Annotated in this window: 59 protein-coding genes and 2 pseudogenes (2 of these 61 only partly in view); 42 read left to right on the top strand and 19 right to left on the bottom strand. The window is 57.5% G+C overall.

Features of this window, described 5'->3' with window-relative positions:
• The 37 genes and pseudogenes from tssB to KGB18_RS01475 form a co-directional block, all read left to right on the top strand.
• On the top strand, positions 1-37 hold the 3' portion of the coding sequence (gene tssB, locus KGB18_RS01295; protein ID WP_027926311.1) for a type VI secretion system contractile sheath small subunit. The gene continues 467 nt to the left of window position 1, outside the view; the window shows 37 of its 504 coding nt (coding positions 468-504); the start codon falls outside the window, past its left edge; the stop codon is at positions 35-37.
• Positions 38-65: 28 nt separating this feature from the next.
• A complete protein-coding gene (gene tssC, locus KGB18_RS01300; protein ID WP_017341541.1) occupies positions 66-1,541 on the top strand; it encodes a type VI secretion system contractile sheath large subunit in 1,476 nt (491 codons plus the stop codon).
• 12 nt (positions 1,542-1,553) lie between these two features.
• Positions 1,554-1,961: a type VI secretion system baseplate subunit TssE gene (tssE, locus tag KGB18_RS01305; RefSeq protein WP_123720189.1), complete on the top strand. Its 408-nt coding sequence runs from the start codon at positions 1,554-1,556 to the stop codon at positions 1,959-1,961.
• A 10-nt stretch (positions 1,962-1,971) separates the two neighbouring features.
• Positions 1,972-2,475 (top strand): PAAR domain-containing protein, encoded by a 504-nt coding sequence (locus KGB18_RS01310; protein WP_123720190.1) that lies wholly within the window; start codon positions 1,972-1,974, stop codon positions 2,473-2,475.
• 7 nt (positions 2,476-2,482) lie between these two features.
• Positions 2,483-3,334, top strand: a complete 852-nt coding sequence (locus KGB18_RS01315; protein WP_223569279.1) for a hypothetical protein — start codon at positions 2,483-2,485, stop codon at positions 3,332-3,334.
• The gene (locus KGB18_RS01320; protein ID WP_223569280.1) at positions 3,331-3,702 is read left to right on the top strand and encodes a hypothetical protein; all 372 of its coding nucleotides are present in this window, start codon (positions 3,331-3,333) and stop codon (positions 3,700-3,702) included. The genes KGB18_RS01315 and KGB18_RS01320 overlap by 4 nt, the downstream gene beginning before the upstream one ends.
• Before the next feature lie 190 nt (positions 3,703-3,892).
• The gene (locus KGB18_RS01325; RefSeq protein WP_223569281.1) at positions 3,893-4,270 is read left to right on the top strand and encodes a hypothetical protein; all 378 of its coding nucleotides are present in this window, start codon (positions 3,893-3,895) and stop codon (positions 4,268-4,270) included.
• A complete protein-coding gene (locus KGB18_RS01330; RefSeq protein WP_123720194.1) occupies positions 4,263-4,658 on the top strand; it encodes a hypothetical protein in 396 nt (131 codons plus the stop codon). Before KGB18_RS01325 ends, KGB18_RS01330 begins: the two co-directional genes overlap by 8 nt.
• 129 nt (positions 4,659-4,787) lie before the next feature.
• Entirely contained in the window at positions 4,788-5,009 is a 222-nt protein-coding gene (locus tag KGB18_RS01335; protein WP_123720195.1) for a hypothetical protein, read from the top strand.
• Entirely contained in the window at positions 5,006-5,428 is a 423-nt protein-coding gene (locus KGB18_RS01340) for a hypothetical protein (RefSeq protein WP_148710186.1), read from the top strand. Before KGB18_RS01335 ends, KGB18_RS01340 begins: the two co-directional genes overlap by 4 nt.
• 22 nt (positions 5,429-5,450) lie before the next feature.
• Entirely contained in the window at positions 5,451-5,846 is a 396-nt protein-coding gene (locus KGB18_RS01345; RefSeq protein WP_223569282.1) for a hypothetical protein, read from the top strand.
• Between the two features lie 27 nt (positions 5,847-5,873).
• Positions 5,874-7,661, top strand: a complete 1,788-nt coding sequence (gene tssF / locus KGB18_RS01350; protein ID WP_123720198.1) for a type VI secretion system baseplate subunit TssF — start codon at positions 5,874-5,876, stop codon at positions 7,659-7,661.
• Entirely contained in the window at positions 7,625-8,632 is a 1,008-nt protein-coding gene (gene tssG / locus KGB18_RS01355; RefSeq protein ID WP_123720199.1) for a type VI secretion system baseplate subunit TssG, read from the top strand. Before tssF ends, tssG begins: the two co-directional genes overlap by 37 nt.
• A gap of 13 nt (positions 8,633-8,645) precedes the next feature.
• Positions 8,646-11,294, top strand: a complete 2,649-nt coding sequence (tssH, locus tag KGB18_RS01360) for a type VI secretion system ATPase TssH (RefSeq protein ID WP_123720200.1) — start codon at positions 8,646-8,648, stop codon at positions 11,292-11,294.
• Positions 11,295-11,304: 10 nt separating this feature from the next.
• Complete coding sequence (locus tag KGB18_RS01365; protein ID WP_223569283.1) at positions 11,305-12,822, top strand: sigma-54 interaction domain-containing protein; 1,518 nt, start codon at positions 11,305-11,307, stop codon at positions 12,820-12,822.
• Positions 12,823-12,915: 93 nt separating this feature from the next.
• Complete coding sequence (locus KGB18_RS01370; RefSeq protein WP_123720202.1) at positions 12,916-13,056, top strand: type VI secretion protein; 141 nt, start codon at positions 12,916-12,918, stop codon at positions 13,054-13,056.
• Positions 13,057-13,073: 17 nt separating this feature from the next.
• Positions 13,074-14,270 carry a type VI secretion system-associated FHA domain protein TagH gene (tagH, locus tag KGB18_RS01375; RefSeq protein WP_123720203.1) on the top strand — a complete coding sequence of 399 codons (1,197 nt, stop codon included), beginning with the start codon at positions 13,074-13,076 and terminating at the stop codon, positions 14,268-14,270.
• A gap of 5 nt (positions 14,271-14,275) precedes the next feature.
• Positions 14,276-14,776: a type VI secretion system lipoprotein TssJ gene (gene tssJ, locus KGB18_RS01380; RefSeq protein ID WP_123720204.1), complete on the top strand. Its 501-nt coding sequence runs from the start codon at positions 14,276-14,278 to the stop codon at positions 14,774-14,776.
• A 2-nt stretch (positions 14,777-14,778) separates the two neighbouring features.
• Entirely contained in the window at positions 14,779-16,110 is a 1,332-nt protein-coding gene (gene tssK, locus KGB18_RS01385; RefSeq protein ID WP_123720205.1) for a type VI secretion system baseplate subunit TssK, read from the top strand.
• A 5-nt stretch (positions 16,111-16,115) separates the two neighbouring features.
• Positions 16,116-16,991 (top strand): type IVB secretion system protein IcmH/DotU, encoded by an 876-nt coding sequence (icmH, locus tag KGB18_RS01390; RefSeq protein ID WP_223569284.1) that lies wholly within the window; start codon positions 16,116-16,118, stop codon positions 16,989-16,991.
• Positions 16,992-17,004: 13 nt separating this feature from the next.
• Complete coding sequence (gene tssM, locus KGB18_RS01395; protein WP_223569285.1) at positions 17,005-20,529, top strand: type VI secretion system membrane subunit TssM; 3,525 nt, start codon at positions 17,005-17,007, stop codon at positions 20,527-20,529.
• Positions 20,529-21,257 carry a PP2C family protein-serine/threonine phosphatase gene (locus KGB18_RS01400; protein WP_223569286.1) on the top strand — a complete coding sequence of 243 codons (729 nt, stop codon included), beginning with the start codon at positions 20,529-20,531 and terminating at the stop codon, positions 21,255-21,257. The genes tssM and KGB18_RS01400 overlap by 1 nt, the downstream gene beginning before the upstream one ends.
• Positions 21,254-22,270, top strand: coding sequence for a serine/threonine-protein kinase (locus tag KGB18_RS01405; protein ID WP_223569287.1), 1,017 nt, complete (start codon positions 21,254-21,256; stop codon positions 22,268-22,270). Before KGB18_RS01400 ends, KGB18_RS01405 begins: the two co-directional genes overlap by 4 nt.
• A gap of 28 nt (positions 22,271-22,298) precedes the next feature.
• Positions 22,299-24,353, top strand: a complete 2,055-nt coding sequence (locus KGB18_RS01410; protein WP_223569288.1) for a type VI secretion system tip protein VgrG — start codon at positions 22,299-22,301, stop codon at positions 24,351-24,353.
• A gap of 53 nt (positions 24,354-24,406) precedes the next feature.
• Positions 24,407-27,100, top strand: coding sequence for a hypothetical protein (locus tag KGB18_RS01415; protein WP_223569289.1), 2,694 nt, complete (start codon positions 24,407-24,409; stop codon positions 27,098-27,100).
• Positions 27,101-27,114: 14 nt separating this feature from the next.
• Positions 27,115-27,873: a hypothetical protein gene (locus tag KGB18_RS01420; RefSeq protein ID WP_223569290.1), complete on the top strand. Its 759-nt coding sequence runs from the start codon at positions 27,115-27,117 to the stop codon at positions 27,871-27,873.
• A gap of 165 nt (positions 27,874-28,038) precedes the next feature.
• Positions 28,039-28,647, top strand: coding sequence for a hypothetical protein (locus tag KGB18_RS01425; protein ID WP_223569291.1), 609 nt, complete (start codon positions 28,039-28,041; stop codon positions 28,645-28,647).
• A gap of 482 nt (positions 28,648-29,129) precedes the next feature.
• The gene (locus KGB18_RS01430) at positions 29,130-30,041 is read left to right on the top strand and encodes a tetratricopeptide repeat protein (protein WP_223569292.1); all 912 of its coding nucleotides are present in this window, start codon (positions 29,130-29,132) and stop codon (positions 30,039-30,041) included.
• A 257-nt stretch (positions 30,042-30,298) separates the two neighbouring features.
• A complete protein-coding gene (locus KGB18_RS01435; RefSeq protein WP_223569293.1) occupies positions 30,299-31,045 on the top strand; it encodes a lysozyme inhibitor LprI family protein in 747 nt (248 codons plus the stop codon).
• A 49-nt stretch (positions 31,046-31,094) separates the two neighbouring features.
• The gene (locus KGB18_RS01440; protein ID WP_223569294.1) at positions 31,095-31,517 is read left to right on the top strand and encodes a hypothetical protein; all 423 of its coding nucleotides are present in this window, start codon (positions 31,095-31,097) and stop codon (positions 31,515-31,517) included.
• A gap of 9 nt (positions 31,518-31,526) precedes the next feature.
• Positions 31,527-31,988, top strand: a complete 462-nt coding sequence (locus KGB18_RS01445) for an XAC2610-related protein (protein ID WP_223569295.1) — start codon at positions 31,527-31,529, stop codon at positions 31,986-31,988.
• A 21-nt stretch (positions 31,989-32,009) separates the two neighbouring features.
• On the top strand, positions 32,010-32,534 hold the full coding sequence (locus KGB18_RS01450) for a hypothetical protein (RefSeq protein WP_223569296.1): 525 nt from the start codon (positions 32,010-32,012) through the stop codon (positions 32,532-32,534).
• A gap of 34 nt (positions 32,535-32,568) precedes the next feature.
• Positions 32,569-33,068, top strand: a pseudogene (locus KGB18_RS01455) (hypothetical protein).
• Positions 33,069-33,078: 10 nt separating this feature from the next.
• Positions 33,079-33,456, top strand: a complete 378-nt coding sequence (locus tag KGB18_RS01460) for a hypothetical protein (RefSeq protein ID WP_223569298.1) — start codon at positions 33,079-33,081, stop codon at positions 33,454-33,456.
• Between the two features lie 19 nt (positions 33,457-33,475).
• Positions 33,476-34,024, top strand: coding sequence for a hypothetical protein (locus tag KGB18_RS01465; RefSeq protein ID WP_223569299.1), 549 nt, complete (start codon positions 33,476-33,478; stop codon positions 34,022-34,024).
• Between the two features lie 55 nt (positions 34,025-34,079).
• Complete coding sequence (locus tag KGB18_RS01470; protein ID WP_223569300.1) at positions 34,080-35,078, top strand: hypothetical protein; 999 nt, start codon at positions 34,080-34,082, stop codon at positions 35,076-35,078.
• Positions 35,079-35,159: 81 nt separating this feature from the next.
• Positions 35,160-35,564, top strand: a complete 405-nt coding sequence (locus KGB18_RS01475; RefSeq protein WP_223569330.1) for a hypothetical protein — start codon at positions 35,160-35,162, stop codon at positions 35,562-35,564.
• 55 nt (positions 35,565-35,619) lie between these two features.
• Here KGB18_RS01475 and KGB18_RS01480 read toward each other — a convergent pair whose 3' ends face one another.
• Positions 35,620-36,000, bottom strand: a complete 381-nt coding sequence (locus tag KGB18_RS01480; RefSeq protein WP_223569301.1) for a DUF6124 family protein — start codon at positions 35,998-36,000, stop codon at positions 35,620-35,622.
• Between the two features lie 573 nt (positions 36,001-36,573).
• On the opposite strand from KGB18_RS01480, the gene KGB18_RS01485 reads away from it, so the two are divergent.
• Positions 36,574-36,957, top strand: a complete 384-nt coding sequence (locus KGB18_RS01485) for a helicase (RefSeq protein WP_123720213.1) — start codon at positions 36,574-36,576, stop codon at positions 36,955-36,957.
• Between the two features lie 272 nt (positions 36,958-37,229).
• Here the strand turns inward: KGB18_RS01485 and KGB18_RS01490 are convergent, their stop codons facing one another.
• The 6 genes from KGB18_RS01490 to exbB form a co-directional block, all read right to left on the bottom strand.
• Positions 37,230-38,630: an aminoacyl-tRNA deacylase and HDOD domain-containing protein gene (locus tag KGB18_RS01490; protein WP_201061237.1), complete on the bottom strand. Its 1,401-nt coding sequence runs from the start codon at positions 38,628-38,630 to the stop codon at positions 37,230-37,232.
• A 78-nt stretch (positions 38,631-38,708) separates the two neighbouring features.
• The gene (gene recG, locus KGB18_RS01495) at positions 38,709-40,784 is read right to left on the bottom strand and encodes an ATP-dependent DNA helicase RecG (protein ID WP_123720215.1); all 2,076 of its coding nucleotides are present in this window, start codon (positions 40,782-40,784) and stop codon (positions 38,709-38,711) included.
• Between the two features lie 9 nt (positions 40,785-40,793).
• The gene (locus KGB18_RS01500) at positions 40,794-41,723 is read right to left on the bottom strand and encodes a hydrogen peroxide-inducible genes activator (RefSeq protein WP_008007618.1); all 930 of its coding nucleotides are present in this window, start codon (positions 41,721-41,723) and stop codon (positions 40,794-40,796) included.
• A gap of 276 nt (positions 41,724-41,999) precedes the next feature.
• Positions 42,000-42,746, bottom strand: coding sequence for an energy transducer TonB (locus tag KGB18_RS01505; protein WP_008007617.1), 747 nt, complete (start codon positions 42,744-42,746; stop codon positions 42,000-42,002).
• Positions 42,743-43,171 carry a TonB system transport protein ExbD gene (gene exbD, locus KGB18_RS01510; protein ID WP_038980717.1) on the bottom strand — a complete coding sequence of 143 codons (429 nt, stop codon included), beginning with the start codon at positions 43,169-43,171 and terminating at the stop codon, positions 42,743-42,745. The genes KGB18_RS01505 and exbD overlap by 4 nt, the downstream gene beginning before the upstream one ends.
• A gap of 6 nt (positions 43,172-43,177) precedes the next feature.
• A complete protein-coding gene (gene exbB, locus KGB18_RS01515; RefSeq protein WP_052964480.1) occupies positions 43,178-44,134 on the bottom strand; it encodes a tonB-system energizer ExbB in 957 nt (318 codons plus the stop codon).
• 190 nt (positions 44,135-44,324) lie between these two features.
• Here exbB and KGB18_RS01520 point away from each other — a divergent pair, with 190 nt between their 5' ends.
• Positions 44,325-45,182, top strand: a complete 858-nt coding sequence (locus KGB18_RS01520) for an SDR family oxidoreductase (RefSeq protein WP_201061243.1) — start codon at positions 44,325-44,327, stop codon at positions 45,180-45,182.
• Positions 45,183-45,320: 138 nt separating this feature from the next.
• Here the strand turns inward: KGB18_RS01520 and KGB18_RS01525 are convergent, their stop codons facing one another.
• The 6 genes from KGB18_RS01525 to KGB18_RS01550 all read right to left on the bottom strand — a co-directional run bounded on the left by KGB18_RS01525 (position 45,321) and on the right by KGB18_RS01550 (position 50,612).
• On the bottom strand, positions 45,321-46,061 hold the full coding sequence (locus KGB18_RS01525; protein ID WP_123720218.1) for a hypothetical protein: 741 nt from the start codon (positions 46,059-46,061) through the stop codon (positions 45,321-45,323).
• A gap of 55 nt (positions 46,062-46,116) precedes the next feature.
• Positions 46,117-46,497 (bottom strand): RidA family protein, encoded by a 381-nt coding sequence (locus KGB18_RS01530; protein WP_003177257.1) that lies wholly within the window; start codon positions 46,495-46,497, stop codon positions 46,117-46,119.
• Positions 46,498-46,521: 24 nt separating this feature from the next.
• Positions 46,522-48,627, bottom strand: coding sequence for a bifunctional GTP diphosphokinase/guanosine-3',5'-bis pyrophosphate 3'-pyrophosphohydrolase (spoT, locus tag KGB18_RS01535; RefSeq protein WP_038980727.1), 2,106 nt, complete (start codon positions 48,625-48,627; stop codon positions 46,522-46,524).
• Positions 48,628-48,684: 57 nt separating this feature from the next.
• Positions 48,685-48,948, bottom strand: coding sequence for a DNA-directed RNA polymerase subunit omega (gene rpoZ / locus KGB18_RS01540; protein ID WP_007894670.1), 264 nt, complete (start codon positions 48,946-48,948; stop codon positions 48,685-48,687).
• Positions 48,949-49,115: 167 nt separating this feature from the next.
• Positions 49,116-49,736, bottom strand: a complete 621-nt coding sequence (gene gmk, locus KGB18_RS01545) for a guanylate kinase (protein WP_007894672.1) — start codon at positions 49,734-49,736, stop codon at positions 49,116-49,118.
• A gap of 12 nt (positions 49,737-49,748) precedes the next feature.
• Entirely contained in the window at positions 49,749-50,612 is an 864-nt protein-coding gene (locus tag KGB18_RS01550) for a YicC/YloC family endoribonuclease (RefSeq protein ID WP_123720219.1), read from the bottom strand.
• A gap of 269 nt (positions 50,613-50,881) precedes the next feature.
• On the opposite strand from KGB18_RS01550, the gene rph reads away from it, so the two are divergent.
• Positions 50,882-51,604, top strand: a complete 723-nt coding sequence (rph, locus tag KGB18_RS01555; RefSeq protein WP_123720220.1) for a ribonuclease PH — start codon at positions 50,882-50,884, stop codon at positions 51,602-51,604.
• A gap of 29 nt (positions 51,605-51,633) precedes the next feature.
• Positions 51,634-52,002, top strand: coding sequence for a DUF4870 domain-containing protein (locus tag KGB18_RS01560; RefSeq protein ID WP_030132446.1), 369 nt, complete (start codon positions 51,634-51,636; stop codon positions 52,000-52,002).
• A 172-nt stretch (positions 52,003-52,174) separates the two neighbouring features.
• Here the strand turns inward: KGB18_RS01560 and KGB18_RS01565 are convergent, their stop codons facing one another.
• Positions 52,175-52,954, bottom strand: coding sequence for an exodeoxyribonuclease III (locus KGB18_RS01565; protein WP_007934608.1), 780 nt, complete (start codon positions 52,952-52,954; stop codon positions 52,175-52,177).
• Positions 52,955-53,036: 82 nt separating this feature from the next.
• Between KGB18_RS01565 and pyrE the strand changes: the two genes are divergently transcribed.
• Entirely contained in the window at positions 53,037-53,681 is a 645-nt protein-coding gene (gene pyrE / locus KGB18_RS01570; RefSeq protein ID WP_223569302.1) for an orotate phosphoribosyltransferase, read from the top strand.
• 42 nt (positions 53,682-53,723) lie between these two features.
• Here pyrE and KGB18_RS01575 read toward each other — a convergent pair whose 3' ends face one another.
• The 5 genes and pseudogenes from KGB18_RS01575 to KGB18_RS01595 form a co-directional block, all read right to left on the bottom strand.
• Positions 53,724-54,107, bottom strand: a complete 384-nt coding sequence (locus KGB18_RS01575) for a hypothetical protein (RefSeq protein WP_223569303.1) — start codon at positions 54,105-54,107, stop codon at positions 53,724-53,726.
• Complete coding sequence (locus KGB18_RS01580) at positions 54,094-54,666, bottom strand: hypothetical protein (protein ID WP_038980739.1); 573 nt, start codon at positions 54,664-54,666, stop codon at positions 54,094-54,096. The genes KGB18_RS01575 and KGB18_RS01580 overlap by 14 nt, the downstream gene beginning before the upstream one ends.
• Before the next feature lie 17 nt (positions 54,667-54,683).
• Positions 54,684-54,944, bottom strand: coding sequence for a hypothetical protein (locus tag KGB18_RS01585; RefSeq protein ID WP_123720223.1), 261 nt, complete (start codon positions 54,942-54,944; stop codon positions 54,684-54,686).
• A 203-nt stretch (positions 54,945-55,147) separates the two neighbouring features.
• A complete protein-coding gene (argB, locus tag KGB18_RS01590) occupies positions 55,148-56,053 on the bottom strand; it encodes an acetylglutamate kinase (RefSeq protein WP_008007602.1) in 906 nt (301 codons plus the stop codon).
• Positions 56,054-56,078: 25 nt separating this feature from the next.
• Positions 56,079-56,283, bottom strand: a pseudogene (locus tag KGB18_RS01595) (phosphomannomutase/phosphoglucomutase) (its annotated part continues 1,199 nt past the right edge of the window); the annotation flags it as partial.

The raw sequence follows: 56,283 nt of genomic DNA on the forward strand, positions 1-56,283 counted from the left end.
TGAACTGGGCCTGAACGCCGCAGCCCAGGACGCCTGAGCCCCTATCAGCCAAGGAAGCCAACACAATGAGCACTAGCGCAGCACAGCAAAAGAGCAACGAGAACGGCGAATACAGCATTCTCGACAGCATCATCGCCGAAACCCGCCTGACCCCGGACGACGAAGCCTACGACATCGCCAAACGCGGTGTGTCGGCGTTCATCGAAGAGCTGCTCAAGCCGCAGAACAACGGTGAGCCGGTCAAGAAGGCCATGGTCGATCGCATGATCGCCGAGATCGATGCCAAGCTCAGCCGTCAGATGGACGAAATCCTGCACCACCCGGACTTCCAGTCCCTGGAATCGTCGTGGCGTGGCCTGCAGTTGCTGGTCGACCGCACCAACTTCCGCGAAAACATCAAGATCGAAATCCTCAACGTCTCCAAAGAAGACCTGCTGGACGATTTCGAAGATTCGCCGGAAGTGATGCAGGCTGGCCTGTACAAGCACATCTACACCGCTGAATACGGTCAGTTCGGTGGTCAACCGGTTGGCGCGATCATCGCTAACTACTTCATGTCCCCAAGCTCGCCGGACGTGAAACTGATGCAGTACGTGTCCAGCGTTGCCTGCATGTCCCACGCGCCGTTCATCGCGGCGGCCGGCCCGAAATTCTTCGGCCTGGAAAGCTTCACCGGTCTGCCGGACCTGAAAGATCTGAAAGATCACTTCGAAGGCCCGCAATTCGCCAAATGGCAGAGCTTCCGCCAGTCGGAAGACTCCCGTTACGTGGGCCTGACCGTGCCGCGTTTCTTGCTGCGTAACCCGTACGACCCGGAAGAAAACCCGGTCAAATCGTTCGTGTACAAAGAAACCGTCGCCAACAGCCACGAGCACTACCTGTGGGGCAACACTGCCTACGCGTTCGGCACCAAACTGACCGACAGCTTCGCCAAATTCCGCTGGTGCCCGAACATCATCGGCCCGCAGAGCGGTGGCGCAGTTGAAGACCTGCCGTTGCACCACTTCGAAAGCATGGGCGAAATCGAAACCAAGATTCCTACCGAGGTATTGGTTAGCGACCGTCGTGAATACGAACTGGCCGAGGAAGGCTTCATCTCCCTGACCATGCGTAAAGGCTCCGACAACGCGGCGTTCTTCTCCGCAAGCTCGGTGCAGAAGCCGAAGTTCTTCGGCATCAGCGCTGAAGGCAAGGCCGCAGAGCTGAACTACAAGCTCGGCACCCAACTGCCGTACATGATGATCGTCAACCGCCTGGCTCACTACTTGAAAGTGCTGCAGCGCGAGCAACTCGGTTCGTGGAAAGAACGCACCGACCTCGAGCTGGAACTCAACAAGTGGATCCGTCAGTACGTGGCCGACCAGGAAAACCCGAGCGCCGAAGTCCGTGGCCGTCGTCCACTGCGCGCTGCCCAGATCATCGTCAGCGATGTTGAAGGCGAGCCTGGCTGGTACCGCGTCAGCCTGAACGTGCGTCCGCACTTCAAGTACATGGGTGCCGATTTCACCCTGTCGCTGGTTGGCAAGCTGGACAAAGAGTAAACGGAGCGACTCATGACTGGATACGGCAGCCTTTTCGAACGCCTGGGTGGCGACGCGGACAAACGCGTCGGCTGGAGCCGCGAGGTTTCCGCCATGGCGTCCGTGGCTGCCCATTTGGCCAAGATGCTCAGCACCCGTGCGGGCAGCGTGCAAACGCTGTCCGATTACGGGCTACCCGATCTCAATGACATGCGCCTGAGCCTGCACGACTCCCTGAGTCAGGCCCGTCTGGCCATCGAAAATTTCATCGAAGCCTACGAGCCACGCCTGAGCAATGTGCGTGTCATTTCCCTGCCGCGTGAGCACGATCAGCTTCGCCTGTCCTTCAGCATTGAAGGCTTGCTGGAAGTTGATGGTTTCAAGCGTCAGGTCAGTTTCGCCGCGCGCCTGGATGGCAGCGGTCAAGTAAAGGTCAATTAAGGAGACTCCGATGTCCGGCAAACCCGCAGCACGCGTCACCGACCCCACCGCTTGCCCGCTCCCCGGCCACGGCACCAACCCGATCGCCGCCGGTTCCGGCGACGTGTTCTTCGACGGCCTCGCGGCCGCCAGCCAAGGCGATGCCTCGGCGTGTGGTGGTGCGTTGGTTGGTGACCTTGCGACTACCGTTTTGATCAATGGTAAGTCGGCGGCAACGGTGGGTTCCGTCGGTACTCACGGCAATAAGGTTACGGCTGGGTCTTCGACGGTGATTATTGGGAATTCGCATACGCCGGTGCCGTTTGTGGCGCCGTTGCCGGTGATTATCCCCGGAATATTCAATCGTGTTTTTGCCTTTAAAACTGCCAGTGGGAAAACGGTCGAGGGACTGAGTTATAAAATAGTTTCCGAAAGTGGAATCGAGAAGTTTGGTACCGCGGTAGCTGGAACGTCTACCTGTTTCTCTACGGGGCAGAAACCTGAGTCCGTCTCGATTTTTGTAACTTCGGAGTAATTTATCGTTGGAAACGATTATTGAAATTGGCGGCGTGCCTTATACCTTTGTTACCGAAGACGGTGCTACCGCATTAAGGCTTGATGATAAGACGACCGCCAGCAATGATACGGATCTGGGGACTTTGAATCTCCCTGAAGTTTGGTTGGTGACTCGTTCTAATGGCGTGCCTCTATTCGCTGTAAAACCAGATATATGTGATAAGCCTTTTCGAATTCTAAGCGCTGAAAAGCTATACGCTGAGAAGATTCAATGGTTTGAACCATTGGCCGGCTTCTATCGCGAACGCTTATGGGTAAACCCCGAAAGTAATGTGGAAGGGTCGGAAGTGTATGGAGCTTATAGAAAGCATACATGGCAATCGATTATTGATTTTGCAATCGTGGACAGGCCATCGCTTGTTTACTATAGAAATCTTCCCGGAGATTGGAAAAAACAACCTGAAGGTGGTGCCAAGTATCTTCTTTGTCTCGTTGAAGGGGATCCTTACTGGACAGATGGACTGGGGCAAATTCCATTCGCAGTGGATACCTTCCGAAAGTATTGGGAGGAAACCCACGAGGTTGATTCCGCGATCAGGAAGACTAGCCAAACCGGCCTAGACTGGGCAGACGGAACGCTCGGCGGCAGCGACGATGGCAGTAAGAATGTCTATGACAACTTCATAATCATCAGGGCCTGTTTGTGGGCTTCTGAGAACTTTGAGCTGGTGCTCGAGAAAAGAGCCATGAGCGGTCAAAGATTTGGGATCGGCGGTGCGACAGTCGCAAGCACTGTGTTCAAACCCGCCTCTAATGTACGGCTCAAGACGTCGATTGACGCAGGCCTGTTGGCAAAATACAAAACATGGGGAGCGTGATTTTGAAAGTTTTCGTTGGTGCCGTTATTTATTTGCTCGTCGGCGTCTTGTATTTCTACGTGCATGATATTGGCGTTGTTTACTACAAGTCGCATATGGGCTTCACAGACAGGGGGGCCGCAATAGGTGGTACCGCAGAGCTGACGTTTTACTTTTTTATTTTGGCCAATTTTATCGTTTTCTTTATGCCTAAGGTTTTGTTGAAGTTACTTGTGATAGCAGTGATGCTGATTGTTGTGCTGTTTTATTTTTTGCCAGATAACCCGGTGCGAGCATTCGCCTATGGTGGTCTTACTACCAGTATGAGTTTGTTGGCGCTTGTGTTGCGCTTGATAATTGAGCGGTGGCGCTCTAAAAGTTTCGTTTAAACGGGCCGCAACATGAACGAAGTTGGAGTGGTGTTTATATCCATGGATAGGCAAGTCAGGAAGTCTTCAACGGGTGTGACGCTTGAGCCTGATGATTACACTCGTCAGCAATACGCCCTTCGCATACACGGCGGAATCTTGAGATGACTCGTCTCTTGCGCCCCTATCCGTTCGTCTGGACTGTGTCGAAATGATCTCGCTACAACGCTTCCTCATGGCGATGGGTGCGCTCGCCTGCGTGGCGCTCGTGGTGATCGTTTCCTACATGGACTTTTCGAAAGATCAGCTTCGCGTGTTGAGCGAGTACCCGAATGCGAAATGGCGTGGCGGTGCTGAGGGTGGCCAGTTCGTCGAAATCACCAAATCTGAACGGCCCTATTATTTCGTTCAGATCAGAAATGATGATGGATCATTGTGGGATCAAGGTTGGCTGAAATCTGGAGAAGAAAACAGTGAGCCATTCACTGTCGATAACGTGATGTTCTTCGCCGGCGAGGGCGTTATTTATCTTCAGCAACGCCAGATTCTGAGTGCCGATAGAGCCATGACCGGAGCTGAGCATGAATAGCCGTCGAGTCATCGGTCTGATCGTGCATGCGCTGGCCTGCGTGCTCTACATCGTGCTCAATAACTTTGCAGTGCCTATCTACAAACAGCTCGTCGGCGGCCTGACCTCACGTGGCGTGGCCATCGGCATGGGCATGTACCTGGTTTTTTACTTTTTTGTTTTCCTCAATGTTGCTCTGGTCTTAATCAATCGCCTGGCCATCAAGTTTGGCGTGACGGTCTTCATGATGCTGGCGATCCTGTTTTACCTGCTACCGCAATACCCCGTTCGCGCCGTGGCGTATTGCGCGTTGGCGGGTGGTTTGACGATGTTGGCGATTGTGCTGAGCCATGTCATGAACGCAGCCTTTGTCCGCTTGCGCGGGAAACAGGGAGCGGGCCAGTCGTGATGCGCAACCGTCGAACAATATCACCCGATGTGTTGATTGCGATCCCTGATCGGCGCGGCGGTGCTCCGTCAAACGCGAGCGCGAGGATCTTCAGCGCAGTTGGACCCTCAAGGATGGAGCCTTTTGCCCATGATTGACGTATCAGACGAGATGCGCATGTACCTGATGTTCATCGCCGACAGCAATCTGTTCGGCGGCATCGCGATCGTAAGTTTTCTGCTGATTGTTACGGCAATCAGCAAGCGACTGCGCCAGTCATGGCTGCATCGCGCGCTGACTTTCATGGTCCTGATTTCGTTGGTGGCCATCGAAATCGCCGGCAGTTGCTACTCATCGGTGCCTCCCGCATGAACATGCCGACGCGAATCATCTGCTGCCTGTTGATCCACAGTGTTTTCTGTGTGGGCTACACGTTTCTGAATAACTTCGCGGCCGAATGGTACATCTCGACCTACGGCGGCTTGACCTCCCGTGGCGTGAACATTCGTCTTACCAGCAAATTCCTCTACGAGTGTTTTCTCGTCTTCAACGCGGTGCTGGCGCTGATTCCTGTGCTACGTGTGAAGTTGATCCTGTGGGCGATCTGGGTGGGGCTGATTCTCTTGTGGATGCTGCCGGATCATCCGCTGCGGGCGCTGCTCTATGGCATTGGCCAAGGGACATTCACCTTGACGGCGATCCTTCTCAGCACAGGACTGGATAGCTGGTACAAGCGCAAATTTGCAGGCGCCAAAGCCTCGAAGCTCGCGTCGGGGGCCGACCATGCTTAGCCGCGCGCAACTGAGTTTCTTCATGGTCGCCTTGTGGTGGCCATTGCTTGCTGTACTGACGATCTCTTCCTATGACCTGTGGATTGGCGCGTACACGACGTTCGATTCATCCCACACCCATTGGGAGTACCTGTTGTGGTGGGGCATTCCTGGGCTTTTGGGGTTTTCGCTGTGGATGTCCCGATCCGCGAAGGGCCGAAACGAGCAACAAGCGCTGCGAATGGTCTGGTGGGCGCCGGTGAAGTTCATCCCTTTTTACATCGTGCCATGGGTGATTTATGGCGTGTGTTGTTTGATCGCTGGGCAGTCTCAGGACGCTTACATGGCGTTCGGCTGGACCATGGTTGTGCCTTTCCTACTGATCGCCGGTTATGTCTGTGCCGGCGTAACGGTCGCGCTCTACAGGATATTTTTTTGATGAGTACCACCACCAGGCAGGTAACCCATGTCCTTTAACCACTACTACCAAAGCGAACTCACCGCACTGCGCCAACTCGGTCGCCGTTTCGCCGAGCGTAGTCCCGCGCTGGCGCCGTATCTGGGCCAGGCCGGGCGGGATCCGGACGTGGAGCGGTTGCTCGAGGGCTTTGCCTTTCTGACCGGGCGCCTGCGCCAGAAGCTCGACGACGAGTTGCCGGAACTCAGCCACTCGCTGATGCAGCTGCTGTGGCCGAACTACATGCGGCCGCTGCCGGCGTTCAGCATTTTGCAGTTCGACCCGTTGAAGCGTTCCGGGCCTGCGTTGAGGGTCGAGCGTGATACTCCGGTGGAGAGTGTGCCGGTCGATGATGTGCGCTGCCGTTTCCGCACCTGCTACCCAACCGAGGTGTTGCCGCTGGATCTGGCCGCGCTGACTTACTCGGTGAAGGGCGACGGTTCGCTGTTGAGCCTGCGTCTGGAGATGAGCGCTGATGGTCACTTGGGCGAGTTGGAGCTGAGCCGTCTGCGTTTGCACTTCGCCGGTGAGCGCTACATCAGCCAGATGCTTTACCTGAGCCTGTTGCGCAACCTTGAAGGCATCGAACTGATCCCGCTGGATGGCGCCGGCAAGGCCATCAACGGTGTAAACGGTCAGCCGATGGCGTTCAAGATTCCCGGCGACCGTGTGCAGCCGGTGGGTTTTGCGGAAGAAGAAGCGTTGATCCCGTATCCGCTGAACACCTTCCGCGGCTATCGCTACCTGCAGGAATATTTCGCCTTCCAGGACAAATTCCTCTTCGTCGACATCAACGGTCTGGACCTGCTCAAGGCGCTGCCGGAAGACACGCTGAAGCAGATGCGCGGTCTGGAATTGCGCTTCGATATTCGCAAGAGCGGCATCATGCGTATGCGTCCGACCCTGGACAACGTGAAGCTCTACTGCACGCCGATCGTTAACCTGTTCGAGCACGACGCACTGCCGATCCGCCTCGATGGTAAACAGGACGAATACCTGCTGTTGCCTGCCGAGTTCGACCTGGAAAACTGCGGCGTGTTCTCGGTGGAAACCGTCACTGGCTGGAAACCCGGTGGCCTCGGTTATCAGGAGTACGTGCCGTTTGAATCCTTCGAGCACGACCCGAGTTTCGACGTGCCCACCAGCCGTCCGCATTACAGCATCCGCCAGCGTTCATCCTTGCTGCACGACGGCCTCGACACCTACCTGAGCTTCGGCATCCGCCACACCGAAGCCCACGAAACCCTGTCGATCGAGCTGATGTGCACCAACCAGAACCTGCCGCGCAAGCTCAAGCTCGGCGACATCTGCATGGCCTGCGAAGAGACCCCGGAGTTCCTTAGCTTTCGCAACATCACCCCGGCCACTTCGAGTTTTGCGCCGCCGCTGAACCGTGACTTCCTCTGGAAGCTGATCAGCAACATGTCGCTCAACTACCTGTCGTTGGCTGACGTCAATGCGTTGAAGGTGATTCTCGAAACCTACGACCTGCCGCGCTACTACGACCAACACGCGGAAAAAGTCAGCAAACGCCTGCTCGGCGGCCTCAAGCACATCAAGCACCACCACGTTGACCGCTTGCACCGTGGCTTGCCGGTGCGCGGGTTGCGCACCGAGCTGACCATCGACCCGGAAGGGTATATCGGCGAGGGCGACCTGTTCGTGTTCGCTTCGGTTCTTAACGAGTTTTTCGCGCTTTACGCCAGTCTCAATTCGTTCCACGAGCTGCGGGTAAAAAGCACACAGGGAGAGGTGTACCAATGGACACCACGTATGGGCCTGCAGCCCCTGCTTTAAGCGGGCTGACCCGGGTAATACGCGAGTACTCGCTGTTTCAGGCCGTGCTGCTGGTCATTGACCGGCTGCGTGAGGCACACCCGCACCTGAGCGAAGACGACCTGTACGACCAGCTGGAATTCCAGGCCAATCCGAGCCTGGGTTTCCCTGGCAGCGACGTCGATCGCGTGGAGTTTTTCAAAGAACACGGGCAGATGCGTGCGCGTCTGCGTTTCAACCTGATCGGCCTGGTCGGTTCCGGTTCGCCGCTGCCGGCGTTCTATGGCGAACAGGCCCTGGGCGACAGCGAAGACGGCAACCCGACCCGCAACTTCCTCGACCTGTTCCACCATCGCCTGCAACGGCTGATGCTGCCGATCTGGAAAAAATACCGCTACCGCGCAAGCTTCCAGAGCGGCGCCCTCGATCCGTTTTCCTCGCAGTTGTTTGCGTTGATCGGCCTCGGTGGCGAAGAGATCCGCAGGGCTCAGGAGCTGAACTGGAAACGCTTGTTGCCGTACCTCGGCCTGCTCAGCTTGCGGGCGCACTCGGCGGCGCTGATCGAAGCGGTGCTGCGTTACTACTTCAAGCATGCCGAACTGACCATCGAGCAGTGCATCGAGCGCCGCGTCGAAATCCTCGACGAGCAGCGCAATCGCTTGGGTCGCGCCAACAGCATGCTCGGCGAAGACCTGGTGCTGGGCGAACACGTGCGCGATCGCAGCGGCAAATTTCGCATTCACATTCGCGAGCTCGACTGGCAACGCTTTCACGAATTCCTGCCGATCGGTTTCGGCTACCAGCCGCTGTGCGCGCTGGTGCGGTTCACCCTGCGTGACCCGCTCGATTACGACATTCGCCTGGTGTTGCGCCAGGAAGAAATCCGCGAACTGCGCATCGGTGAACAGAACGCTTGTCGCCTGGGATGGACCAGTTGGTTGGGCCGCGAAAAAGCGGACGGCGTGGTGACCTTGGGCAGCAAAATTCATTAAGGACAGATGACACATGATCAACGTAGACCTGCAACAACTTATCCAGGCGCTGGACGCCGAAACCCGTCGTGATCTGGAAAGTTCTGCGGAACGCTGCGTCGCCCGTGGCGGCAGCAAGATCCTCGTCGAAGACCTGCTGCTGGGCCTGCTGGAACGCCCGCAAGGCCTGCTCGCCCGTGCGTTGCAAGATGCCGAAGTCGATGCCGGCGAACTGAGCGCCGCGCTGCAATCGCGGGTCGAGCACAGCGCCTCGCGCAACCCGGTGTTCGCCCCGGAACTGGTGCAGTGGCTGCAAGACGCCTTGCTGGTGGCCAACCTCGAATTGGGCCAGAGCCAGGTCGAGCAAGCCGCGTTGATCCTCGCACTGCTGCGCAACCCGATGCGTTACGCCGGCAGTCGTTATCAGCCGTTGCTGGCCAAGCTGAACATTGAGCGCCTGAAAGAATTCGCCCTGTCGCAGAAAGAACAACCGGCCACCGGCAAACCCGCTGTGCCCGGCGAATCGCTGCTGCAGCGCTTCACTCACAACCTGACCCAACAGGCCCGCGACGGCAAACTCGATCCGGTGCTGTGCCGTGATGGTGCGATCCGGCAGATGGTCGACATCCTCGCCCGTCGTCGCAAGAACAACCCGATCGTGGTTGGTGAAGCCGGCGTCGGCAAAACCGCCATCGTCGAAGGTCTGGCCTCGCGCATCGCGGCCGGTGAAGTGCCACAGGTACTCAAAGGCGTCGAGTTGCTGTCGCTGGACATGGGCCTGTTGCAGGCCGGCGCCAGCGTCAAAGGTGAATTCGAACGTCGCCTTAAAGGCGTGATCGACGAAGTCAAAGCCTCGCCAAAACCGATCATTCTGTTTATCGACGAAGCTCACACTTTGATCGGCGCGGGCGGCAATGCCGGTGGTTCCGACGCGGCCAACTTGCTGAAACCGGCCCTGGCCCGTGGCGAATTGCGCACCATCGCCGCCACCACCTGGGCGGAGTACAAGAAATACTTCGAGAAAGACCCGGCCCTGGCCCGTCGTTTCCAACCGGTGCAACTGCACGAACCGACGGTCAGCGAAGCGGTGACCATCCTGCGTGGTCTGGCTCAGGTTTACGAGAAGAGCCACGGCATCTACCTGCGCGATGACGCAGTGGTTGCAGCGGCCGAGTTGTCTGCCCGTTACCTGGCGGGTCGTCAGCTGCCGGACAAAGCCGTCGACGTGCTCGATACCGCTTGCGCCCGTGTGCGCATCAGCCTCGCCGCCGCCCCGGAAAGCCTGGAACGCCTGCGCGGCGAACTGGCCGAAGGTGGCCGTCAACGTCAGGCCCTGCGTCGTGACGCCGAGGCGGGTCTGCTGATCGATCATGAAGCGCTGGACGCTTTGGAAGATCGCTTGGCCGATGCTGAAGACGAAATGGTCGCTCTGGAAACCCTCTGGACTGAGCAGAAAGAATTGGCTGAGCGCCTGCTGGAGCTGCGTCAGCAACTGGCCAAGGCTCGCGAAGCCGCTGCCGTCGAACCGACCATCACGGTCGAAGAAGACGCTGAAGGCACCGTGATCGAAACCCTGCCAGTAGACGAAGCACAAAGCGTCGCTTCCCTGGAAACTGCGCTGAACGAAACCCACCGCGCCCTGACCGAGGCTCAAGTCAAAGAACGTCTGGTGAGCTTCGAAGTCTGCCCGCGTCTGGTGGCCGAAGTGATCAGCGCTTGGACCGGTGTGCCATTGGCGCAACTGGCCCGCGAGCACAACGCCAAGGTCGCGAGCTTCGCCACCGATTTGCGCACCCGTATTCGTGGTCAGGAACAAGCGGTTCATGCCCTCGACCGTTCGATGCGTGCCACTGCCGCTGGCCTGAACAAGCCTGATGCGCCGGTCGGTGTGTTCCTGCTGGTCGGCCCGAGCGGCGTCGGCAAAACCGAAACCGCGCTGGCCCTGGCCGACTTGCTCTACGGCGGCGATCGCTTCATCACCACTATCAACATGTCCGAGTTCCAGGAGAAGCACACCGTCTCGCGTCTGATCGGTGCGCCGCCGGGCTACGTCGGTTACGGCGAGGGCGGCATGCTCACCGAAGCCGTACGCCAGAAACCGTACTCGGTGGTGTTGCTCGATGAAGTCGAGAAAGCCGACCCGGACGTGCTCAACCTGTTCTACCAAATCTTCGACAAAGGCGTGGCCAACGACGGGGAAGGGCGCGAGATCGACTTCCGCAACACGCTGATCCTGATGACCTCGAACCTGGGCAGCGACCGCATCAGCGAACTCTGCGAAAACGGCGCGCGGCCGACTGCAGAAGTGCTTGAAGAAACCATTCGCCCGGTGCTCAGCAAGCACTTCAAACCGGCGTTGCTGGCGCGCATGCGCGTGGTGCCTTACTACCCGGTCGGTGGCCCGGTGCTGCGCGAGCTGATCGAAATCAAACTCGCTCGTTTGGGCGAGCGCCTGAACCGTCGTCAGCTGGATTTCACCTACTCCCAGGACCTCGTCGATCACTTGGCCGAACGCTGCACTCAAAGCGACAGCGGCGCGCGCCTGATCGACCACTTGCTCGACTTGCACGTGCTGCCGTTGGTGGCTGACCGTTTGCTCGATGCAATGGCCTCCGGTGAAAGCCTCAAGCGTGTGCATGCGACGCTCGACGGCGACGCCAGCGTGATGTGCGAGTTCGCCTGAGGTGGGTGTGATGTTCACTCAAGTGCCGCAACCACTGGTCTATGCCGAAGCCTTGCTGGCGCAGTTCGCCAGCCTGTCGCGCGCGGCGGACGGTGCTGCGCTGCTGGGTGACTTCGTGCGCGGTTTGGCCGAGCTCAGCGGTTGCGAACTAACGCAGTTGTATTTGCTGGACGCGACCCACACCTGCCTGGGAATGAACGCCGAGTGCCTGAACGGCATTCTGCAACCCAGGGAGGGGGCGAGCCTGCCGGCGGATTACAACGGTGAACAACTGCTGCAATTCGCCCTGTGCCAGAACCGCGTGGTATGCCTCAGCGAGCTGAGCGGCAGCCTGCACGAAACCAGTTTCCTGCCGCTCCAGGCCACGCCTTGGCAGTCGCTGTTGTGCGTGCCGTTGGTTAATCAGCAAAAGGCTGTCGAAGGTTTGCTGCTGTGCGCCAGTCGCCGGCAGATCGACCTGCAAGGCTTTGCCGATTCCCTCGGTCAACTGGGCTCGTTCGTGCTTGGCCAATTGCACTTGCTGCAGCGTTTGCGTCAGCCGACCGGCAATACACGGCCGACTCCGGTCAACGTCCCGAGCGCCAGCGGTTATGGCCTGATCGGCAAGAGCTCGGCGATGCGCCAGACCTATTCGCTGATCAGTAAAGTTTTGCACAGCCCTTACACCGTGCTGCTGCGCGGTGAGACCGGCACTGGCAAGGAAGTGGTCGCGCGGGCGATTCACGATTGCGGCCCGCGACGTTCCCAGGCGTTCATCGTGCAGAACTGCGCGGCGTTCCCTGAAAACCTGTTGGAAAGCGAGCTGTTCGGCTACCGCAAAGGCGCCTTCACCGGCGCCGACCGCGACCGTGCCGGGCTGTTTGACGCGGCCAATGGCGGCACCTTGTTGCTCGATGAAATCGGCGACATGCCGTTGTCTCTGCAAGCCAAATTGTTGCGCGTATTGCAGGAAGGCGAGATCCGCCCGCTGGGTTCCAACGACACCCACAAGATCGACGTGCGCATCATCGCCGCGACGCACCGGGATTTATCGGTGCTGGTCAGCGAAGGCAAATTCCGCGAGGACTTGTACTACCGCCTCGCGCAATTCCCGATCGAGCTGCCGGCCCTGCGTCAGCGCGAAGGCGACATCCTCGACTTGGCCCGGCACTTCGCCGACAAGGCGTGCGCGTTTCTGCAACGGGATGCGGTGCGTTGGTCCGACGCGGCGCTGGATCACCTGTCCGGTTATGCCTTCCCCGGCAACGTGCGTGAACTCAAAGGTTTAGTCGAGCGCGCGGTGCTGTTGTGCGAAGGCGGCGAGTTGCTGGCCGAGCATTTCTCCCTGCGCATGGAAGCCATGCCGGAAGACAGCAGCCTGAACCTGCGAGAACGCCTGGAGCAGGTTGAACGCAGCCTGCTGCTCGACTGCCTGCGCAAAAACGACGGCAACCAGACCCTCGCCGCCCGCGAATTAGGCCTGCCGCGCCGCACGCTGCTGTACCGCCTCGGTCGCCTGAATATCAATTTGGGTGACTTCGATGGGTAGGCAAAAGACCGTCGATTTCACCTCATTCGCTTCTAACAGCGCCACCCAAACGGGTCGGCGCTTTGCGCTTTGTCTACCCCTGGAGACCCTCTGATGTCTGTTCGTCACTGGCAAGCCGTCCTGCTGACCCTCGTCGTTCTATGCAGCCTCGGCGGCTGTAGCGGCAATTACAAATACAACGACAACACCTATCGCCCATTGGGTGATCCGCAGGCGGTCAATCGCGGCAAGTGACCGCAAGGAGTATCACCATGGAACTGGTTTTCGAAATGCTGAACACCAAGCAGTTCGTGCCCACGGATTTGTGCCAGAAGACCTTCAAGCAGGCCGGTGGCGTGATCGGCCGAGGCGAGGATTGCGACTGGATCATTCCCGACCGCAAGCGTCACTTGTCCAACCACCACGCGTTGATCAGCTACCGCGAAGGCACATTTTTCCTGACCGATACCAGCAGCAACGGTATCCAGGACAGCGAAAGCGGCGCGCGCCTGCGCAAGGGTGAGCCGATGCGCATCGAGCACGGCAGCGTGTATGTGCTGGGTGACTTTGAGATCCGTGCGCGATTGGTGCGCGACCCGGCGACATTCGACGTTGAAGTCGGCCGTCCGCAGGCCGCGGGCAGCATCATTCCGGACGATGCGTTCCTCGACCTCGACCCGCTCAATGCCCTTGACCAGCAAGAGCGCGTGTACTCGGAAATCGACGAACTGATTTCCCCGAGCACCACGATCGAAGATACCCGTCAGCGTGCCGACTACGCGCGCATCGACATGGAAAGCCTGATGGTCCCGGAGCTGATCGACGCCCCGGCAGAGCCAGCACCGGCGCCACCGCCGAAAGCGGTCGAACGTCAGAGCGACGGTTTCTGGGAGCACTTCGGTGCAGCGCTGGGCGTGGACCTTAAAGGCCTGGACCACGACGCCCGCGAAGCCTTGGCGCTGAACGCTGCGCGTCTGCTCAAGCAAAGCGTTGGCGGTTTGCAGCAGAGCCTGCGCACCCGCAGCGAACTGAAAAACGAACTGCGCCTGGCCCAGACCACCGTGCAAGGCACCCACAAGAATCCACTGAAATTTGCCGTCGATGCCGGTGAAGCGCTGGGCATTCTGTTGCAGCCGAACAAGCCCGGTCAGTTGCCGGCGGAGCAAGCAATCTCCCGTGCGTTCCGCGATTTGCAGGCGCATCAGGTGGCGTTGCTGACCGCCAGCCGCGCCGCCGTTCGCGGCACCCTGGAACACTTCTCGCCGCAACAGCTGACCCTGCGTTTCGAGCGTGACAACAAGCCGTTGCTCGCCACCTCCGGCAGTCGCTGGAGAGCCTACGGGCGTTATCACCAGGCCCTGCGTCTGGACGATGACTGGAGCGAACGCCTGTTGGCCCGCGACTTTGCCCAGGCCTACGAAGAACAGATCCGCCTGATTTCCACCCTCCACACCGACCACCAAGGATGATGCGCATGTCTCGCTGCTCGACCGCTTTTTTCAAGACGCTGACTGCGCTCACTGCCCTCGTGCTGTTGGCCGGTTGCTCGTCGCTGTCGCCGTATTCCAAAGTGACCAAAGTCAACCTGAAGCTCACCGGCAGCGATCAGCTGAACCCGGACCTCAACGGTCGTCCGTCGCCGATTGTCGTGCGTCTGTTGGAGCTCAAGCACCCGGTGACTTTCGAGAACGCTGATTTCTTCAGCCTCTACGAACGCGCCAAGGAATCCCTGGTCCCGGACTTGGTGGCCAGCGAAGAACTCGAGCTGCGCCCGGGTGAAGCCGTCGAACTCAAGCTCAGCGTGGAGGAGGGCAGCCGTTACGTCGGCGTACTCGCGGCTTACCGCGACCTGCCGGAAACCAAATGGCGCTACACCGTGCAAATCACTCCGCTGGAAGTCACCGTGGCTGACCTGACCCTCGATCAGGCCGGCATCCGCAATACCCATGAAACGCTCGCCAAGGCGGATGACTGATCATGAATTCCCATAAAGTCATTTGGCAGGAAGGCATGCTGCTGCGTCCGCAGCACTTCCAGCACAACGATCGTTACTACGACCACCAGATGAAGACCCGTACCCAGTTGCTGGGCAGCTACATCTGGGGCTTCCTCAACCTGGAAATCGACTTGCAGTTCCTCAACATGGGCAAACTGGTGATCAGCCAGGCCTCGGGGATTCTGCCGGACGGCAGCCTGTTCGAACTCGGCGGCAACACCGAGCCGTTGGCCCTGGACGTGCCGCCGAACACTGGCAACACGCCAATCTATCTGGCGCTGCCATTGGTCACCGGTAACCACATCGAGTCTCGCCGCCCGGAACAGTCCGACGTGCTGGCGCGCTACACCGCGTACGACGCGGAAGTCGCCGACTCCAACGCCGGCGACGACTCCGCCAGCCAGGTCAGCTGCGGTCGTCCGGACTTCAAACTGTTGCTCGGCGAACAGCAGAGCGACCAGGCCTACGTGAAGCTGAAGATCTGCGAAGTGCTCGACACCACGCCCGACGGCGTGATCAGCCTCGACCCGGACTTCGTGCCGACCTACATTCAGGCGCATTCCTCCAGCTACTTGCTGTCGTGCCTCAAAGAAGTGATCAGCATGCTCGGCCACCGGGGCGACACCATCGCCGACCGGATCAGCTCCAACGGCAAAGTCGGTGGCGCGGAAATCGGCGACTTCATGATGCTGCAACTGATCAACCGCACCGAAATGCTGCTGCGCCATTACCTCGGCCTGGAACAGGTGCACCCGGAAGAGTTGTACCGCACGCTTCTGACCATGCTCGGCGATCTGGCGACGTTTTCCAGTGAGAGCAAACGCCCGCGTCTGGACAGCCGTTACCAGCACAGCGACCAGGGCGCGAGCTTCCGCAAACTGATGGAAGCGATTCGTCAGGTGCTGTCGATGGTGCTCGAACAGCACGCCATTGAACTGGTGCTGCAAGCGCGTCAGTACGGGATCATCGTATCGCCGTTGCACGATCACAAACTGCTGGGCTCGGCCTCGTTCGTGCTCGCGGCCAGTGCCAACTGCGACTCCGAAGAACTGCGCCATCGCTTGCCGGCGCACCTCAAGGTCGGCCCGGTGGAGCGCATCCGCCAACTGGTCAACCTGCACCTGCCAGGCATCAAGGTCAAACCGTTGCCGGTGGCCCCACGGCAGATCGCGTTCCACTCCAACAAAACCTATTTCATCCTCGAACTCAGTTCCGAAGACCTGGCGCAACTGGAGCGCTCCGGCGGCTTCGCGTTCCACGTGTCCGGCGAATTCGCCGAGCTTGAACTGAAATTCTGGGCCATCAGGAACTGACCGACATGATCAAGGACATGGAATACAACCAGGACGACAAAACCGTCCTGCTCGACCGCCAGGGCCACGGCCCGGCGTCGAGTCCGCTGACCGACTTCGCTGCACCGCCACGTTTCGAACAGCTGGAAGAGCGGATGATCTACGCCGCCCGCTTGCGCCCGGCGGAAGCGTTCAACATCAGCCTCAATTCGCTGGTAGCGGCGGCGTCCGACTTGCTGTCGGAAGTGGTGCGACTCAAGCACAGCGACACCCGCGAAGACATGTACGCGCTCAACGAGCGACTGACCGCCGGGCTCAAGCTGTTTGAAGTGCGTGCGCTGCACAACGGCGCTGAAAGCAGCCAGGTGATGGCCGCCCGTTACGTGCTCTGCACCGTGGTCGACGAAGCCGTCGTCACCACGCCGTGGGGCAACGAAAGCGAGTGGTCGCAGATGAGCTTGCTCAGCAGCTTCCACAACGAAACTTTCGGTGGCGAGAAGTTCTTCCAGCTGCTGGATCGCCTGTCGAAAAACCCGGTCAAGCACCTGCCGATGCTGGAGCTGATGTACCTGTGCCTGTCCCTCGGTTTCGAAGGCAAATACCGGGTGCAAGCCCGCGGCATGCTCGAGCTCGAAGGCATCCGCGACGCCTTGTATCGGCAGATTCGTCAACTGCGCGGCGACGTGCCTCGTGAGCTGTCGCCGCATTGGGAAGGCTTGAACGATCAGCGCCGCAGTTTGGTGCGCATCGTGCCGGCGTGGATGGTGGTGCTGTTCACCGTGGTCTGCCTGGTGGTGATGTATTCGGGCTTCGCCTGGGTACTGGGCGAGCAACGCGAAACCGTTTTGCAACCTTATCAGCAGCTGGACCCGACTGCGGTTCAGCCGCAGTCGCAGCCGTAAACAGGGACGTGTGATGAAAAAGTTTTTCAAGAAAGTCGGCGCATTCCTGTGCCAGACCTGGGTCTGGACCCTGCTGCTGGTGCTGTTTGTCGCGCTGCTGGTGTGGTTCGTCGGGCCGCTGCTGGCGGTCAATGACTACAAGTTCTGGGAGGGCTCGACCTCCCGCCTGATGACCATCAGTGTGCTGTTCCTGATCTGGGGCCTGACCATGGTCTTCGTCAGCTGGCGCGCCGGTGTGCGCAAAAAAGCTGTGGAAGAAACCGAAGACGGCCAGGACCGTATCCGTCGCGAAGAGCTGATCGATGAAGAGCAGAAAGAGCTTCGCGTACGCTTCAAGGATGCGTTGAAAACCCTGAAGACCTCGAGCCTGTATCGCGGTCGAAGCGAGCGCTGGCGCAGTGATTTGCCGTGGTACTTGCTGATCGGCCCGCAGGGCAGCGGCAAGACCAGCCTGCTGGACTTCTCGGGCCTCGAGTTTCCGATCAACAAGATCGACCGCAAACTCACCCGCGACACACTCGGCACTCGGCATTGCGACTGGTACTTCGCCGACCACGGCGTACTGATCGACACCGCCGGGCGTTACCTGACCCAGCCGGATGCCGAAGTCGATGGCAGTGCCTGGAGCACCTTGCTCGACCTGCTGCGCAAGCGTCGCCGCAACCGTCCGTTGAACGGCGTGCTGGTGACCATCCCGGTGGAAATACTGCTGGGCGGCAGCGAGCAAGACCTCGACACCCTGGCGCGCCAGGTGCGTGCGCGTCTGCAAGACGTGCATCAGAAACTGCACGTCGACGTGCCGATTTATCTGGTGCTGAGCAAGGCCGATCGCCTGCTCGGTTTCGACGAGTTCTTCGATCAACTGACCCGCGAAGAAAGCGATCAGGTACTCGGCACCAGCTTCCGCAAAGAGCAGAGCGGTACTGACGTGGCCGTGCTGCGCGCCGAGTTCGAAGAGCTGCTGCGTCGCCTGAACAGCCAGGTGATCATGCGCATGCACCAGGAGCGCGACACCCAGCGCCGTGGTCGCATCCTCGACTTCCCGCATCAACTGGGGCAGATCGGCGAGCGTCTGTGCCTGTTCGTCGACATGGCGTTCACCGGCAACCGCTACCAGCGTGTCAGCCAGTTGCGCGGTTTCTACCTGACCAGCGCACCGCACCTGACTCAAGAGATGGACCAGACCACCGCCGGCATCGGCGCCAACCTGGGCATGAACGCCGGTATGCTGCCGACCCTGCGCAGTGGCCGTTCGCGGTTCATTCATCATTTGCTCAGCCGAGTAATTTTCCCCGAGGCCGATCTGGCTGGTCTGGACAAGCGCGAACGCAGCCGCATTCATTGGGGCCAACGTGCGTTGTACGTGGGCGCACTGGCGGCACTGGCGCTGTTCGGCATGCTCTGGGCTGGTGGTTTCTCGGCCAACTATGAGCGTCTGGAAAACCTACGTTCCCTGGCACAGAAATGGAATCAGCAACGCTCGGCCCTGACCGCTCGCGATGATTCCATGGCGGTGCTCAAGACCCTCGACACTAGCTACGCGGCGACCCAGGTCTTCCCGTACAAAGGTGACGTGTCGTACCACGAGCGCGGCGGCTTGTACCAGGGCGAAGACGCCAATCCGGTGGTCAAGAGCGCCTACGAGCGTGAGCTTGAAGCGCAACTGCTGCCACGGGTTGCAACACTGCTGGAAGGGCAGATCCGCGCCAACATGAAGGACCGTGAACGCCTGCTCAACAGCCTGCGTGCGTACCTGATGCTGAACATGAAAGATCGCCGCGATGCTACGTGGCTCAAGGATTGGGTCGCCACTGACTGGTCCCTGCGTTACGCCGGCAACACGGCGGTGCAGAACGGCTTGAACACCCACTTCGAGCGTTTGCTCAAGCAGCCGTTTATTTACCCGCTGAACGATCAACTGGTGGCGCAGGCGCGTCAGGTGCTGCGCAGCGAGTCGTTGGCCAACGTGGTTTACCGGATGCTGCGCGAGCAGGCTCGCAATCTGCCGGAATACCGTTTCAGCCAACACTTGGGCCCACAGGGTGCGCTGTTTGTCGGCACCGATTACGTGATTCCAGGGTTCTACACCCAACAGGGTTATCAGCAGTATTTCTCGATCCAGGGCACTGCGCTGGTCACCGACATCCTGCGTGACAACTGGGTACTGGGCGAAGGTTCGGGCATCAGCGGCATGGACTTGCGTCGCCTGATGGTCGAACTGGAGCAGCTGTACTTCCGCGACTACGCCAACTTCTGGAGCGAAGCGGTCGGCCAGGTTGCTTTGCCACCGATCAACGACGCCGGTGAAGGCGCCGAGCAACTGGCGGGCCTGACTTCGGCCAACTCCCCGGTGCTGCAACTGCTGGTGGAAGTGCGCGAGAACACCCGTTTCCAGGTCATCGCAGACAGTGCTGATGAAGCCGCCGAAGCGGCTGACAAGCTGGGCGAGAAGGGTGGCAAGTTGGGCAAACTCGCTGCGGCTGCCGCGGACAAAGCGTCGGACATGGCGAAGAGCTTGCCGGACACCGCGAAGAAATCCCTGCAACGTCGCTTCGAACCGCTGCACCGTTTGCTGGATGACAACAACGGCCCGGCCGCTGATCTGACCCCGGCCCTGCAAGCACTCAACGACCTGCAACTGCAACTGTCGAGCCTGGCCCGTGCCAGCGCGCCGGAGCAGGCTGCGTTCGAAATGGCCAAGACCCGCATGAGCGGCCAGCGCGATGCGCTGAGCAACTTGCGCAACGCGTCGAACCGTCTGCCGCGCCCGGTAAGCGTGTGGTTCAACGTGCTGGCCGAAGACACCTGGCGTTTGGTGCTGAACGATTCCTACCAGTACCTGAACCAGCGTTATCAGAGCGAGCTGTACAGCTTCTACGGCAAGGCGATCAACAAGCGTTATCCGTTCAGCGCCCACAGCACCAGCGACGTTGCGATCAGCGACTTCCGCGAGTTCTTCAAGGCCCAGGGCATCGCCGACCGCTTTTTCGAGAACTACATGCGTCCGTTCGTCAGTGGCGATCCAGGCAACTATCGCCTGCGTAGCATTGACGGTCACAGCATGCCGATCTCCAAGGTCTACCTCGACCAGATGGCCGCGGCACAAGTGATCCGTCAGAGCTTCTTCGCCAGCAACCCGGCCGAGCCGCAAGTGCAGTTCAAACTGGAGCCGTACACCCTCGACCCGGCCGTCAGCCGTTCCGAGTTCAAGTTTGGCGACAAGACCATTGAATACCGTCACGGCCCGATCGTGCCGGTGTCCTTCAAATGGCCGACCGACGCTGAAGACGGTCGCACCAGCCTGGTCCTCGACAAAATGGCCGGCCGCCCGATTGGCATCGAGAAGAACACCGGCCCATGGTCGCTGTTCCGTCTGTTCGACCTGATGCAGACCGAGTACCTGACCGGTCGCGACGTGCTGGTACTCAAGGCTGACGTGGGTGGCCTGCGCGCCAACTACTTGCTGTCGAGCCAGCGCACGCCGAACCCGTTCGACATGGGCGTGCTGCGTACCTTCCGTATGCCGGTGCAGCTCTGATGCTGGTTGCCAGTCCCTGGCGCAGCGCTGCGCGTACCGATCCGGGCAAGGTTCGGGCGCGCAACGAAGATGCTTTTCTCGACTGTCCACAGCAGGGGCTGTGGGTGGTCGCGGACGGCATGGGCGGTCATCAGGGTGGCGACATCGCCAGCCAGTTGATCGTCGCCAGCCTGGCGGAATTGCCGGTGCAGGACGACTTCGACGAACGACTCAAAGGTATTCGCCAGTGCCTGCACTGGCTCAATCGCCGCTTGGGTCAGGAGTTGACCGTCACCGCCGGGCGCCATGACAGCATCATGGGCAGCACCGTGGTGGCGCTGCTGGTGGAAGGCAATCGCGCGGCCTGCATCTGGGCCGGCGACAGCCGCTGCTACCTGTGGCGCGGCCAGCGTTTGTATCAGCTGTCCAAGGACCATTCGCTGCAACAGCAACTGATCGACGAGCAGAACATGAGCGTCGAGCAAGCCCAGGCTCACCCTGCCGCCCACGCCCTGACCCGTGCGGTCGGCGCTGCCGAGCAACTGACCTTGGACGTGCTCGAACTCGAGGTCTATCCCGGCGATGCGTTTTTGCTGTGCAGCGACGGTTTGTATCAAGGGCTGACTAGCGATGCCCTGGGCAACGCCCTGAGCCTGACCGCGCCGCACATTGCGCTGGAGCGTCTGTTCGACGGCGCTCTGCGTGGCTCGGCCCGGGACAATCTGACTGCCGTGGTGATCCGCCAATGACTGAACTCATGCCACCGATCGACGACCTGCTGGTGACCGAGGAAGAAGCCAATAACCTGACTTACTTTGCGTTCGCCAAGCCTTTAAACGGAAAGCCGCATGTGGCCGAGCCTGCGCTGGCGCCAACCCGGACCAGCGTCGGTGAACTGCCCGACGTGCTCGCCGGCCGTTACCGCATCGAGCGCCTGCTCGGTGCCGGTGGCATGGGCGCGGTTTACCGTGCACGAGACTTGCTGAGCGAACAGTTCGGCGACCCCGACCCTTACATCGCGCTGAAAATCCTCAGCGAAGAATTTGCCGAGTCGCCGGACGCCAGCGCCTTGCTCTACAGCGAGTTCGCCCTGACCCGACGCCTGCGCCACAACAACGTGCTGCGACCGCACACCTTTGAAGTGGACACCGACTGCCAGCGCGCCTTCATCACCATGGAACTCATGCGTGGGCTGACCCTGGACAAATTACTCTGCGAGCGCCCCTTGGGCCTGCCGTGGATAGAACTGCGCGACATCGCGCTGCCGCTGCTCGACGCGCTGGCCTACGCCCACGCTCGCGGCGTGCTGCACGGCGACATGAAGCCGAGCAACGTGATGCTCAGCGAAGAAGGCGTGCGCCTGTTCGACTTCGGCCTCGGCCAGGCGGAAGAGGGCATCCTGCCCGGCCTGCCACACCTGAGCCGCAACCGCTTCAACGCCTGGACCCCCGGCTACGCCGCTCCCGAACTGCTCGAAGGCCAGCCGCTGTCGGCCAGCGCGGACGTGTACGGCGTGGCCTGCGTGATCTACGAACTGGCGGGCGGCAAACACCCATTCCGCCGCTTGCCCTCGACCGAGGCCCGCGATGGCCAACTCGAGCGCGAGCTGCACGCACCCCGACACCTACCGAAACACTGCTGGCCAGCCCTGCGAACGGCGCTGGCTTTTGATGCGGCAGATCGAACGATCACTGCCGCCCAACTGGGTGACGCTATGGGCGCCACATCGTCTTGGCTGCAACGTCTGCGACTCCGGGCGTAACGGATGACATTCGAACAGGGAGCAAACAATGTTTAACCCGTCCAACGAAACGCATTTCAGCCTGACCGTCGAAGACTACGCAGGCGACCTGCAAGTGCTGTCGTTCTCCGGCACCGAAGGCATCAGCCAGCCGTATCGCTTCGACCTCGAACTGGTCAGCGAAAACCCGGACCTGGACCTGGAAAAGCTCCTGCACAAACAGGCGTTCCTCGCATTCGACCCAAAGGGTTCCGGCATCCACGGCCAGATCTACCGCGTCGCCCAAGGCGATGCCGGCAAACGCCTGACCCGCTACAAAGTCTCCCTGGTGCCGCAGCTGCAATACCTGCATCACCGCACCAACCAGCGCATCTACCAGCAGATGTCGGCGCCGAAAATCATCGCGCTGATCCTCGAAGAACACGGCATCAAAGGCAACGCCTACAAATTCCAGTTGAGCCAGCCGTGCCCGGACCGCGACTACTGCGTGCAATACGACGAAACCGACCTGCACTTCGTCCAGCGCCTGTGCGAGGAGGAAGGCATTCACTACCACTTCCAGCACACCTCCAAAGGTCATTTATTGGTATTCGGTGACGATCAAACGGTGTTTCCGAAACTCGGCCAGCCCACCGCTTATGTGCAAGGCAGCGGCATGGTCGCCGACGAACCCGTGATCAAAGGCTTCAAACTGCGCCTGGAAACCCGCACCGGCCGCGTCACCCGTCGCGACTACGACTTCGAAAAACCGCGCCTGCAACTCGAAGCCGGCTATAAACCCGACGGCAAACCCGACGGCGAAAGCACCGAACCGGACCTGGAAGACTACGACTATCCCGGCCGCTTCCTCGACCGCGCGCGCGGCAAATTCCTCAGCCAACGCGCACTCGAACGCCACCGCGCCGACTACCAGCAAGCCGAAGGCCATGGCGACCAGACCACCCTCGTCAGCGGCCACTTCCTGGAAATCTCCGACCACCCGCGCACCGAGTGGAACGACCTCTGGCTGCTTACCGAAGTCGTCCACGAAGGCAAACAGCCGCAAGTGCTCGAAGAAGGCGTGACCAGCGACACCACCGACAACAAAGACGACTTCCACCAAGGCTACCGCAACCGCTTCCTCGCCACGCCATGGGCCGTGTTCTACCGCCCCGCGCTGGAGCATCCAAAGCCACGCGTCCTCGGCAGCCAGACCGCCATGGTCACCGGCCCCAAAGGCGAAGAAATCCACTGCGACCAATACGGCCGCATCAAAGTGCAATTCCACTGGGACCGCGAAGGTTTGGCCGACGACAAAACCAGCTGCTGGATGCGCGTTTCTTCGAGTTGGGCTGGAGATCGGTATGGCGCTATCGCCATTCCGCGCATTGGCATGGAAGTGCTCGTCACCTTCCTTGAAGGGGATCCTGATCAGCCGTTGGTGACGGGGTGCCTGTATCACAAGGAAAACCAGGTTCCCTACGACCTGCCAGCGAACAAGACTCGCACTGTGTTCAAAACCCTCAGCTCCCCGGGTGGCGGCGGGTACAACGAACTGCGGATTGAAGACAAGAAAGGTGCCGAGCAGATCTTTATTCATGCCCAGCGGGATTGGGATGAAAACATTGAGCACGACCAGAAGATTCGGGTGGGGAATGAACGCCACGATACGGTGGTGAAGAACACCTACACCGAGCTGAAGGCTGAAGAACATCGGACCACGATTGCTGACCGTAAGAGTGAAGTGCGGGTGGATGATCACCTGACGATTGGGCAGAACCAGCATGTGAAGTTGGGGACTGCGCAGCTGACCAGTGCGGGGAAGGAAATACATCTCAAGGCTGGGGACAAGATTGTTATCGAGGCTGGGATGGAGCTCACGGTTAAGGCCGGTGGGAGTTTTATCAAGCTCGATGCGGGTGGCGTGACGGTGGTTGGGCCGGTGGTGAAGATTAATGCCGGTGGGTCGGCGGGCTCGGGGACAGGGATCGGGATTAAACCGCCGGTGCTACCGGGGGCTGCGGATAAGGATAAGGCGGGGAGTTTGATGGATCAGGCGTTGGCCAACGCGCCCGAAGAGGAGATCAAACGCAAACCAAAACGAATGCTCAATTTTTCTGGCTGATCGACATAGACGGCAATCCAAGCCACCAAGGATCAGGATTTAGGTAATTGGTAATGACTGAAACAACAAGCAAAGTAGAGAAATGGTCGTATCCCCTGAAAGTAGGGACAGCTGAGGCGACGGATCCACAGCAGTTTTACAAGGCGCTGGCGAAGGCCAAGGACGGTTACTATCCATTAGGTGCCAACGGTCTTTGGCATGGAGGCGTTCATTTCGATGAAGACTCGGGGTTGGTCAACGATCTGACAGAGGTCAGATGCATCGCTGATGGAGAGGTAGTCGCATACCGCATTGACGAGAAGTACCCGACTTCTGATTTTGGCTCGGCGCATTCGGTTTATTCAACGGGGTTTGTGTTGGTTAAGCATCGGCTTGAGCTTCCGGTACCTTCCGCGCCAGCTCCTGCAGCCGGGCCAAGCCTGACGTTCTTCAGTCTTTATATGCACCTGCTGGATTGGGAGAATTACAAGACGAATCCGACGCTTAAACCACCGGGGTTTTGGGGGAAAGGCCTTTATGAAGTTAAAGCCAACGCTCCGGACAAGCCTTTAGGCATCCGGATGCGAAGCGGTAACGCCGGACACTTTCCGGTCTTGGCAGTTTTGCCCCGCGGGACAACCGTGGTTACGCAGCCTACCCCAGCCAATCAAAATTGGGTGGCAGTTGTTAGCGTCAGCCCAGAGATTGCAGGCTTGCCTGCGAATGGATGGGTGTTCAAGGGCCAATTGAAGGACTTGGGTGGCGGAAGGTACTTCGTGGGTAATGAAGCACAAGACCCTATTCCCGGTGGCGCTCAGTACGGAGCGAATGTTCGTGATGCTCACACTAGCGGCCTACCACTTAGCCATTTACCAGCAGGTACGCGAATACGACTTGGTGACGAACCGACACCTAATAACTTTCGTAAACTTGCCGAAATCGTCAGTGGTCAGGCAACGCCCGCCCTGATACCCGGCCCGGATGGGAAACTCTCGGGGTTTATTTGGTCGCAATCACTTACTCCACAGAGTGAGCCGCATAGTCCGATGGGGGATGTTGTCGTCCTCACTCCGACATACAAGATCAAGGCTGGAGAGGTTCTGGGGCATGTTGGCAAATATCAGAACCATTCAGATGCTGCACCTAAGAACCTCCTGCACCTAGAGGTTTTTAGCTGTGAAGACGTGAAAGCGTTTATTGGCCAAAGTAAGCCCAAGGGTGCCAGTTTACCTGCCGCCGAAAAGACGCTGGTCAAGATACCCAAAGGCTCACGGTTGATTACTCATTCGCAAAGTATAAGCGCGACCAATCCACCGAAAGCTGCTGATCCGAGTAGCGAAGTGGCGTATGACTTTTTCATTCCTGTAGGTTTACTTGAAGGACTGCCGGCAGAGAAGAAGATCAAAGAGTCAGTTGTCATGAATGGAACGACCACGACCACTCATTGGTGGCGTTTAGACGGTTTGCTCGGAGACGAACACGGCGATGGCATCGATGGCTGGTTTGCGGAGCCGGATACCACTCTGTCGCGCCATTCACCATTTGAGTGGGAAGGCTTCACTTTCATCGACGAAACCGTTAGTAATGTCGATCATTTAGCCGCGTTCCTGCACGCGCAGGAAAATCTAAATGAAGAGGAGCGAGCGACTTACTTGCCTAATGTTGAAAGTGCTAGCGACAGCCTTACAATGCAACAGTTATATAAAATTCTCGATAGGAACGGAGACAAAAAACTAGCCCCGTCTGAGATTGCGGATGCACTGAGCAAACCGTGGTTCTCTCAACCAATCTCACAAATGGTTACTCGTTATGAAAATGAGTGGGATTACAAAAGAGATAAGTGGGATGCCTTGGACGAAATCATTGGGCATAGTGACTCTGATCCTCATAAGGCATGGGTAGAAGAAAAAGCAAGGATTGAGAAACTCAGTTGGTGGGTTAAATTGCTGGGTCAGCATGGTATAACTGCTGACATCAACGTTCAGCATATTCATCCAGTTGGGCTAGTCTCAAATTTTCTGATAATAGCATCGCCTAATGTTTGTAAGAAGTGCGGGAAAAATATCGCGTTGACACCGCAGTTTATGAGGAAGGTTGTGGCTCCATCGGTGTCGGATGCCTTTATTAGCAGTTTTGTCGAAACGGCTAATGCGCAATTTACGAAATATGAAGTTACTACTTGCACGCAGGTCGCGCTAATATTAGGGCAGGGAAAAGTCGAGACTGGTAGATTCACAAAATTTAGAGAGAGTTTGAACTATTCTCGTGCGACTTTTACTCCTGCTACTTTGTTTGCCTTAGCGCCAACGGCAATCAACAATGGATTTGTTCGTAAAGGATTAAATCTTACTAATCAGCAGAAGCTGCAATATATAGATGATCATTTGTTGGGTAATGATCCTGCATATGGAAAACACAGTTTTGGTAGTAGCGATTATCCAGATAACGACTATCGAGGCCGTGGTCTTCTGCATTTGACACATTATGAAACCTACAGGAGATGTGCCAATGCTATTGGCGTAAGAATCGATGCAACACCATTATTAGCTGAAACCGATGTCTATGCGATCGTTGCGTCGGGTAGCTGGTTTTGGAAGCAGAATAATATTGGAGCTATTGCAGATAATGCTTCGTTAGATATCGATTTGAAAATTAAGAAGGTGACAAAAGTAATTAATACCGGGCTTGATCAGCTAGCTCTTAGGAATACCTACAGCAAAGATATCATGGCCTTAATAAATAGCGATTTTGGTGGGTGTGCTGGATGATATTTAAGAGCGTTATGCGTGTGTTTTTTCTTGCTGTTGTTCTTTTGGGTGTTCCTTACGCTATCGCGTGCGATGCCCCTAAAGATTTGACTTATCCGCCGTTTTCGGTAGATGGAGGCTTTATTGTTGTTAGCCCGATTCCGGTGCTTGAGGATGAGGGTAAGCAGAATCCGGAGCTGGGGCTTGGTATAAGTTTTCTTAACTGTTCCACCGGTACGCTGAAACTAGTCGCGCGGTTGCCTTATGTTGCGGATCCAGGCGAAGTTCGAGATATTTTTACTGAGCAAGTGGCGAGTGGTGAGAATGAGTTATTTGTAATTCATAGTGCGCCGATTCGTGCGTTTACCGGAGTAAGTTACGGAAGTGACTACTTCAGTGTTATGGTTTTCCATAAAGTGGGTGAGGGTTACTCTGCGGATAAGGAGTTAACAGGCTACTTTGGAAGTGGAGCCGACGTATTGTCTCCAGATGACAATGAGGATAAGCGTATTTATACCTATCCATTTAAGACTCGAGATGTAATTGTTAATCAGTTGTCATCTAAAAACTACCGTAGCTGGGCGAGTGGTGGTTTACTCGATCTGGTTGTAAATAGAAAGACATTTATATATTCATTGATGTCTCCGGCGAGCGTCACAAAAATGTATTTGATTAAGGGGGATAAAGTGAGGCAGGAAGCTATTTCAGCTGGCTGGGTTTCAATTTTGTATACAACTGCTAAGAAGAAAGAAATTCGAGGGTGGGTGCCATGCGAAAATATCGATGGTTGCTAATGGTTTAATAGCAAAGGGGACTGGTTTATTTATGGGTAGATTAGTTGTCGATAAATAAATCTGTCCCCTTAAACTTATGTGGCGTCGATCATTTTTCAAACATTCCTACTATGTATTATCTGATCTGGTAACCACTCCGCCAAGTGCATTCCGTAAGAGAATATTATGATGAGGGCACACATTTTATGGCGGTGGCTGATTGCCTCTATTCTAGCGTCTGGTGTTGTTCATGCAGATTTGTTAAAAGCGTGTGGGGCATTTATACCTGAAATACCTGGGTTTAAAGTGACGGTGAAATCAGAGAATAATATTTGTTATGGTGAATTGGTTTCTCTCGTAGAGTTAAGTCCGCCAATTCTTGTTGAGGAAAACACTTTTACCATTCGGCAAACTTCTTTTCAAAATGCGCTCAAAGAGTCTGGTCGCTTTAATAGAAAGAGCTACATTTATAATTACTCGGTATATGGAGCTATTGAGCAAATTTCTGAGGAAGGAGTGGTGAACATTGAACGTTCAGTTGCGTTTGGGACAGCAGAACTACGAGTTACAATGTCCCCGTTTACTCTGTGGGGGTCAGAAGAAAGCATTAGCAAAGCGCAGGAGAAATTTTCAATCTTGAAGTCAGGTTTAAAATTTAGTTGTTTTTATGGCCTCGTTGGTGTGGGTCGTTCGACAGCGACGTTATCTGCATGTGTACCTAAGTCCTCTAATAACATGGACCCTACCATTGATGATATAAAGACGGCTTTTGAAAAAATAAAGCCTTTGAAATGAAATGGGGCCAGACCACGTTTCAATAATGATCTGAAAAACGTGGTCTTTCCCCATTTTCTCTTACTATGTCCTGTTAGAAATTGGTTACTACGCCGCCAAGCCTATCAAAGGAGGCTGCTGTAATGAAAAGAAGTATTATGGTTGTCTGGCTTGCATTATCAATGCTAGCTTCCAGTGTGGTTGGTGCTGAATCAATAAGTGTATGCGGTGTTTTAGTTCAAGAAGTGCTAGGGTTCAACTAGACGATAAGGTCGGAGAATAATGTTTGTTATGGTGAGTTGACGTCAAAAATATAGTTAAATACAGACGTCTTAACAGAGGAAAATGTTTTTATTATTGAGCCTGTTTAATTGCTTGGAGGTCCGATCCCTTTAGTCGCCGAATGGGAATAATTCAAGGGCAAGCATACACTGCGACAATGAATGGTATAACTAAAACTAGAAGTAATTCAAATTACGGTTTGATAATAGAAGGAGACGTGTGTGAAAATTAATATTTTTTATTTTCTGGGGGTGCTGGTTTTTGCGACTTCCTCTTTGGCTGCTGCCCAAGACTTGATTTGTGATTCTGATACTAATGTGTGCACAGTTGTGGTTGCCGAAAATTATTGTGGGACAGGCGAGACGACGAAAACTAAGTGGGATATACGTACTGGGGAATATATTTTAAGTTGTGAGTGCAATTGCACTTCCCAGGAGAATACGTTCTGGTTTGTTTCTGACGCCAATAAGGAACCTGTGAAAAAAGTTGAAACCAGTAAGATAGTAAGCACTATCGACTTAAGAAAAAATAAGGATGGGGTCCGAGATATTTTTGGTTTGGTTCCTTATTGCGCGGCTCTGCATGCGGACTCGGATAAGCTAGTTAGCTTGCAAAAAATTCCAAGCGCGGATAATTCCCCATATCCTTATTGCTATGAGGTTGATGGGTCGGTTCCATCAGGGCTTTGTTCTACGTCGGAATGCAAGGGTAAGAAGGAGCTGGTTACAGAAGTCACCAGCTCTATAAGGGCTGAGACTCTAATCGAGTTCAAAAACGCTACTGCGAGACTTTACAAGGACAAAGTGCGCTTCCAGGACTTTCCTAAACGGGTGTTCGTGGAAAGGTACATTGCTGAGTATGCGTATTCAGTGATCAATCAGCAATCGTACAATGATATCGCATACTATTGGCAACAGGCGGGCTTTAATGAAGATGCTATTTGGTTGCTTGAGAAGGTGATATCGAATAGTCCTGATCGTACAGTTGCCTACCTTAATATAGCCGATGCGTACTGGTCGAAAGGGGATAAGCAGAAGGCATCTGCCAACTATAAAAAGTATGCCGATCTGATGGTGTTATCAGGTAAGCAGAAAAAAATTCCTGAGCGTGTTAACGAACGAAGTAAACTATAAATGAACAGCCGCGGTTTTTTGGCGATATTAAATAAGTCCGACTTTGATCGAAAATTGAAAGCGAAAGGGGCTGGAGTGAAAAGTAGCGAAAAGGGAACGGATTTATTTTTGTGTTTTGTGAAAGGTGGTCACGCCTATTTATCGGGTTTGGTAACCGCAACGGAACTCAACAAATAGATCTACCCCGATTGTTTTTGCACTTTGGGGTCAAGTAAACTGTTAGTTTGTTGTCGATTTTTTTCTGCGAGTATCAAGGAATGATGATTTTTAGATTCAGCCTCATTTTAGTGGTTTCTTTGCTGTCTTCGATTGTGAAAGCAGAAGGAACTATGGTTGCGACCGTTCTACAGGCCGATTTTTCCAACGATCCCGAGATACGCCTTCTTGTCAGGATAGTAGACGTAAGTGGAGGTTCAGATACGCCCTCCATGGCAGTCCGTAAGGAATGTCTGGAGAGGGTTAAGTCGTCTGATCGTCCTGGGCCGGATCCATGTTTTTCGATAGAGATCAGCGAGAGCAAGAAACAGCGGGCCATTGTCCGCCAAACGCTGTTGAATGATCCTCAGCGCTCAACCGATCCGATCTATTTAGAGATAGTTTATCGTTCGGAAGTTAGCACGACTGATCCGACCAATCATCATCAGCGATCTGCCTTACTGAGAATTGAAGAAAATGGCTTTTACAATTGGAACAATGAAACAAAGCAGGCATTAGCGGATGGGGAATGGGCATCCACGCCTCATGGAGTACTTAGTGTGGTACTTGCTGATGCAGATGCGCTGCTTAATTCTGTGTACCGGGATCGTATGACTCGCCTGGACGAAAGCGCTCAGAAAGGGCTGAAAGATACTCAGAGAGCCTGGATGAAATTTCGAGATGCGGAATGCCTGATGGACGTGAAGTCATATACAACGATGTTCGGGGAGTTTCCTGATGCATGTTTAATACGCGCGACGATAGAACGGGCGCGCCAATTGGCGACGGCTCCGGACAAGAAGCGTTGAGTTGATAGTTCTGCAAAGCAGGTCGTTGGTTTATGGGATTTCGATAAGTATGAAAAAGTCGCTTTTAAACCTGTTGACGTTATTCCCATTCGCCGCTCATAGCGGAGTCACCAGTGATTTTTTTTGTTTCGAACTCTCTCAATCCAGCCCTGTAAAGTTTGAATTCAGAACCTTCTATGACGAAGCAGCAAGTGGTCGGGCGGTTTCGTCAAATACGCGAAGTCGAACGTGCCCATTTCCGTCGTTAACGGATTCCCAGCACGAAGAAATCGATCCTCAGATGCCTTGGCAGAGCACCACGACGTGGTCAGAAGCCGTGGATGAGAAGGTCACCGGAACCTATGTGTGGGTGACCCAAGGCGTTCAGATTGTCTCGATGTCCTACACAAAGAAGACCAATGGCAAGCAGTACAACTTCATGAACAACACCAGCGTTGATTCTTCCTTGGGAGCGGGATGTAAGTGGGAGTAAGGCGAGCGTATGCGATTTAAATATTTAGCCGGGTCATTGCTCGGTCTGTTGTGGGCGGTTCCGGCATTTGCCGAGGTAACCACGTTCACCCCCACCAATAACGTTGAAGCGACGCTAGTTCTGGACGGCTCCACGTTAACGGTCGCTGTTAAAAACGATGCCCGTAGCGAGTCCCGAACGATCGATTTTCAAGCGGAAAACAAGCTGTATGTGCAGGTCGACGATTTCAATTTTGACGGCGCAAAAGACTTCGCGGTCTCGCAGATCGATGACGGCATGGGCACTTACGATTACTTCAGGATTTTCGTTTACCAAGCCAAAACTGGCACCTTCGAAGAGTTACGGCCTGATTGCGGCGATGGTTTCGTCAATCTCCATGTTGAGAACAAGCGCAAAGCGCTGATCAGTACTTATTGGGAAATGAACGTACCGAAGCAATGCGTAACCCGGTTTCCAAAGCGTAGAACCTGAATGCATCAAGGATTGAACACAGTGAAACGTTTTGCTTTGAAAGGACTACTTTCGGTATTTGTGATCTGGTTTTCAATGGCGGCCATGGCTTCGGAAATCTGCAATGAGGATAGCGATACCAAGAATTTTCTCTCGCAATGGATAGAGAACGGCGAAAGCGTTAGGGATATACATTCACGCTTCGACGAGGGCAAATTTTATTGGGAACGGGGCAAGGTTGTGTACCGCGGCGACCTCAATGGCGATGGCAGGGACGACTTCATTTTCCTCTCCTATTCAAGTCACGGCTCAGCCGGTGACATGACGTACGCCTTCCTGATCCAGTGCCGTGGTTACTTGAAGCATGCGGGTGGTGATTACTTCGCCAGGGTCAAGGTTCTGGATGGCCCTCCCCAGGACGGCGGCGATTTCAAAGACATCGAGATCTATTCCTACATCAGGGACAAGCGCGACCAGATTCGCTACAAGGGCGAGGAAGCCATGACCCGGCCTCATTTGTGGCGTTTCAATCCGCAGACGCAGCGCTATGAAGGTCATTCCGAGTAAGCCCTTGGTCCACACTCATCTACGGAGTTATTACGTGAAAGGATGTTCAGTTCTACTCGGCGGCCTCTTGGCCATTGCCACGTCCGTGGCGTTTGCCGCCGACCCTGACTTCAAGGATTACAGTGTTACGCCTGTGTTTAGCGGCGCCAATCATGAACTGGTGCCACAAGAAAACAGCAACCCGATGATGGATCAAGTACGAGCGCAGGCCCTAAAAGGCAAGGTCAACTTCGCCGGTCATTACATCCTGCACAGACTTGGTTGTGGCGGCAGTGCCATTTGCGGCGAAGTGCTGGATGCACGCACGGGAGACGTTGTCGTCGGATTACCGAATGCATACGACGGCAGCACTTTCGATATGTCTTACCAGCCCGTAGCCGCTTGATCTTCATTTCCGGCCTCGCGCTCGATGGCGAAGAGGACGCGCAAGGCAATCGGTTGGAAAGTCGTTACCGGGATCGTTACTACGAGTTTGTGAACAATGAGTTCCGGCTGTTGACGATGACTGACGCGGAATCGCCGCCGCTTGATTAAGGATGATTGGATGAACCGCTTTTTCATTCAGGCTGTGCTGAGTGCTCTTTTACTGTTGCCCCTCGCCTACGCCATCCCGGCAACCGCCGAAGCAGGAAGTTGCTACGGCTACCTCACCGAGATGGTCAGGAGCAGCAACTTCCCGTTTCGCTATGTCGGCAAGGACAAGGTCAACCTACTGATTGACGATGACGACGGTGAAACCGTGCGGGCCAAGTTGCTCTATGACACGGACGGCACCGGGACCATCGGCTGGATCAAATACATCCCGGGTACCCGAGTGTTGCTCAATACCTCGGCTGAACTGGAAGAACCGGTGGAACTGTCATTCGATGCCAAATTCGCCGACGGCTATGCAAAGTGCCTCGCAAAAAAACAGGCCAGTTAACGGTGAAAGGGAATTTTCCATGAATCAGCGTCTTCTCGCGGGCAGCCTTTCGTTGCTGCTCTCGTTTCCAACTTTCGCCGCTCCTTCGGATGCCTACACCCAGCGCGATGTCATGCAGTGTGGCGGCGTTGAAGTGGTGTTGGTTTCGTCCTGCCGATCCGTGACGGTGCAAGAAACTGAAACCCACGTAATCCCGGTCTGCTCCGACCAGACAATCAACATCGGCGGTAAAGTGCTTCGGCGCAACATCGACAAAGTTTCACAGCTCTCGTCCGACGGTGTGAAGACGAAGATGCTGAGTAACGTGGTAGTGGCGATGGATTGTGTGAAAGGAACCAAGGGCAGCCTGGTTTCAATCGGCGGTTATGGCGGGTGCGGATCCTGCCCGGAGTGGCGCGGGTATTACTCCACGGCCGGCCGGTTAGAGCATTACAGCTACAGCAATAGCTATCGGTCGTTTGGTTCGAAAGGCTCCTGGGAAGGGCTGATCAAGGCTTATGGCGTCACGAAGAGACAGCTTCAGCAGGAGAGTCCTGCGGTTAAAAGGATCGACTATGAGCGGCCTTAAGTCGGCGGCGCAAGTCTTTGAAGAATGATCAGCTCGTGGATCAACAGGGAAGTAAATGGAAATGGCCAGGTTTTTTAGTTTTGTTTGCATAGTTGTATCAATCATCGGTTTTTCGTCACAACCAGTGTTAGCCAAAGACCTGCAAACCGTCGAGCAGATGCATCCTCCGGTGGTGGCTTCGGTGGGTGAGCAGAAAATCACGGTATTTTTCTTGAAGAACACGCTCAAAGGTCAGACGACAGGCGCGTACGTTCCCAATGGTGAAGTTTTCTACGAAACGATGAGTGCTACGAAACCAGAACTCACTTATGTAGCGCCGGTCATTGGCGAACAGATAGTGTCGGTGTTCTTCTTCGAGCGTAAGTTTCCTGAGCGAGCGGGGAAGTCCCTGTATGTGTTAATGAAAAACAAGGAGTCGGACCGTGGTTTCGAGGGCTACTCCTATTCGACGCTGGAGTTACCACTCATCAAGAACGGGGATCAGTTGTCTTTGCGGTTCTTTCGCGGTGACTTGCCAGATCCCGAATTGCAGGACTGTCGCGACGGGCGAAACCTGGAAGGGGGCGCAGATCTTGAGTGTGCTTACAAGGATGCGGCGAGTATTAAAAAGCGTCTGGCAGACTTGGATGCAAAGATTATTGCGGATTCAAAACTGGAACATGGCATCAGCCAGGAGCCGCGCAAAATCGGTGGTAACGCGGCCGATGTTGCTTGTCCCTCGAACGAGTTTTCAGCGTTCCTCGCAGCCTTTTCAGAGCGTGCAGACGTGCAAAAAACGTTCGTTCAACAGCCGCTGCAACTTGTCACGACTGTGGCGGGAGATCCCGAGCCCGAGATGGAAAAGCGCAGCGTCAGCGGTGCTCAGATCAAGTTTCCAATCATCCCCGATCGCGTGAAACGGGAGGCCGATGGTCTTACGTTGACCGTCAAGGAAGAGCGGGGCAACAACGCCACGGCGATCCTGCAGAAGCCGGATACCGATTATGTCTTCGAGTATCAGTTTGTTCGTGGGCAATGTTGGCGGCTTGCAGAGGTCTCGGATTTTTCACTTTAGGCATGCGGTAAGCGCTACTGAGCGCACGTCATCGTTTTCAAAAAAATGAGATCAGAGGGATTTGTGAAGAAGTTATTTTTGATGCTGTTGTTGGTGTTGCCGCTGACGGCCCGCAGTGAGATCACAACACAGGTCTCTTGTTTCCGTTCGCTGGAAGGCAAAAACATCAATTTCGAATTCAGAACCTATTACGACTCGGTCGCCCAATGGGGCGGCGCGGGGGTTAGGTATAGCAAGTCGAAGAAGGCCATTTCTCTAGTCCATCGAAGCACCGAGCAAGAAATCCTGGCAGAGGATCGGCCCTATGAATTCACGACAACTTGGGTGGAAGTTTCCGAGGGGACGCTGACGGGTGAGTATGAGATGGTCCGTCAGGGTGCTCGGATCTATGGAATGACCTATACGAATTACAAATCCGGCAAGAAGTATTCGTTCGATCAAGATATCAGCATGGAGGCGTCACCAGAGACAGGCTGTCACTGGTGAGTCGAGATCATCGAGAAAGGGGACTCAACGTCCCCTTTTTCTTTCTGTGGTTCCTTTACCCCTTCGCCCGATACTCCGCCGGATTCGGCGAATCAATATGATCCAGCGCTCGCTCCACCAACAACTGAACCCCATCCGCCATTCTGCTGAGCGCCAGGGCGACTGAGCGGCGGGTGCCGTCGATGTCATCAGCCAGGTCGGCGGCGATGGCGCTGATGGACTTCAGGTCTTCTGAGGCGTTGGCCAGGAGGGCTTCGGTGTCGATGTCGGGGGAGACGGTGAAGAGCTTGCCTTTGCGTTTGGGTTTTTCGTTGGGGGGCGGGGCGAAATGATGGTCGAGGGCGCGTTCGGCGGCTTCGTGGAGTTTTTTCGAATCGAAGGATTCGTAGGGGGATGTCGCTGGGTTTTCGGGGGGATTCGGTGTTGGCTTGATCATAGGTATCTTCCGGTAATAGGAGCTGACACCGTTTCGCTCGCACTTCGAAAGAGGTGGCAACTGTGCATAGGTGTGCAAGACCGGCCCGGAGTATCCGGCAGACCCGAAGGTCTCCCACGCACAGTCGCCATAACGATTCGCGAGCATAAGAAAACGCTCGATGAATAGCCATAAACGATTGTGCACCAGGCCGGACTTGCACGTCCGAGTCACCGATTTTGCGGTGACGAACAGAGGGTATCGGTGAAGGTGATGGTTGCCTAGTTCATGAACAGCCCGGCGTTTTGAAGGAAATTTCCCAGAGGTTTGAGGGCATCAAGATCAAAAGATCGCAGCCTTCGGCAGCTCCTACAGGAATGTGTTTCTTCAGGTGTAGGGCGGGTGTTGGGTGTGACGCGGAGCGTCACGGGATGCATTCCCACGCAAAGCGTGGGAACGATCAGGTAGGCGTGACTTGGTAGTCATTAGCGTCAAAAATACCTGCATCTTCTTCTAACGCAACCAGATGGTGGCGTTCTGGCTTGAAGCCGCTACACTGCGCCGGCCGTTCATTTTTCTTTTGAGGCTGTGCGCATGAAATTTCGTTTTCTTCTGTGGATGCTGGGTTTGTTGATGGGTAAGGCCAGTCGGACTAATCCTGCGTTTCAGCAGCAGTTGGGTGACAAGGAATTGGTGTTCCAGCTACAGACCCTGGACGGGAAAGTGGCGCGACATTTCTTTGTGAAGGACCAGCGCATTACCAGCAGGTCGGGCGTGTATGCCGAGCCGGCGTTTGCGATTGCCTTTAAAGACGCGGCGTATGGCTTTGCCACGATGCAGGCGAAGAACAAGCAATTGGCGTTTATGACGGGGATTCAGGACAAGTCGATTCAGATCAAGGGCAACCCGGCGTTGGTGATCTGGTTTCAGGGGTTGACCAAGTATTTGAAGCCTAAGAAGGTGAAGGCTAAGGCTTGAGAGCCTGATCAGGTCTGTGGTGAGAGGGCTTTTTGTGGCGAGGGAGCTTGCTCCCGTTGGGCTGCGAAGCGGCCCTAAAGCCTGAGACCTCGGTTGTATCTGACACATCGCGTTGGCTGGGTTGCGACTGCTGCGCAGTCGAGTGGGAGCAAGCTCCCTCGCCACAATGGGTTGTGGTGATTCAGTTAGATCAAGTTGGATTCATCGCGGGCAAGCCCGCTCCCACAGGGATCGCCTAAATCCTGTGGGAGCGTGGCTTGCCCGCGATGCTTTTAGGCCTGGCTAAATTGCGAAGCCAGTTCGCGCAGCAGCACTTCGGCTTCGAGGACTTTGCTGACGACGTCGTTGGCTTTGTCGCGGCTCAGGCCGACGCGTTCGAGCAGGGCGTCGGGGATGTCTTCATCCGGCCCGGAGCCGATGCCGCGGCTGCGCAGCAAACGCACGGCCAAACACACGAGGTTCGGGTATTCGGCGTAGTCGCCGTCGTAGCTTGGGTCGTGCTGGAAGCGCAGGGAGGTGGCCAGTTCTTCTGGCATGTCCCAGTAGCGCATCAGCCATGAGCCGATCTGTTCGCGGCTGATGCCCAGCAGGTGTTGTTCCACGTAGCTGTGGCACAGGTGCGGGTTGACCTCCAGGTGGCGGCAGATCAGCGAGAAGTGCGGCGGGAACACGTGGGCCAACAGCAAGTAGCCGAAGTTGTGCAGCAGGCCGGCGAGGTAGGTCAGGCCGGCTTCCGGGCGCTGGGCGCGTGGCATGGCGCGGGTCAGGCCTTCGATGACGGCGGCGGTGTAGATCGATTGCTGCCAGTACGGCGTGGTGTGTTGCGGGTGGTCTTTGGGCAGGCTCAGGGTTTTGCCCAGGGCCAGGCCCAGCGCCAGGTTGATCACCAGGTCGAAACCCAGCACTCGGACGATGGCGTCTTCCACTGAACGAATTTTTCCCGGCGAGGCGTAGTACGGCGACGCTGCCCAGCTGACGACTTGTGCTGCCAGGGCCGGGTCGGTTTCAACAACGCCGGTGATGTCGTCGATGGTGGCGTTGGGGTCGACGCGCAGTTTAATGATTTTCTGCGCGGTCTCGGCCAGCGGCGGAATCTCGATGGTCTCTTCCAGACGTTGCTGGATACGCCGCGCAGTGAATGCTTGAACGGCCTGGGTGATTTCCTCGCGGTCATCGTTGGGGCGGTCGAGGTTTGGGCGGATGCGGTTCACGGCTTCGCCGAAATTGCCGGCGCTAGCCTTGGTGAGCATGGTTTTGAAATCGTCGCTGGAAATTTCCAGCAGCACCCCCGGCTCGCCCGAGTTGATCAGCAACGTCGGTTCGCGCAGCAGGCTTTCTTCATACAGGCACGGCGAGCTGGTGAGTGCCGGCAGGCCGGGCAGCAGGCTCAGGTTGTGTTTGCCGAGCATCTTTACCAGGCGTTCGGTGGATACAGCAGTCAACCGGCGGCCCGTGAGTTCAGCGAGGCGGTTGAGGTCCAGCAATTGGCTCTGCGGAAAAAGCACCATGAGTGCGCCGACAGCATCGTCCAGCAAAACTGCCTGCACTTTACGCGCGGCGTTCAGGCCGTGATGGTCGAGGACTTCTTCGTAGGCGATGTCCAGCTTGCCGAGCAGCAGCCGAATAACAGACGGAGCGTGCGGGGTTTCGGGGGCGAGGGCAGCTTCTGTCATGGTCTGTATCCGTTTGCAAACAATTGCAGGAGTATAACCAGCTTGTTTAACGCCAGGGTCCAGAAACTGCGACAGTGCTCACACTTGGCCGTATTGCTGCCCATGGCGTAGCCAGCGGTCGAGCAACGGGCTGACGTGATCCGGCCAACGCTCGAGTAAGGCCTGAGCGGCGTCGCGTACGGCGGGCAGCAAGTCGGCATCGCGCATCAGATCCGCGACTTTGAATTGCAGCAGACCGGTCTGGCGCGTGCCGAGCATTTCGCCGGGGCCGCGCAGTTCGAGGTCTTTTTCGGCGATGACAAAACCGTCGTTGGTTTCGCGCATGATTCCCAGCCGCTGACGACCGATCTGCGACAGCGGCGGATGGTAAAGCAGCACGCAATGGCTGACGGCGCTGCCCCGACCGACACGGCCACGCAGTTGGTGCAGTTGCGCGAGGCCGAGGCGCTCCGGGTTTTCGATGATCATCAGACTGGCGTTGGGCACATCGACGCCGACTTCAATCACGGTGGTGGCGACCAGCAGTTGCAGGTTGCCGGCCTTGAACTCGGCCATCACCGCGGCTTTCTCGGCGGGCTTCATGCGGCCGTGGATCAGCCCGACCTTCAACTCGCCGAGGGCGGCGGTGAGGTCTTCAAAAGTAGTTTCGGCGGCCTGGCAGGTCAGCTCTTCAGACTCTTCGATCAGCGTGCACACCCAATAAGCCTGACGCCCTTCGGCACAAGCGCCGCGCACGCGTTCGATCACTTCGACGCGCCGGGTGTCGGTGACCAGTACCGTGTTTACGGGCGTACGGCCGGGCGGCAGTTCGTCGAGGATCGAGGTGTCGAGGTCGGCGTAGGCGCTCATGGCCAGCGTCCGGGGGATCGGCGTGGCGGTCATGATCAGCTGGTGCGGACACATCCGTCCGCCGACGCCTTTCTGCCGTAATGCCAGGCGCTGCTGCACGCCGAAGCGGTGCTGTTCATCGATGATCGCCAGCGCCAGGTTCTTGAACTGCACTTCGTCCTGGAACAGCGCGTGGGTGCCGACCACCATTGGCGTACCGCTGGCGATTTGCTCCAGCGCGGCGACGCGGTTTTTACCCTTGAGCTTGCCGGCCAGCCACGCGACTTCAATACCCAGCGGTTCGAGCCAGCGCTTGAAGGTAATGAAGTGCTGCTCGGCGAGAATCTCTGTGGGCGCCATCAATGCGACCTGATAACCGGCCTCCAGCGCTTGCAGCGCGGCGAGGGCGGCGACCACGGTTTTGCCGGCGCCCACGTCGCCCTGGATCAGCCGCAACATCGGCTCATGCTGACTGAGGTCGTAAGCGATTTCGTTGCCGACCCGCTGCTGGGCGCCGGTCGGCGTGAAGCCGAGGTTGGCCAAATACTGGGTTGGCAGCTTGGTGGCTTTTGGCATCGCCGGGGCACGCAGGGCACGCATGCTCTCGCGCAGGCGCTGCTGGGACAGTTGATGGGTCAGCAGTTCTTCGAAGGCCAAACGGTGTTGGGCCCAGTGATGACCGAGGGCGAGTTCGTCGACGTCGGCATCGGCGGGCGGGTGATGCAGGTAGCGGATCGCATCGGCCAGCGGCGCCAGTTGATAGTCCCGGGCCAGTTCGGTTGGCAGCCAGTCGGGCAGGCTGCTGGGGCCGAGCAGGGTGAGGGTTTGCATGCACAGTTGGCGCAAACGCTGCTGGGTCAGGCCTTCGGTGAGCGGGTAGACCGGGGTCAGGGTTTCATCCACCGGCGGCGGTTCGTCGCCGGTGATGGCGCGGTATTCCGGGTGGTAGATCTCCAGTCCTGACGCACCGGGCCGCGCTTCGCCATAACAGCGAATGCGCGTGCCGCGTTTGAGGCCTTCTTTCTGGGCGTTGCTGAAATGGTAGAAACGCAGGCTGAGCCCGCCGGTGCCGTCCTGCAGACGGACAACCAGGCTGCGGCGCCGGCCCATGACCACGTCGGCACCGCTGACGGTGCCTTCGATTACGGCGTCTTGCCCGGGTCGCAAATGGCCGATCGGGACCACGCGGGTGCGGTCCTGATAACGCAGCGGCAGGTGGAACAGCACGTCCTGGAGATTCTCCAGGCCGACCTTGGCCAGTTTCTCGGCCATGGCTTCGCCGACACCCTTGAGTGCCGTCACCGACACTTGCGACAACTCGGTCATGGCAGCGACTTAACCGGCCACCACCGGCGCTGGCGGCTTGGCCACCGAGCACAGGCGAATGGAGTCGGCGAGGATTTCAATCGCCTTCGGCCGCGGGAAGCTCGCGCGCCAGGCGATGGCCACGGTGCGGAACGGCACTGGCGCGCTCAATGGACGAACTTCGATCACACCGGGAGCGTAGTGATGGCTGTCGACCGCCGACAGCGGCAGGATCGAAATGCCCAGGCCGGACGCGACCATGTGGCGAATGGTTTCCAGCGAGCTGGATTCCACCGTGGTGTGTTTGGCGCCGTCGTTGCCTTTGGCCAGGGTCGGGCAGGCTTCCAGCACTTGATCGCGGAAGCAGTGGCCTTCGCCGAGCAGCAGCAGGCTCTTGTCGTTGAGCAGGGCGGCGTCGATGGATTCTTTTTGCGTCCACGGGTGCTGGGCCGGCATCAAGACGTAGAACGGCTCGTCGTAGAGCTGCAGGGTCAGTACGTCGGCTTCATTGAACGGCAGGGCGATGATGATCGCGTCGAGCTCGCCGTTGCGCAGTTTGTCGCGCAGCACGTGGGTGAAGTTTTCTTCGATGTACAACGGCATCTGCGGGGCGACCCGGTGCAGTTGTGGAATCAGGTGCGGGAACAGGTACGGGCCGACGGTATAAATCGCGCCGACTTTCAGTGGCGCGGTCAGCTGGTTCTTGCCGGCTTGGGCCAGTTCACGGATGCCTTGGGCCTGCTCCAGGACTTTCTGTGCCTGGGCGACAATGCCTTCGCCGACCGGGGTCAGGCGCACGGCGCTCTTGCTGCGCTCGAAAATCAGCACACCGAGTTCGTCTTCAAGCTTTTTCACGCCCACCGACAGGGTCGGCTGGCTGACGTGGCAACGCTCGGCCGCGTGACCGAAGTGCTGCTCTTGGGCGAGGGTAACGATGTAGCGTAATTCTGTGAGAGTCATAGCAAGCGTCCATGAAGTTGCGGGCCAAGCATACCGGCTGCAATCGATAGACGCACGTTATCAGACTGAGTGTGCTGAGTGACACAGGGCAATGCGGGTTTGGCGTTTCCAGATAGGCAAAAAGGCACCTTTCGGTGCCTTTCATAGGTTTTGTAGCCGCCGAAGAACCTGTGGGAGCGGGCTTGCCCGCGATGAGGCCATCACATCCAACATCTTTGTCGACTGTTATATCGCTATCGCGGGCAAGCCCGCTCCCACAGGGTTTTGTATTGCGTCTTAACGGCGACGTTCCAGCGAGTAAACAAACGGTGCAACGATTTCGATGGAGCCGTTGTTCAGCATGTCGGCCGGTGGCTTGGGCAGCGGTTGGGCGCGACGGATCATTTCCAGGGTGGCCCGGTCCAGATCGGCGTTGCCGGAGCGGCCCACCAGTTCGAACGACAACACGTTACCTTCCGCATCCACCACGAAGCGCAGACGGTTCAAGCCTTCCTTGCCCCGTTGCTGTGCACTGGCCGGGTACTTTTTGTACTTGGCCAAGTGCGCGAGCAGGGTGCCTTGCCAGCTGGCCTTGGCCGCTTGCTGCGCCGGTGATGGACCGGGTGCCGGCTGAGCGGATTTCTCCGTCGGTGCCTGGGTCGGTTGCGCGTCGCTCGGTTTTTCCTCGGAGGGTTTCTCCTTCGGCGGCTCCGGCTTTTTCTCCACAGGCTTGGGCGGTTGAGGCTTCGGCTTGGGTTTGACCGGTTTCGGCACGGCAATCTCGGCTTTCGGCGCTTCAGCGAGTTTCGGCAGCGGCAGTTCTTCCACCGGTGCCGGAGGCTGTGGCGGCGTGATCACCTTTGGCGGTGCGGGCGGTGGCGGGGCCGGAACCGGCGCCAGCTCGACCATCATCGCTTGCGGTGGCAGCTCGATCGGCGGGCGCGACGTCCAGTTCAGCGCCAGCGCAATGGCCAGCGCATGGACGCCCAGCACCACGGCCAGGCTCCCGCTGTAACGCGTCAGCTTTTGGCGCGTGTTGATCATTTCTTGGCTGCCGTCTCGAGTCCGACCAGGCCGACCTTCAGGTAGCCGGCGGCGCGCAGGGCGTCCATCACGCTCATCAAGTCGCCGTAGTCCACGCCTTTATCGGCCTGGAAGAAGATCGTCGTGTCTTTCTTGCCCTTCGTCTTGGCGTCGAGTGTGGCGCCGAGGGTTTCGGCCTTCACTTCGTCTTCGCCGAGAAACAGGCGCTGGTCAGCTTTCACGCTGAGGAACACCGGTTTCTCTGGCCGCGGCGCCGGTTTGGCGGTGGAAGCAGGCAGGTCGACCTTGATGTCCACGGTGGCCAGCGGGGCCGCCACCATGAAGATGATCAACAGCACCAGCATCACGTCGATGAACGGCGTGACGTTGATTTCGTGGTTCTCGGCCAGATCGTCGTCTGCGCCTTCTTTCAAATGCAGGCCCATGGCCGATTACCCCACTTTCACCATGTGCGGTTGCGAGCTACTACGCTCGGCCGGCAGGTGGTCGAGATCACGGCTGACCAGCAGCAGAACTTCTGCCGAGGCATCGGACACTTGCGCCTTGTAACCGGCGATGGAGCGGGCGAAGACGTTGTAGATGACCACTGCAGGAATTGCTGCAACCAGGCCCAGCGCGGTTGCCAGCAGGGCTTCGGCGATGCCGGGAGCTACGACTGCGAGGTTGGTGGTCTGGGTTTTGGCGATGCCGATGAAGCTGTTCATGATGCCCCACACGGTGCCGAACAGACCGACGAACGGCGCGGTGGAACCGATGGTGGCGAGTACGCCGGTGCCGCTGCTCATGTTGCGACCGCACGCAGCGACGAGGCGCTCGAGGCGGAAGCTCACACGTTCCTTGATGCCTTCTTTTTCGCGGCTGTTGGCCGACAGGCGCATTTCTTCCAGCGCGTCGTGGACCAGCAGGTTGGCGAGGGTGCCTTCCTTGGCTGCCGTTGCGCTGGCTTCTTTAAGGGTGGCGGCTTTTTTCAGATGAACGATTTCAGTGCGCAGACGACGCTTGGCGCCCATCAACTCGAAGCCCTTGGCGATCCAGATGGTCCAGGTGATGATTGAGGCGATGGCCAGGCCGATCATCACGATCTTCACGATGATGTCGGCGTTCTGGTACATGCCCCACGGCGACAAGTCATGGGCCATGCCCAGCGAGTTGTCGGCTTCAAGGACTTCCGGCACGTCAGCGGCGTCTACGGCCTGGACCGGATCGGTCGCGGCGGGTGTCACGGCAGGTGCAACTGGTGTTTGAGCGGCAGCTGGCTGTGTGGCCGGCGCTTGTGCATCGGCGAAGGCGGCGGTCGGCGCCAGCATCAGGCTGAGCAGCAGGGCGGCCACCGCGCTCCAGGCGCGAGGTCGTTTGGTTGGCGAAGCGGGGAATTGATTGCGTGTCATGCTGGCCGGACCTGAAAGGAAAAAAACGGTAAATGTTCTTCCAGGCCTCGTGAGGCCGAGAACAAAAGTGACCCGCATTATTGCAAGTAATTCTTGTTAACAAAAGTAATAGAGTATCTTTTTTTCCTTCATTGCTAGCCGCGTGTCCTTTGCCGACGCTAGTCTGTAGCTTTCCGATAGGAGTTTTCTGATGTCCGCGCCTTCTGTTTTGATCGCCGGCTGCGGTGATGTCGGCAGTCGCCTGGCCACGCAATTGCTGAATTCAGGGTGGGAGGTTCACGGCTTGCGGCGTGACGTCTCACGCCTGCCCCAAGGGGTGATTGGCGTTGCCGGTGACTTGTTCAATAAAGACTGCCCGGCGACCTGGCCAATCGGAGCGGTGGATTACCTGGTGTATTGCGCGGCGGCTACCGATCACGATGAGGCCGGATACCGCGCCGCTTATATTCAGGGTTTGCAGCACGTGCTGGAATGGCTGGGCGACTACGGGCAAGTGCCCAATCGGCTGCTATTCGTTTCCAGCAGCAGCGTTTACGGCCAGCAAGAGGGCGAGTGGGTCGACGAGAACTCGCCGACCGTGGCGGCTGGCTATTCAGGGCGTGTGATGCTGGAGGCCGAGCAAGTGGCGCGTGATAGCGGCATTCCGGCGAGCATCGTGCGCTTGACCGGGATCTACGGTCCGGGCCGAGAGTTTCTGCTGACCCAGGTCCGTCGCGGTTATCGCGTGGCGATCGATCCACCGTTGTACGCCAACCGCATTCACGTCGATGACGCTGCGGGGTTGCTGGCGTTTCTGCTTGAGGCGGATCGGCGTGGGGTGACGCTGGATGATGACTATATAGGCGTCGACGATGCGCCTGCACCGCTGGCGGAAGTGGTGGGCTGGTTGCGTGAGTACTTGGGCGTGACCGAATGGGCCGAAGACGCCAGTGTGCGTCGTACCGGCAGCAAGCGCTGCAGCAATGCCCGGGCGAAGGCGTTGGGGTGGGTGCCGAAGTATCCGAGTTTCCGCGAAGGTTATGCCGCGATCCTCGAAGGCCGCTGCTGAAATCCAGTTACACCCATCAACTGTGGGAGCGGGCTTGCCCGCGATGAGGCCATAACATTCAACATCCAGGTTGACTGTTACACCGCCATCGCGGGCAAGCCCGCTCCCACAGGGTTATCTGTTGGCTTCAGATTCGGGTTACTGCTTTTCCAGCAACCATTTGCGATCACCCGGCGTAAACGAAGGCATCTCGTCCGCCAGTGCGGTATTCACGGTCTGGAAAATCTCTAGTTCCTTGCCCTTGCGCGCAAAGATCCAGGTATTGCCCTGGCCGTTCGCCTGCAGCCAGATGTTATCGTTGCCGCCGCTCATCGACGCGCAATCGCCCGCCAGGCACAGGGCATAACGATCCGCACCGGGCAGGCCGGCAACCTGGCCATCGGCCTGGAATTGCACGGTGTTGCCTTCGCCGGGGCCGCTGAGAATTTTCCAGCTGCCGCCCATATAAGCCGAATACAGCGCTCGCTCGAAACTCGCGCCAATCGGTGCGCCTTCCGGCACCGGGACCGCTGCACGGTCGAAGACTTGCTCCGGCTCGTTGTCGTTGGCGACCTGGCTCAGTTGTTTACCATCACGCTTCAGCTCGCTGGCGGAGCTGCCATAAAAGTCGACTTTCCAGGCGCCGGACTCTTCGCCCAGCAGCTTGCCTTCGACATTTTCAAAACCATTGGTGTAGCGGGCCTGACCGGCTCTGGTGTTGACGTCCCATTCCAGATTCGGGCCATAGGCCTGGAGCGCTTCGCGCAGGGGGCCGCCTTTGGATGCAGCATCGATTGCCGACTGATTGATCCAGGTGCCGCTGATATCACGGTCGGCAGGGTCGCTGGCACAACCGCCCAAGAGAAGGGCGACCAGCGAGAGAGCTAGCGCTTGGCGCATGGTGGAATCCTTTCAGAACGAAATCGGCGCAACCTCTGGGGTTGCGCCGGACACATTACTCGATGACCAGAATGGCATCCATTTCAACCTGCGAACCCTTTGGCAGGGCTGCTACGCCGATGGCGGCGCGGGCTGGATAAGGTTGGTCGAAGTACTTGCCCATGATCTCGTTGACCTTGGCGAAGTGGCTCAAGTCAGTGAGGAAGATGTTCAGTTTGACGATGTCCTTGAACGAACCACCGGCTGCTTCAGCCACGGCTTTGAGGTTCTCGAACACCTGGACGGTCTGGGCTTCGAAGCCTTCGACCAGTTCCATGGTTTTTGGGTCCAGAGGAATCTGACCCGACATGTAAACGGTGTTGCCAGCCTTGATCGCCTGGGAATAAGTACCGATGGCGGCCGGGGCCTTGTCGCTGTTGATAACGGTCTTGGTCATGTATGACTCCTTGTGAAGGGTGGGCTACGCGCGCATGCGGGTGATGCGGATGACCCCGGTCAGGGCGCGCAGTTTCTTGATCACGCGGGCCAGGTGCACGCGGTCGTGCACGCTGACCACCAGTTGGACCACGCTGATACGACCGTCGCGTTCGTCCATGCTGATTTTTTCGATATTGCCGTCGGCCGCGTTGACACTGCTGGCCAGCAAGGCGATCAGGCCGCGCTGGTGCTCCAGTTCGACGCGCAGCTCGACGTTGAATTCGCCGGTGACATCCTTGGCCCACGAGAGCTGGATGCATTTTTCCGGGTTGTGGCGGATTTCGCTGATGTTGCGGCAGTTGTCCAGGTGCACCACCATGCCTTTGCCCGCGGAGAGGTGACCGACAATCGGGTCGCCCGGGATCGGCGTGCAGCACTTGGCGTAACTGAGTACCAGGCCTTCGGTGCCACGAATCGCCAGCGGACCTTCCGGGCTTGGCAGCTGCTCCCCTTCGCCAAGCAGGCGGCGGGCGACCACGTAAGCCATGCGATTGCCCAGGCCGATGTCTTCGAGCAAGTCTTCGATGAGTTCGAGGCGATATTCGTGGAGCATCAACTGCACGCGCTCGACCGGGACTTTTTCCAAGGAGCTGTCGAAACCGTTGAGCACCTTGTTCAGCAGGCGTTCGCCGAGGCTGATGGACTCGGAACGGCGTTGCAGTTTCAGCGCATGGCGGATGTGCGTCCGCGCCTTGCCGGTGACCACGAAGTTGAGCCAGGCCGGGTTCGGCCGCGCGCCGGGGGCGCTGACGATCTCGACCGTGGAGCCGCTTTGCAGCGGTTCGGACAGCGGCGCGAGACGACGATTGATCCGACAGGCAATGCAGCTGTTGCCCACGTCGGTGTGCACCGCGTAAGCGAAGTCGACCGCCGTGGAGCCTTTGGGCAGCTCCATGATCCGGCCTTTGGGCGTGAACACGTAGACCTCGTCCGGGAACAGGTCGATCTTCACGCTTTCGATGAATTCCAGCGAGTTGCCGGCCCGTTGCTGCATTTCCAGCACGCCTTTGACCCACTGGCGGGCGCGGGCGTGAGTGCCTTTGGGCTGCTCGTCGCCGCTGGACTTGTACAGCCAATGGGCAGCGATGCCGTTGTTGGCCATCTCTTCCATTTCACGGGTGCGGATCTGGATCTCGATCGGTACACCGTGCATGCCGAACAGCGTGGTGTGCAACGACTGGTAGCCGTTGGCCTTGGGGATCGCGATGTAATCCTTGAAGCGACCCGGCAACGGTTTGTACAAATTGTGTACAGCGCCCAGCACGCGGTAGCAGGTATCGACCTTGTCGACGATGATCCGGAACGCGTAGACGTCCATGATCTCGTTGAAGGCTCGACGCTTGCCGCGCATTTTCTTGTAGATGCCGTAGAGGTGTTTCTGACGACCGCTGACCTCGCCCTGGATGCCGTCGATGGCCAGGCAGTGGCTGAGGGATTCTTCGATCTTGTTGACGATTTCCTTGCGGTTGCCCCGGGCGCGTTTGACCGCCTGGTTGATCCGCGCGGAACGCATCGGGTGCATGGCCTTGAAGCCGAGGTCTTCGAACTCTATGCGGATGGCGTGCATGCCCAGCCGGTTGGCAATGGGCGCATAGATTTCCAGGGTTTCCTTGGCGATCCGCCGGCGCTTTTCGCCGGACAGTACTTCCAGGGTGCGCATGTTGTGCAGGCGGTCGGCCAGCTTGACCAGGATCACGCGAATGTCGCGCGCCATGGCCATGGCCATTTTCTGGAAGTTTTCGGCCTGGGCTTCGGCTTTGGTCTCGAAGTTCATCTGGGTCAGTTTGCTGACCCCGTCGACCAGTTCGGCCACGGTTTCGCCGAACTGCGCTTGCAGCGCTTCCTTGGCAATACCGGTGTCTTCGATCACGTCATGCAGCATGGCCGCCATCAGGCTCTGATGGTCCATATGCATGTCGGCAAGAATATTCGCAACCGCGAGTGGGTGCGTGACGTATGCCTCACCGCTGCGGCGGCGTTGGCCATCGTGGGCTTGTTCGGCGTAGAAGTACGCTCGGCGGACCAGATTGACCTGGTCCTTGCCGAGGTAGGTCGATAAGCGATCGGCGAGGGCGTCTATGCTCGGCATGATAATTCCTGCCGTTCGTTGTGACCCCGCGCCGTGCTACGTCGACCAGGCATGGACTTATACTGCCTCGTTGGACTCGTCCTCGAACGCTGCGAACAGCGGTTCGTCTTCGACGATTTCTGCGTTGGCGATGAACTCGTAGCTCATCAGGCCTTCGGCGATTTCACGCAGCGCTACAACAGTAGGCTTGTCGTTTTCCCACTGAACCAGGGGCTCTTTGCCGCCGGTGGCCAGTTGACGGGCACGCTTGGTGGACAGCATGACCAGTTCAAAACGGTTTTCCACGTGGTTCAGGCAGTCTTCAACGGTTACGCGGGCCATGGTATTCCTCGGAGCGAATGCAATATGCGCGCTGCCCGGGTGGGCGAGCGGACTCAACAGTTTAAAAAATCACCAGCGATTAGGGAAGCGCTGATTTTTTGACCAGGCTCTTCAACGCGCTATAAGTGCCAATGTAAAGCCCTTGCAGCGGTTTTGGGAAGAGCTGTTTAGCCGAGCAATTCAGCCAAAAGTTTTCCGTTACGCTGCTGTTGACGCTTCTGATGCAGCTGATTGGCACGGAAAATCGCCTGTAAATCGCGCAGCGCGTGGGCGAAATCGTCGTTGATGATCAGGTAGTCGTAGTCGACGTAGTGGCTCATTTCGCTGACGGCTTCGCGCATCCGGCCTTCGATGACCTCGTTGCTGTCCTGGCCGCGATTGTTCAGGCGCTGACGCAAGGCTTCCAGGGACGGCGGCAGGATGAAGATCGAGCGGGCTTGCGGCATCAACTTGCGTACTTGCTCGGCACCTTGCCAGTCAATTTCCAGAATCAGGTCGTGGCCTTCATCCAGGGTCTGCTGCAGGTGGCTTTGCGAGGTGCCATAGAGATTGCCGAACACTTCGGCGCGCTCGAGGAAATCCCCGTGCTCGATCATCTTCACGAACTCGCTGCGTTCGACGAAGTGATAGTTCACGCCGTTCACTTCACCGGGGCGCATGGCGCGGGTGGTGTGGGAGACCGAGACACGGATCTCCTGATCAGCGTCGGTCAGGGCCTTGACCAGACTGCTCTTGCCCGCGCCCGAAGGGGCGGAAATGATGTACAGGGTGCCGGTGCTGTGGGTCATGTCGGGTTTGCCTTACTCAATATTCTGCACTTGTTCGCGCATCTGCTCGATCAACACTTTGAGGTTGACCGCCGCTTGGGTGCTGCGCGGGTCGAAGGCTTTGGAGCCCAGTGTGTTGGCTTCGCGGTTGAGTTCCTGCATCAGGAAGTCGAGGCGCCGACCGGCAGCGCCACCGGACTTGAGCACCCGGCGAACTTCGATGATGTGAGTGCTCAAGCGATCCAGTTCTTCGGCGACGTCGCTCTTTTGCGCGAGCATGACCATTTCCTGTTCCAGTCGCTGCGGGTCGAGGTCGGCCTTCATGTCGGTGAAGCGGTCGAGGACTTTCTGGCGTTGGGTGGCGAGCATCTGCGGGACCAGTTCACGCAGGATCACCACATCCCCTTCAATAGAGGTCAGGCGCTCGTTGATCAATCGCGCCAGCTCAGTGCCTTCGCGCTCGCGACCGGCCTTGAGTTCTTTCAGGCCCTGATGGAACAGCGCCAGGGCTTCGGCATTCAGCGCTTGCGGGTCGGCGGCATCGGCTACCAGTACGCCGGGCCAGGCCAGGACTTCCAGTGGGTTCAGTGCGGCGGGGTTCTTGATCAGGCTGGCGACCGTCTCGGCGGCAGCGACCAGTTGCGCGGCGCGCTCGCGGTCCACTTGCAGCGGTTTGCCGGTGCTTTCTTCGGTAAAGCGCAGGGTGCATTCGAGCTTGCCCCGGGACAGTTCCTGGCGCAGGGCTTCGCGGATCGCGCCTTCGAGGTCGCGGAAAGATTCCGGCAGGCGCAGGTGGGGTTCCAGGTAGCGGCTGTTGACCGAGCGCAGTTCCCAGCTCAGGGTGCCCTGGACGCCGGCTTTCTCGACGCGGGCGAAGGCGGTCATGCTGTGCACCATGGAGGTACCTCGCAATGCAGGTCGGCGCGTAACCCATGGTTCCGCGGACCCGCTATCTGTGAATTAAAGCCGACAGGCAGCAAAGGCGCAGGATTGTAGCGCAGTGGGGCGGATGCGCCCAAACACACGCTGTGACAAAGAGCTGCAGGCCGTCGGCTAAGCTCTATTCAGGGGCTTCAATCGTCGGGCGATTTTTTTAGAAGTGCCCACTCGCGGCCCACGGCTCTATAATGCTCGGCAGTTTTCCGTCCTCCGTACAGGTAATCCCTATGAAACGTCCAAGTGGTCGCGCTGCCGATCAGCTCCGCTCGATCCGCATTACCCGCAACTACACCAAACACGCTGAGGGTTCTGTGCTGGTCGAGTTCGGTGATACCAAAGTCATCTGCACCGTCAGCGTCGAGAATGGCGTGCCGCGTTTCCTGAAAGGTCAGGGCCAGGGTTGGTTGACCGCCGAATACGGCATGCTGCCGCGCGCCACTGGCGAACGTAACCAGCGTGAAGCGAGCCGCGGCAAGCAAGGCGGCCGTACTCTGGAAATCCAGCGTTTGATCGGCCGTTCCCTGCGCGCTGCGCTGGACATGACCAAGCTGGGCGACGTCACCCTGTACGTCGACTGCGACGTGATCCAGGCTGACGGCGGCACCCGCACCGCGTCCATCACCGGTGCGATGGTTGCACTGATCGACGCCTTGAAAGTGATCAAGAAGCGTGGCGGCCTGAAAGGTGGCGACCCGCTCAAGCAAATGATCGCTGCCGTTTCGGTGGGCATGTACCAGGGCGAGCCTGTGCTTGACCTCGATTACCTGGAAGATTCGGCTGCCGAGACTGACCTCAACGTGGTGATGACCAGCACTGGCGGTTTCATCGAAGTTCAGGGCACTGCCGAAGGCGCGCCGTTCCAGCCGGAAGAGCTGAACGCGATGCTGGCGCTGGCGAAGAAAGGCATGAACGAGATTTTCGAACTGCAGAAGGCTGCACTGGCCGACTGATCGGACCTGCTCCACGCAAGGAGGACGCCATGAGTGACGAGCAACTGCCGCTACCCACACCGAGCCGAGAGGTTCGTCAGTGGGCGATGTTTTGTCACCTGTCCGCCTTGCTGGGGATCTGGCTGCCGTTCGGCACGCTGATCGGGCCGCTGATTCTCTGGCAGATGAAGCGCGAGTCAGACCCGTTCATCGATGCGCAAGGCAAGGAAGCGCTGAACTTTCAAATCACTGTCGCCATTGCTTCCGCCATCTGCTTCTTGCTGATGGTGGTGATCATCGGGTTCTTCCTGTTTGGTCTGGTCGCGATCGGTGCGCTGGTATTGACCATCATTGCCGGCGTGAAAGCCAATGAAGGGTTCCCTTACCGGTATCCGTTCACCTGGCGCTTGATCAAATAATGACCAGCAAAGATTTCCTGTGGGAGGCTTGCCCGCGATAGCGATCTGGCAGGCAACACATCTGTTGACTGTGCGGCCTCATCGCGGGCAAGCCCGCTCCCACAGAAAGCAAATCATTGCCCACAAAAAAGCCGACAGTGATGTCGGCTTTTTTGCATCTGCGAAAAGACGCTTAGATCGTCAGCGTCCAGTCGTAGTCCACGATCAACGGTGCATGCTGCGAGAACCGTGGTTGACGTGGCAGGCGTGCGCTGCGTACGAAGCGGCGCAGGCCCGGGGTCAGCAACTGGTAGTCGAAACGCCAGCCCAGGTTGAGCATCTCGGCCTGTTCGTTGTCCGGCCACCAGCTGTACTGGTCGCCTTCACGGCTGACTTCGCGCAGGGCATCGACATAACCCATGTTGCCGACAATCTCGTCCATCCAGGCACGCTCAGGTGCCAGGAAGCCCGGAGATTGCTGGCTGTCGCGCCAGTTCTTGATATCCAGCTTCTGTTGCGCCACGTACAGCGAGCCACAATAAATGTACTCGCGACGTTTGCGTCGCTGTTTATCCAGATAACGGGCGAAGTCGTCCATTAGCTTGAACTTCTGGTTCAAATCTTCATCGCCGTTCTGCCCCGAAGGGAGCAGCAAGGTCGCGATGCTGACCTTGTCGAAATCGGCTTGCAGGTAACGCCCGTAGCGGTCGGCCGTCTCGAAGCCGAGACCGCTGATGACTGCCTTCGGTTGCAACCGCGAGTACAAAGCCACGCCACCTTGGGCGGGAACTTCGGCTTCGCAGGCATAAAGGAAGTAGCCATCCAGTTGGAAGGCTGGATCGTCCAGTTCAAAGGCGGAGGCGCGGGTGTCCTGCAGGCAGATGACGTCGGCATTCTGTGCTTGCAGCCAACTGAGCAAACCACGCTCGACTGCAGCCTGAATACCATTGACGTTCACACTGATGATCCGCATAAGTGGCCCCAAAAATCGCGTGCGGGTATGATACACGGCGTCTACCTAATTAGCTAAATCCGTGGTATTTGGGGTTTTTTTCATGCAAGCGTATCAGCGCGACTTCATTCGTTTTGCCATTGATCGTGGCGTTTTGCGCTTCGGTGAGTTCACCCTGAAGTCCGGGCGCACCAGTCCTTACTTCTTCAATGCCGGCCTGTTCAACTCGGGTTCCGCCCTGGCGCAGCTGGGTCGTTTCTATGCGGCAGCCATCGTCGAGAGCGGTATTTCGTTCGATGTGCTGTTCGGCCCGGCCTACAAAGGCATCCCGTTGGCGGCGACTACTGCCGTGGCGCTGGCTGAACATCATGGCCGTGATCTGCCATGGTGCTTCAACCGCAAGGAGGCCAAGGCCCATGGCGAAGGCGGCAGCCTGGTCGGCGCGCCATTGGCCGGCGACGTGCTGATCATCGACGACGTGATCACCGCAGGCACCGCCATCCGTGAAGTGATGCAGATCATCGCTTCCCAGGACGGCGCCAAGGCCGCGGGCGTGTTGATCGCCCTGAACCGTCAGGAGCGTGGCAACGGCGAATTGTCGGCCATCCAGGAAGTGGAGCGTGATTTCGGCATCCCGGTGATCAGCATTGTTTCGCTGAATCAGGTTCTCGAGTTCCTGGCGGATGACCCGCAGCTCAAGCAACACCTGCCAGCAGTTGAAGCCTACCGCGCCCAATTCGGCGTCTAATAGAAAAGGCCCTGTTTACAGGGCCTTTTCTATGGGTGGTGCCTAGCGCAGGTGACACCATTTGGCGATGAGCCGCACGGTCAGCCAAACGTTGAGCGCCGCAAACGCCAGAAGCGCGCAGGCCACAAGTACATAAAGCGTACGATCCACGTCGAAATCCCATAGATCCAGCGTGCTGCTGCGCATGATCCGCACGGCAGCCGGCAGGTTGACGTAAAACAGCGCCACGAAGGTGCAAGTCAGCGGCAATGCACAGCTGAAGAAAACATTGATCACCTGTTCCCGGCTGCGTTTTCTCGCCTGCGGGCCTGATTGTCTTTCATCCATCTCCAACGCTTCATGCAGCCTGGGCCACGCCAGATTGAACATGAAAGTGGTCAGGGTCAGCAGCAAACCGCTGACCGCGACGATGTCACTGAACGGCATTCAGACCAAGCGTCCTGCATAGCAAGTCGTGAGAGTCTTCGCTGATTTCGAACAACCCGGCGCTGCCTTTGCGTTTGGTGATGGGCTTGAAGGTCGGCTCGTTCTGGGTGATCAGCATGTTCAGTTCATCACGAATGACGTCGGAGCTGATGACGACCAGGTAAACCGTCTGCGCATGGTCTGCGGTTTCGATCACGGCCCGCATGCTGTTCTGCAGGATATCGTCGAGTTGATTGCGAAACCGCGAGACGGTGTTCTTCAGGAGCGTTTTGCTTTGGCTCTGGGTCAGTTGGAAGATCGTTGATATCTGCGATTCGGTCGGCAGCGTTTGCCCGAAGTAGCTTTGAATCAGATACAGCAGACGATCCTGTTTCGCCTCATCGGCCCTGCTGGGCATGCCGCCCTCGACCAGCATTTTCAAGTATTCGGTCAGACTCGCCTTGGCTATTCGCTGTAGGGCATGAGCTATTTCGTGGTCGGAAATCCTCAGCGTCTTTTTGACCGGTTCCTTTTGTTCCAGGTCGAAGGCCTGGGCGTCGATCGTGAACGAGATCTGCATGGCTCAGTCCTCCAGGATTATTTTTTGCTGGTGCTGCTGAGCGTCTCGGCCTTTTTGATCCCGGCGGGTTTACTGGCTGTCTCTGGGTACGGATCACTAGCGGCATCGCCCTGACCGGTAAGAATTTTCCAGCCATGCCGGGTGTGTGGTGTTTTCCGGAGTTGCGGGCACGGCGGCATTGAGGTTTTGGCTTGGTTCGAATACTCATGACCGCAATCGACGCAGGCATAGGTGCCAGGTGAAACGTCGCTGCCGTATGGGACATAGTCTTTTTGCATGAGGTAGATCTCCTGTGGGTTCAGGGAAAATCCTATGCAGATTGCTTACTTCGCGATGTCAGACGTTTCGCTTAGTCAGGTCAGGCATTTCCTGCGCGCATAAAAAAGATCGCAGACTTCGTCAGCTCCTACAGGGTTTTCGTACATCCGAAAATCCGCTGTCGTAGGAACTGCCGAAGGCTGCGATCTTTTTAAGGTTTGAATCAGTGACGCTTGCGATTGCTGATCAAGGTGCCCACACCGGTGTCGGTGAAGATTTCCAGCAGAATCGCGTTCGGCACCCGACCATCGATGATCAACGAGCTGCCCACACCGCCCTGTACCGCTTCCAGCGCGCAACGAATCTTCGGCAGCATGCCGCCGTAGATAGTGCCGTCGGCGATCAGGTCGTCGACCTGTTGAGTCGTCAGACCGGTCAGAACCGTGCCCGACTTGTCCATCAGGCCGGCGATGTTGGTCAGCAGCATCAGCTTCTCGGCTTTCAGTGCCTCGGCCACTTTGCCGGCCACCAGATCGGCGTTGATGTTGTACGACTCGCCGTTGGCGCCGACGCCGATTGGCGCGATCACCGGGATGAAATCGCCTTTGACCAGCAGGTTCAGCAGGTCGGTGTTGATGCCGACCACTTCGCCCACCTGGCCAATGTCGATGATTTCCGGTTGGGTCATTTCCGGCGTCTGACGGGTAACAGTGAGTTTTTTCGCGCGAATCAGCTCGGCGTCTTTACCGGTCAGGCCGATGGCGCTGCCGCCATGACGGTTGATCAGGTTGACGATGTCCTTGTTGACCTGGCCGCCGAGGACCATTTCCACCACGTCCATGGTCTGCGCGTCAGTCACGCGCATGCCATCGATGAAGTGGCTCTCGATCGACAGACGCTTGAGCAGGTCGCCGATTTGCGGGCCGCCACCATGAACCACCACTGGATTGATGCCGACAGCTTTCATCAGCACGATGTCGCGGGCGAAGCCGGTTTTCAGCTCCTCGCTTTCCATCGCGTTGCCGCCGTATTTGATCACCAGCGTCTTGCCGACATAGCGGCGAATGTAAGGCAGCGCTTCGGACAGGACCTTGGCGGTGTTGGCGGCGGCTTCGCGTTCGAGGGTCATTCAGGGCTCCGGGTGCTTCAGAAGATCAAAACGGTAATTGGAGATCAGGTGCAACGCGTTTCAACTGGACGTGGAACACATCCTTGATGCGCTGCAGTTCAGCCTCGTCATCGGCCTCGAAGCGCAGCACCAGCACCGGTGTGGTGTTGGAGGCGCGAACCAGGCCCCAGCCTTTGGCATAGTCGACTCGCACGCCGTCAATGGTGGTCAGGTTGGCGCCTTCACCCCAT

It is taken from the genome of Pseudomonas sp. BF-R-26 (assembly GCF_019947395.1).
Taxonomy (GTDB): Bacteria; Pseudomonadota; Gammaproteobacteria; order Pseudomonadales; family Pseudomonadaceae; genus Aquipseudomonas; species Aquipseudomonas farris.

Coding starts and splice junctions, on each gene's coding strand:
- tssC (WP_017341541.1), top strand. CDS start 66: ATGAGCACTAGCGCAGCACAGCAAAAGAGCAACGAGAACGGCGAATAC.
- tssE (WP_123720189.1), top strand. CDS start 1,554: ATGACTGGATACGGCAGCCTTTTCGAACGCCTGGGTGGCGACGCGGAC.
- KGB18_RS01310 (WP_123720190.1), top strand. CDS start 1,972: ATGTCCGGCAAACCCGCAGCACGCGTCACCGACCCCACCGCTTGCCCG.
- KGB18_RS01325 (WP_223569281.1), top strand. CDS start 3,893: ATGATCTCGCTACAACGCTTCCTCATGGCGATGGGTGCGCTCGCCTGC.
- KGB18_RS01330 (WP_123720194.1), top strand. CDS start 4,263: ATGAATAGCCGTCGAGTCATCGGTCTGATCGTGCATGCGCTGGCCTGC.
- KGB18_RS01335 (WP_123720195.1), top strand. CDS start 4,788: ATGATTGACGTATCAGACGAGATGCGCATGTACCTGATGTTCATCGCC.
- KGB18_RS01340 (WP_148710186.1), top strand. CDS start 5,006: ATGAACATGCCGACGCGAATCATCTGCTGCCTGTTGATCCACAGTGTT.
- KGB18_RS01345 (WP_223569282.1), top strand. CDS start 5,451: ATGGTCGCCTTGTGGTGGCCATTGCTTGCTGTACTGACGATCTCTTCC.
- tssF (WP_123720198.1), top strand. CDS start 5,874: ATGTCCTTTAACCACTACTACCAAAGCGAACTCACCGCACTGCGCCAA.
- tssG (WP_123720199.1), top strand. CDS start 7,625: ATGGACACCACGTATGGGCCTGCAGCCCCTGCTTTAAGCGGGCTGACC.
- tssH (WP_123720200.1), top strand. CDS start 8,646: ATGATCAACGTAGACCTGCAACAACTTATCCAGGCGCTGGACGCCGAA.
- KGB18_RS01365 (WP_223569283.1), top strand. CDS start 11,305: ATGTTCACTCAAGTGCCGCAACCACTGGTCTATGCCGAAGCCTTGCTG.
- KGB18_RS01370 (WP_123720202.1), top strand. CDS start 12,916: ATGTCTGTTCGTCACTGGCAAGCCGTCCTGCTGACCCTCGTCGTTCTA.
- tagH (WP_123720203.1), top strand. CDS start 13,074: ATGGAACTGGTTTTCGAAATGCTGAACACCAAGCAGTTCGTGCCCACG.
- tssJ (WP_123720204.1), top strand. CDS start 14,276: ATGTCTCGCTGCTCGACCGCTTTTTTCAAGACGCTGACTGCGCTCACT.
- tssK (WP_123720205.1), top strand. CDS start 14,779: ATGAATTCCCATAAAGTCATTTGGCAGGAAGGCATGCTGCTGCGTCCG.
- icmH (WP_223569284.1), top strand. CDS start 16,116: ATGATCAAGGACATGGAATACAACCAGGACGACAAAACCGTCCTGCTC.
- tssM (WP_223569285.1), top strand. CDS start 17,005: ATGAAAAAGTTTTTCAAGAAAGTCGGCGCATTCCTGTGCCAGACCTGG.
- KGB18_RS01400 (WP_223569286.1), top strand. CDS start 20,529: ATGCTGGTTGCCAGTCCCTGGCGCAGCGCTGCGCGTACCGATCCGGGC.
- KGB18_RS01405 (WP_223569287.1), top strand. CDS start 21,254: ATGACTGAACTCATGCCACCGATCGACGACCTGCTGGTGACCGAGGAA.
- KGB18_RS01410 (WP_223569288.1), top strand. CDS start 22,299: ATGTTTAACCCGTCCAACGAAACGCATTTCAGCCTGACCGTCGAAGAC.
- KGB18_RS01415 (WP_223569289.1), top strand. CDS start 24,407: ATGACTGAAACAACAAGCAAAGTAGAGAAATGGTCGTATCCCCTGAAA.
- KGB18_RS01420 (WP_223569290.1), top strand. CDS start 27,115: ATGCGTGTGTTTTTTCTTGCTGTTGTTCTTTTGGGTGTTCCTTACGCT.
- KGB18_RS01425 (WP_223569291.1), top strand. CDS start 28,039: ATGATGAGGGCACACATTTTATGGCGGTGGCTGATTGCCTCTATTCTA.
- KGB18_RS01435 (WP_223569293.1), top strand. CDS start 30,299: ATGATGATTTTTAGATTCAGCCTCATTTTAGTGGTTTCTTTGCTGTCT.
- KGB18_RS01440 (WP_223569294.1), top strand. CDS start 31,095: ATGAAAAAGTCGCTTTTAAACCTGTTGACGTTATTCCCATTCGCCGCT.
- KGB18_RS01445 (WP_223569295.1), top strand. CDS start 31,527: ATGCGATTTAAATATTTAGCCGGGTCATTGCTCGGTCTGTTGTGGGCG.
- KGB18_RS01460 (WP_223569298.1), top strand. CDS start 33,079: ATGAACCGCTTTTTCATTCAGGCTGTGCTGAGTGCTCTTTTACTGTTG.
- KGB18_RS01465 (WP_223569299.1), top strand. CDS start 33,476: ATGAATCAGCGTCTTCTCGCGGGCAGCCTTTCGTTGCTGCTCTCGTTT.
- KGB18_RS01470 (WP_223569300.1), top strand. CDS start 34,080: ATGGAAATGGCCAGGTTTTTTAGTTTTGTTTGCATAGTTGTATCAATC.
- KGB18_RS01475 (WP_223569330.1), top strand. CDS start 35,160: ATGCTGTTGTTGGTGTTGCCGCTGACGGCCCGCAGTGAGATCACAACA.
- KGB18_RS01480 (WP_223569301.1), bottom strand. CDS start 36,000: ATGATCAAGCCAACACCGAATCCCCCCGAAAACCCAGCGACATCCCCC.
- KGB18_RS01485 (WP_123720213.1), top strand. CDS start 36,574: ATGAAATTTCGTTTTCTTCTGTGGATGCTGGGTTTGTTGATGGGTAAG.
- KGB18_RS01490 (WP_201061237.1), bottom strand. CDS start 38,630: ATGACAGAAGCTGCCCTCGCCCCCGAAACCCCGCACGCTCCGTCTGTT.
- recG (WP_123720215.1), bottom strand. CDS start 40,784: ATGACCGAGTTGTCGCAAGTGTCGGTGACGGCACTCAAGGGTGTCGGC.
- KGB18_RS01500 (WP_008007618.1), bottom strand. CDS start 41,723: ATGACTCTCACAGAATTACGCTACATCGTTACCCTCGCCCAAGAGCAG.
- KGB18_RS01505 (WP_008007617.1), bottom strand. CDS start 42,746: ATGATCAACACGCGCCAAAAGCTGACGCGTTACAGCGGGAGCCTGGCC.
- exbD (WP_038980717.1), bottom strand. CDS start 43,171: ATGGGCCTGCATTTGAAAGAAGGCGCAGACGACGATCTGGCCGAGAAC.
- exbB (WP_052964480.1), bottom strand. CDS start 44,134: ATGACACGCAATCAATTCCCCGCTTCGCCAACCAAACGACCTCGCGCC.
- KGB18_RS01520 (WP_201061243.1), top strand. CDS start 44,325: ATGTCCGCGCCTTCTGTTTTGATCGCCGGCTGCGGTGATGTCGGCAGT.
- KGB18_RS01525 (WP_123720218.1), bottom strand. CDS start 46,061: ATGCGCCAAGCGCTAGCTCTCTCGCTGGTCGCCCTTCTCTTGGGCGGT.
- KGB18_RS01530 (WP_003177257.1), bottom strand. CDS start 46,497: ATGACCAAGACCGTTATCAACAGCGACAAGGCCCCGGCCGCCATCGGT.
- spoT (WP_038980727.1), bottom strand. CDS start 48,627: ATGCCGAGCATAGACGCCCTCGCCGATCGCTTATCGACCTACCTCGGC.
- rpoZ (WP_007894670.1), bottom strand. CDS start 48,948: ATGGCCCGCGTAACCGTTGAAGACTGCCTGAACCACGTGGAAAACCGT.
- gmk (WP_007894672.1), bottom strand. CDS start 49,736: ATGACCCACAGCACCGGCACCCTGTACATCATTTCCGCCCCTTCGGGC.
- KGB18_RS01550 (WP_123720219.1), bottom strand. CDS start 50,612: ATGGTGCACAGCATGACCGCCTTCGCCCGCGTCGAGAAAGCCGGCGTC.
- rph (WP_123720220.1), top strand. CDS start 50,882: ATGAAACGTCCAAGTGGTCGCGCTGCCGATCAGCTCCGCTCGATCCGC.
- KGB18_RS01560 (WP_030132446.1), top strand. CDS start 51,634: ATGAGTGACGAGCAACTGCCGCTACCCACACCGAGCCGAGAGGTTCGT.
- KGB18_RS01565 (WP_007934608.1), bottom strand. CDS start 52,954: ATGCGGATCATCAGTGTGAACGTCAATGGTATTCAGGCTGCAGTCGAG.
- pyrE (WP_223569302.1), top strand. CDS start 53,037: ATGCAAGCGTATCAGCGCGACTTCATTCGTTTTGCCATTGATCGTGGC.
- KGB18_RS01575 (WP_223569303.1), bottom strand. CDS start 54,107: ATGCCGTTCAGTGACATCGTCGCGGTCAGCGGTTTGCTGCTGACCCTG.
- KGB18_RS01580 (WP_038980739.1), bottom strand. CDS start 54,666: ATGCAGATCTCGTTCACGATCGACGCCCAGGCCTTCGACCTGGAACAA.
- KGB18_RS01585 (WP_123720223.1), bottom strand. CDS start 54,944: ATGCAAAAAGACTATGTCCCATACGGCAGCGACGTTTCACCTGGCACC.
- argB (WP_008007602.1), bottom strand. CDS start 56,053: ATGACCCTCGAACGCGAAGCCGCCGCCAACACCGCCAAGGTCCTGTCC.